This window comes from Butyricimonas faecihominis (assembly GCF_033096445.1).
Classification (GTDB): domain Bacteria; phylum Bacteroidota; class Bacteroidia; order Bacteroidales; family Marinifilaceae; genus Butyricimonas; species Butyricimonas faecihominis.
Genome location: NZ_AP028155.1, coordinates 425,515 through 483,185, shown reverse-complemented (window position 1 = coordinate 483,185; position 57,671 = coordinate 425,515). Strand labels below are relative to the sequence as shown.

The following is a 57,671-nucleotide window of genomic DNA, read 5'->3' as shown; positions in this document are numbered from 1 at the left end:
CCCGACTTGTCGTGTCCATGTAATAATAAAATACATATTTCAACTTCATTTCCGGCTTAAAACGAACAAATCGTTCGTAACGGGCCATATCCCTCGTAATCCGTTTATGATTGATACTATAATTCATATCCATCAGATTAACATACGTCGTGATGGTCAACCCGCCATCCAACTTGGAAACAATATCCTGACTTGCTTGAGTCAGCGTGTTTATCTTGTTAAACGTGGAATCATGATAAAACTTTAACACCGGGCGAGAAGTGAAATAGCCCAACAACATAGCAATCATAAAAACACCCAAATAACGCACTGTCTTATTGAGAAATGAACAACGTTCCCTCTTCAACTGCATCTTCAAAATGGCAAATTCAAGGAACATACAACTCAATATGACAAAATAAAGTACATCCTCGCTACCAATCAACCCCTTGATAAAATTATTCGTCCGGTTTCCAATGGCCAACCAATAAGTAACTTCCCGCACGAAAGCATACTCCTGTCCCACCTCAGATATAACTCCCAAAAATGCAAGCATCACCAACATACCAAGTGCCGCCACGATTTGATAAGTTGTCAAGGTCGACATAAAAAGTCCGAGAGCCGCGTAAAATCCCAACAACAAAAACAATCCCAGTAACCCGGTCAAAACAGCCTGCCATTCAAAAGAATCCACCAACCCCCACGCAATCAACACGTAAAACATCAAAACGCCCATTATAGTCAAGCCGTAAAGCATCATTCCGAGATATTTACCGAGAATGATCTGTCGACTCGAAATAGGAGAAGAAAAAAGTAACTTGATAGATCCCCTGTTAAACTCCTGACTAATCATTCCCATCGTCAACAAAGGCATGATAAAAAATAACATTAATTTCACCGTTTTCCAAATACCTTCATCTCCATAAAAGATCTGTTCCGACATGGCATAAAACATGGCATCCCCGTCAAGTTCCTTGTATTGGGCAACCCCTTCGAAAAACTTCGTGAACATAGACCCCATCATAAATACCAAAATAACAATTAACAACCACGCCACGGGTGAATAAAAAAGATTGGACAACTCTAACCGGGCTATTTTATATATTGCTCTCATGATTATTCTGATTTAATTATTTACTCTTACCTGATAACTTGGCGAAAACCTCCTCCATGGAACTCTTTTCTGAACGAATTTCCGTTAATTCCCATCCGTGTGCCACGCTCTCCCGAACTACCGTTTTCACGACATCCCGATCACCATTATACCACATTCGTAACCCGTGTGCCCCCACGACCTCCACGTTTCGAATTCCCTCAATCCTCGTCACCTCTTCCGGTAATGGCGGAAAATCAAACGTGGCAAATAAAGAGGATGGCTCGATGCAACTATCAAACTCTTCCACGCTCCCGGAAAAAACAATACGCCCATGTTCGATCATAATAATTGAATTACAGGTTGCCTGTATCTCGGAAAGGATATGAGTAGACAACATCACGGTACGTTCCTCCGCAATACCGCGAATCAAATGACGCACCTCCAAAATCTGGTTAGGATCCAATCCATTCGTCGGTTCATCAAGAACCACGAACTTCGGATCATGAATAATTGCTTGAGCAATACTTACCCGTTGTTGGTATCCCCCAGACAAATTTCGTAACAAACGCCCCTTAAAATGCGAAATACCACAACGTTCCTCGGTTTCCTCCACTGCCCGATTAATTTTTTTCGGATCCACCAAACGCATTTCCGCACAAAAACGCAAATACTCATCCACCGTCAGATCCGGATAAAGAGGAGGTTTCTGTGGTAAAAAACCGATATTCTTCCGAGCTGCAATCGGATCCTTTAACGAATTGACTCCGTTTATATACACTTCCCCACTTGTCTGCTTTAACACCCCGCAAATAATATTCATCGTGGTTGACTTCCCGGCCCCGTTCGATCCCAGCAACCCGACAACCCCGACGTGATCAATCTCGAAACTAATATCCTCGATTGCCCATTGTGTCGCATAACGATGGTACAAATGTTCTACCTTAACAATTGGATTTTCCATACAATAATATTACATTTATAATAGCAATCACTTATCTCCCCGGCTCCCACACCGGGATTATTCACACACAATAATTCTAAAGAGAAGACTGACTAGACTCACGCACAGCTTTCGTCAGCCTTCCCTTTTATAGCCTAAAACAAAGTCTCGGCTTATAAAGTAAAAGTTACATCAATGATAAAGATTCCCTATCTTTTGGAGATCAATACCCATCTTTTTTAACTCCTTCAATAAGATCTCATACTTCTTTTTGACCAATCCATTCACATCTTTCAGCGGGTCAAGAACACCCGTACAATCATACCTATTATATCTTCCATCATTCGGAACAGCATTCAATTCATCTGAAGAATAATCGATCACCATAGCGATATAGCCTTTCAGATCATTATTCTTTGCTGTCTCTACAGGGAAATTCCAACCGATATTATACTTATCATACCCAACTACACCCAGACTATAAAATTTATTACTGGCTCCCCATGCCACGGCTTCCTCATAATCCGTCACATGAAAAAACTCACTGCTTTTCACGACTGCAACAATTTTATCGTATAACTTTTCAATTAAAAACCATTTGTGTAAATCTTCCTTACCCACTCTTTTCTCCTCCATAGTCATATTGTCAATAGAAGAATCACCATGACTTAGTGCAAAAATATTAGAAACACTATAAAAGGAAAGCTTCTCAGAAGCTCCTCTACTATACTTATAAAGACTTTTGCCCAACATCAATTTCAACGGCAAATTAGCTCGTAAAACAGAATCTTGATACAAATTCAAAAACATTTCCTCAAGCCAAGCCACCTGTTTCCCCACGTAAGCCTCGTCAGGCATATCCATTTTAAAAGATGACTCTCTGCCTTTATTTTCCTCGTACTCTTCATCGATCACCACGTAATCTCCTTCAATTTTCGCCATGTAACGGAATCCGGCATCCGTCTCATGTTCTCCTAATAAGTAATTTCCAGAAACAGTTTCCGTGTAAATGAAAACATTGTCTCCATCTACAAAAGCCTCTTCGTCAATCTTGTACTTCTCCGTTCGGGAAAGCGTATCCGTTGTCATTTCCATCCATGACTGTCCCATGTTAAAATAAAGCTCCCGGGGAGTATATTTATAAAGAATATAAAAACCACATCGAGTATACCAATCTCCGATTCTTGCATCATAATCATGATCTCCTTGAGGAAATTGTATCACGGGTTCCGACTCTAAAGTCGGCGTGAGGGCATCCTCATCGTTGCATCCTACCCATGCTAATGCGATCAGCAATATATAAAACAATTTATATTTCATAACCTTACTTTTTTCAATTATTTACTAACCTTCCTTTTATTTTGTTCCAAGTCCGTGTTTAAACGAATCGCCTCCTCCGGGATGGGCAACAGATACCCTTCCTTCTCAAGTTTATATTCCGACTTCGTTTCCGTTGGATCACCGAAGAAAGAATGTGTCAACTCTGTCATCCCGAAACGTTTCAGATCAAACCAACGATGATTGGTCTCTCCGCTCAACTCCTTACGACGTTCCAACAGACAAAAATCAAGTAACAATTGCGCATCCGTGATCTCCACCGTTTCATATTCGAAAGCATTATTCATCCTGTGACGCCTCAGCTCGTTCAAATCTGTCAACGCCTGTACACGATAGCTATCTATTCCTTCCTTCTGAAACTTTCTGGCACAAGCCTCTGCACGATTCAGATACAACTCTGCCGTGCGAATTCCCTGATACATCCCGAAATCCCGATCCTTCACGGCTGCATGAGGATAACAAGGGGTCTCGTAATTCTTGGAATCATACCCCCATGAGACAAACAGTACTCCTCTCAAATCCTTTAATGTTTCATCCAGACAGGCATCATAAGAGGCACCCAGTACTTCTATAAATTCTTGCGATAAAGCAAAAGGATATTTATATTGTGATCCTAAAATACTACCGACACTCGTACCACTATACATTCGAGCCCAAATGATCTCATCGGAACTCACGGGGCTATATACGCTCTCGAAAACATTATCATAAGGATCGCGTATACCAAATTGATTTAAATCCAGTAAAGCCGATTTCACTTGTAACACCGAGTCCGCGTAAGCCAACGCCTTATCCCAATTCTCCATATAAAGATAAACCCGTGATAATATTGCTTGTGTTGCTATATACCCGATCCGAAAATATTCCTTTTCAACTTCATGATCTTTTAGCAATTTACATCCTTTCAAAAGATCCTTTTCGATTTGTTCATAAACCTCCGCAACTGTATTACGAGTAAATTTTTCATCTTTAACACTAGAATTCAATTTTAAAGGTACTCCAAGATTCTGTTTTGGATCACCATAATTGTAAGGGAACCCGTAAAGGTTCACCAACTGGAAATAATACCATGCTCGCAACACGAGAGCCTCCCCCCGGAGATTCTCCCGCAAATCAGTCTTTCCATACATTTTATCCAAATGATCCAGCACCACGTTACATCCCCCGATCCCCTTGTAAGGAACTTCCCAAAAAATAGGTAAATTACCGCCACCGGCTTTCGCAAACATATCATCATCCCAAGTATAACGCCATTTTAATCCATCAAAAATCCCTTGCATTTTTTCATTTTGTACCCCGTAACATTCCATGTTGTCGGTAAAAATATCCGTTATATTATAAATATTATAATCACTCAGATAAGCCTCTCCCACCAGAATCTGTTCCAGATCGCTCACCGTGGAAGGACGGACCTCATCTTGACTAGTTTCTTTCAGGAAATCATTACATCCTGTCAGTAACAGAGCAAACATCATTATATATACTCCTGTTTTCATCGTGTCTTCATTTATGATTAAAAACTCACGTTAATTCCGAAAGAGAAATTCTGGGGTCTAGGCTGTTTTCCCAAGGCCACCTCCGGATCTCTTCCCTTGAAATCCTTACTCTTGATTTGCAACGGGTTTGTTGCTGAGAAAGAGATAATCACACTTTGTGCAAAACTCGAAATCCATCTTTCCGGCAAATCATAACTAAAAGAGAAATTATTAAAACGAATGAACCAAGTATTTACAACCCGAATATCCGAGAGTTCCCACATTTTATAAGGAGCTATCCCGTTATCATTACCAAACGGATACACATCCTCGCAATTCTCCCGTACCGGAATCGACGGTATTTTTGTATGCTTCTCATCTCCGGGTTGTCGCCAGCGCTTCAGCAATTCCGTGGAAGCATTGTTAAACTCGCTCGGCATTTCATAAGACTTCGTGTAAGGAGTTGTCAGGAATGTCTTATTTCCCCGGCTAAGGTATATGGTAAGAGGTAACGAGAAACGTTTCCACCGGAACATCATGTTCAATCCCAGCGTAGTACGAGGTTCAATCGTTCCCATGTAAACCATGTATTCCGTCACATCATCCTTTGCGGCATTCGTGTTCGCATTCGAAAGATCAAACATCGGTCCGCCATTCTCCGGATTCAGTCCTGTAAAATGGAAAGCCCAGAAACTACCCACCGGATAACCCTCTTTTTGATATGTACCCGCAGTTGCCTCTTCCCACGATTGCGTTGTCTCCAATTGCGACTTAATTTTATTGTTATTATGCGAGAAACTGGTTCCGATACTCCACATAAAATTCTTCGTCCGCACGGGAACCACGCTCAAACTTAATTCCCATCCTTTATTTGTTAAATCCCCGCTATTAATATACATACTTCTAACTCCATTTTCTAACGGTACTTCCCTTTGGGTAATCAAATCCGTCGTTTTCTTGTAGTAATAATTAAAAACTCCATTGATTCTGTTTTTAAAGAAACTAAGATCAACTCCTATATTAGAAGACAACGTTTTTTCCCATTTTAGATCGGGTGTCGGACGTTTCACGATTTTCATCTGGTACTCTCCCGTTGTTTTCTGGATCGGCTCCATGCGGGCAATCAAATCCGGACTAACCCCTTCCGCCACGTTCCCCTGATAACCCAAAGAAGCCGTAATAGCGAGATTACTCAATATATCCTGCCCTTGTAACCAATGCTCATCCGTGACATTCCAACGTAATCCAAGAGACCACACCGGTTGAAAACGATGTTTCGTATCTTGTCCGAAACGGTTAGACATATCCCCCCGCATCGAGAGATTAATGGAGTAACGATTATCATACATATATCCCCCCGAAACAAAATAAGAGAAATAATTAGACAACTCATTCGTGATTGCCGGTTTTGTTCGGGCATACGCATCATTGATAATCCCGCTCGGTGTTTCTATTGGCACGTCAACAACACTCATTCCTCGATCGGGCTGATAGCCCCAATTTGTTTGGGAAGAACCGTCATATTGATTACTCCTGACCTCCACCCCGGCCATCACATTAAAGGTATGGGCCCCGGATAATTTTACATACTCCACTTGTCCCCGCATCGTGTAATTAAAATTCCGGTTGTTTACCTCAACGAGCTTTCCTCCGAAAGGCAATTTTGAATCTTGGAATGGCTTATCCAGCACACTATACTCTCCGAATTCATAACCCCGAAGTCCGGCGATGTATCTTGAGCGTTCCGTGAACCACATCCGCGCACTGGATGTACTGGTCGCACCTCCCAATAACAACGATAACGTCAAATTCTCTGTTATTATCCAACGAGCATTTACGTCAATATTCAAATTACTCGTGGTATTCTCGTTTCCAGAATTCGCCAATTCATTTAGTATATTGTAATTATATCCGCCGTCCTTGTAATAAAACAACTCTTCTCCATCATAACAAGGAATCACACGACTGGTCCTAAAAGCATATCCAAATGGATCAACTCCTTCCGCAAACGCTGTTGTTTCCGTATAGCCTCCCGATAAAGACGTAGAAATAGTCAATTGTTTCCAAAAGGTCGAAGTCACGTTCAAGTTCGCAGAATAAGAAGTTTGTCCATTCCCTCTGGCCGTGTTTTGCTGGTCGGAGAATCCGAATGAAGCCCTGTAAGTAGAATTCTCATTTCCTCCGGAAAAACTAATATTATGATTTTGACTAAAAGGAGTACGATAAAGGATATCAAACCAATCTGTATTCATTGTCTCCAACTTCTTCGCTGCCGAGTTAAATTGTTCCCCGTTAATCTCCCCTCGTTCGTAAGCTAACACCAATCCCCCGTAACCCACGGTCTCGGTTGGAATCCTAGCTCCACGCAGATACGCTTCCCGGGATAAATCCACTCGCTGTTTCGAATTCATCAATTCCAACTTTTTATAATTCATTCTCACGCTCGTCGAAAAATTACCGGAATAATTCAAGGTCAACCGTCCAGACTCCCCTTTTTTCGTCGTGATCACGATCACCCCGTTCGCCGCTTTTACCCCGTAAATAGCCGTGGCTGAAGCATCCTTCAAAACAGTTATATCCTCTATATCGTTCGGGTTCAACCACGAAATTGCACCTCCGATAAAATCCTTCATCATATCTAGGTTCTCTTGATCAATGGTCGTAAATTGATTCATCTCGAAAGGAACGTTATCCTCCTGAATAATTCCATCCACTACCCACACAGGATCGGCATTTCCCATAATCGTGGAAGTACCTCTCACCCGCACTTTCTGACGCATCCCCGTCAACCCGCTCTGGTTCATCACCATCACCCCGGGTAACATTCCTTGCAATAGCTGTTCCAACGTCTCCGTTCCCGTAAAATTCAAATCCTCCCCTTTTATCTTGGAATAAGCACCAGCCATTCCTTTCTCTCTCAACACCTGATAACCGGTTACGACAACTTCATCTACCACCTCCGTCGATTCCTTCAACACCACGTTTACCACCTCTTTCCCCTTATAAACAATCTCTTTTGTTTCCATGCCCACAAAAGAAAAAACAATCGTAAACTGTTTCATTTCCTCGGGTAGCCCGACACGATAGGTTCCATCCACGCTTGTCGTCCCCCCGATCTTTAATTCCTTTATCATAACAGTCACACCCGGTAGCGGGGTGTTATTCTCGTCAACCACTTTCCCCGTGATCCATCTCCACCGGGGTGAAACATCATCCTTTTTACGTATCAACACGTATTCCCCCGAAACCTTATACGCCAACGGGATGTCCTGTAACACGACATCCAGAATCTCCGGAATACTTTTTTCCTTCACCTCCGCGGTAACCTTGTACAACTTGACATCATCATAATTAAACACGAACTTATACACCCCGACTTTTTCCAGCGTATTCAGCACATCCGATAAAGATTTCTCCTCCCATTTGTAACTCAATTTTTTCTCTTGGGCAAATACCAAGGAGGTCATGCAGATTAAACACAAAGCGAAAGCATAACGAAAGCACGTGCAACTCTTCACCTTCTCTCGTAATTTCCATCCTCTAAAAAGAGGAAAAATCGATTCTTTTTTCATAACTTTGTAATTAAAGATTTTATTCGTTCATATTCATGAACAATAGTGACTCGAAAGGGGATAGCTGGAGACTACCCCTTTTTTTATATCAAAACACTTAACATTCTCTATTACAACGAGACGACGACACTTTCCCCGTTAAACCGGACGTGTAATTTACCCGTTTCATTCAGACGTTCCATAATCTCCTCGGGAGTATCTTTACGATTTGCCCAGAACTTGAAGCGATAACTTTTCACTTCCGGATTCTGGTAAAACACCGTAAAATCAAACCAACGCCCCAACTCGTTCAAGATATTTTCCAAAGGCTCATTGTCGTAATAAAAGAAACCATCCTTCCAAGCAACGTACTTCAAGGCATCAACTGTTTCTACCCGGAACCGTCCTCCCTCCCATGAGGCATTTTCTCCCGGGTTCAACACAACTTCCGAAGTATTCGCCTGATCATTATTACCTCTTACTGCCACGCTCCCTTTCACCAGCGTCACGTTCACCGCCTTACCCGTGTAAGATTGTACGTTAAATTCCGTCCCCAGTACGCGGGTACTTACCTTTTCGGTCCTCACGATAAAAGGACGTTCTTTATCATGAACTACTTCAAAATACCCTTCTCCCTTCAGATAAACCTCTCGCTTACCCTGATCAAATACTGAGGGGTAACGAAATTCAGACTCGGAATTCAACCATACCCGGCTTCCGTCTTCAAGAACCACCAAATACTCCGCTCCCCGGGGAATCTGTAACGTGTATTGTTCCGCAACCCGGTCAGTAACCCGTAAAACTTTCAGGTATTGCCTCCCTTTCAAGGAATCTACAACTAGCCCCTCCCCTTTTAATAAGGTATCTATATGCCCGGTTCCCAACAAAAACTCATTCCCAGTCCCGGTAATCAACTTCACATCCGACCGTACTTGTCGTGCAACCGGGACAGTGTTTTCCAATGACAAATCCACGAAATACCATTCATTCAGTAAAATATCCGTTACAACTAACGCCAAAACAACTGCGGCAGCACTTAACCACCATTTCAAATACATTCTCCACACACGAGGTTTCGTCTTTCCCCGGAAATATTGCCATTGTTTCTCCACGTCCGGAGACCTCATAGCCGCCTCCAGCTCTCCGGCTTCCCGGAAACGCCTCAACTCTTCCAACAAATCCCGGTGTTTCCCCGATTCCAACCACTCCCGTACCTCCATCTTCCCCCGGATCTCAGGATGCTGCAGTACGTAAAGTGCAAATTCTATTTTCTCCAGATCATTTTCCGTTACCATACTTTTTACCCATTTACATCTAATACACGCTCACATACTCTAAACGGGTGATGCCAAAAACGAACTTTTTTTATTTTTTTATCTAAAAAGAATAAATAACAAAATATAATCTTCAGTAAATTCCTCCCGCAGAATCCTCAACGCTTTATTGACATGTGTTTTTACCGTATTTATCGAGATACCTAAATCATCTGCCGCCTCTTGATACTTTTTCCCTTCTAGAAAACATTTCTTAAACACGTTCTTCGTTTGAGCCGGCAACAATTCGATCAAATGACGCAATTTTTCGATCTGCATCTCGTACTCCACGGACTCTTCCTCATGATCTTCCAGCTCCACTTCAATCTCCCGGGAAAAACGCTCCTTCACCTTTTTATGGCGAATCAAACTCACGCAACGATTACGAACTAAAGTGTACAGCAACGGAACAAGGGAAGAAGAAAACTCCAATTTCTCAAAATTCATCCATACTCGCTCGAACACGTCGTTCACCACGTCCTTCGCCTCCTCCTCATCATTCAAAAAACTGAAAGCATGATAAAACAACCGGGTATAATTTTCCCGAAACAAACATTCAAAAGCATCCCGATGTTCCACCAATTCTATCATATTCCGATCACATATTCGAGACAAATATAGCAAAGTAAAAATGAAACAACAACATTAAAAAATCTTTTTCCCGCACACTGTCAATCCGACATCCGAAACCGCCAACTCGTCTCTTCGTGTCACTGACAGGCCGTTTGGCACACCCTTTGTTAATCCAGTCCGTGAATAGGACCAGCTATTTTTTAATAACCGATCTCTACTCATTTAATCACTTAAACATTTAACACTTAAATTATAGGAGATTTTATCATGGGTGCAGCCGGAAACAAAAAACCGAAGAAAAGCAAGAACAAAAAAGATGTTCCGTCTTATTTAGTCGAAGAAACGACACACGAAACACCTCTAAAAAACAAAAAGCACAAATAAAATATGCTTACGGGAAAACAGAAGAGGGGATCTTGGGATTTCCCCTCTTCTTTGCTATAATTACGTCCCAAATTTTGCGATAGCTCTATCAAAAAAATTATCACTCGCCCGTGACCTTTCGTGTCACAATTATGCGTATATTTGTCATATATTCAAATAAAATACTTATCTGCCATGGCACGAGAAAATTATGTACGATTCGACTGGGCAACCAAACGATTGTTAAGACAAAAATCAAACTTCGTGATTCTCGAGGGATTCCTCTCCACGTTACTGGGAGAACGTATCAAAATTGATCGTATGCTGGAAAGCGAGGGCAACCAGCAACATGCTGAAGATAAATTCAACAGGGTCGACATGCTGGCTGAAAACAGTAAAGGTGAACTCGTTATTATCGAAGTACAGAACAACCGGGAGCTGGACTATTTTCATCGTATGTTGTATGGAGTATCAAAGGCTATTACCGAATACATCACAAAAGGAGAACCCTACTCGCAAGTAAAAAAAGTATACTCCATAAACACCGTGTACTTTGACCTAGGACAAGGGGAAGACTACGTATATCACGGGAACACTTCTTTCGAAGGAATTCATAAACATGATACCCTCAAACTATCTTTACGACAACGAGAACAATTCATCCGTGAGAATGCCGGAGATCTTTTTCCTGAATACTACGTGCTACGTGTCAACGAGTTTGATAAACTGGCTAAAACTCCCCTTGACGAATGGATAGCTTTCTTGAAAACAGGTGAAATTGCCGACAACACAAAGACTAGCGGATTATCCGAAGCCCGAGAATTACTACGTCTTGACAATCTTAGTCCCAAAGAACGTGCCAGCTATGAAGCACATTTGAGCGCCCTACAATATCAACGCAGCGTGATCCAATCCGGCTGGATTGAAGGGAAGGCTGAAGGATTAGCTGAAGGATTAGCTGAAGGGAAGGTTGAGGGGAAAGCCGAAGGATTGATTGAAGGGAAGGCAGAGGGATTAGCTGAAGGAGAAAAAAAGAAGGCTTTGACGATAGCGAAACAAGCAAAAGAAATGGGTATGTCCATCGAAAATATTCTTTTACTAACAGGATTAAAAAAAGAAGAACTCCCATTTTAAACCAGAAATTTCACTCTCATTTCAAAGAACAACAACCAAAAAACACGAATAACCAGCATATTAAAAGGGGCTGTCCCAAAAGTCATTTTATCCTCAAAAACACCTCCGTCACTTCGTGCCACCTCCTCTATAAACAGAGGAGAAACTGGTGATTTTTGCCGAAGACAGGGAGTATTTCAGCTCTCCCTCTGTTTATAGAGGGAGTACCCCGAAGGGGGGAAGGAGTTTGAAAAATGACTTTTGGGACAGCCCTATAAAATCAACCCGCAAGATATGGTTCGTCTCGTCCGGATTACTATTCCCCCGGATGAATGTTTCGTGTAAACAAACCGATCCGGTTTCCCTCGGTATCTAAAAAGTAAGCAAAATAATCTTTTGATCCCTCACAAGTTTCACAAGGTTCCGTGGCAATCTTTCCCCCGGCCTTCCTCACCAAGACTAAAGATTCATCCATATTTTCCGTGTAAAATGAAATCGTAATACTGTTAGAGGTTGGCTGGTATCCTTTTAAATTAAAAATACAGCCGATCGGTTGCTGATTACCGGAAGAAATAAAAGCCATCTTCTCTTCCCCGTATTCGACAACCTCCAGTTTTTCTCCGAAAACCGTCCCGTAAAACTGAACTGCCCTCTCCATGTTGACAGCAGGAATCTCAAAAAAAGCTACGAATGTTTTCATGTTGTATTTATTTTATTGATTAACACAACAAAAGTACCCCCTCATCACCCCTCAATTATTGGAAAAAAGAGACATTCTCAGTTCCGATAAAACTTTTATTTCCTTCTATGCACCTAGAAACCATTCAATACTCTCTGCATCCTCGGAAAAACACATCAATTGAAAAAGAGTTGACGAAGTATGACCGGTTAAAGCCTTAATTTCATTCGCCAGATGAGCCGCATCGTAATATCCGGTATGGAATGCCAATGTTGCCAAATCAACCTCCGGCATTCGATTTCGAAATTCCACGGCATACAAAAAACGAATCACCCGTAAGTATTGTTTCGGCATTAATCCCACGTAAGCCGCAAACACACGCTCAAATTGCTTTCTACTCAAACAAGCATAACTGGCCAGTTGCTCCACATTGAACATTCCCCGACACTGTAATAAACGAGTCATGACCATCCGCATCCGGTTATTCTCAAATTCATTTCTTCGCTGCAAGCGACCTAACAAAAATGACTCCAAACCCTCCACCCGTTCGTCAAAACCGGAAAGATTCATCATTTGCTCTTCCATATCTTTCCCTTCTCTTCCCAACACCTCTTCCAGAGAGACGTATCGGTTTGTCAGCTCATTCAGAGGCAAATGCAAAATGTCCCGTACCCCCACAGGGGTAAACACAACCGACATCAGCCCCACCCTACCCGTGGGTAAAACATCTATAAATTCGGTTCGCTGCCCGTAAAGTGTCGCCCGGGGATGAGTTTCTTCTCCATCGGACAGAATAAGCTTGTACGAATCCCGATAATAAAAAACAATTTCCATGAATCCCTGCGGTGTAAGACGATGCGGCTCACACGATGGACATACATCCTCAAGATCTAGCATCCAGTAATACTGGACATACCCGGATAATTCCCGGCAAGGCGGTCTGTATTGGTATTTACTCATTCGAAGAGGAATAACACATGAACCAGCGCGTCACTTTCTCACTGTAAGTCTTTGAAATCGGAATATCGGGAACTTTCTCAACCCCGAATTCCAAATAGACTCCATCTTTCTCCCGACGAATCACTTTAACATGCTCGAAATTCACCATATAGGAACGATGGCACCTCAATACATTCGTCCCTTCAAATGTCTCTTCCATCGCCTTCAAAGTATTACGCAACATGAATTTTGTCACCACGCCTTTATTCAAATACCAAATCTGCACGTAATTATCCGCGGACTCGATATAAAGCAAGTTCGAATGTTTGATTGACAAACGCAATTCACCTTTCTCATCCCGAAAAGAAATAACACTCGTCCCCCCGGTATCTCCCTTCATCTCTTCAAGCATCTGCAATTTCTGTTCCTTATCCCGCCAAGAAAAATAAAGCATCAAGATCGCATAAGGCAATAAAAGAATTAATGACGTGTTTTCTGAGGCCTCCCAAAAAGTTTCTATCACGTCCCTCTCCGGCCGTAAAAAACAAGAATAAACCGTGTAGAACGTCGATAGAAAGAAAATTTCCAACACGATCCAGATGCCATACTCGATATAATTAAGGGTATGCTTCTTCGTGTAAAAATACATGATCACACGACTGATCGCCACGGCAAGTACTCCGGTAAGAATGACCAGACTCGAAAAAATGAAAAACTTAAATTCCGATACCGGATACCACGTCAGAGAACTGAAAGGTTTGTAGATATTGATAAAAATCAGATCAAAAAAAGCAGTGAATAATACCAAGCGTATTAAATTTGATTTATCGTAATAGTAAGCTGGTATTTTTCGGGTCAACACGTTCATCTCTCTCTAATTTTTATAAATTTCAAACAAAGATACATTTTTCCCGTAAAAAATTTCACCCCTAAAGAGCAAATTTCATCCCTAAATATGAGATTTTGTCCCTTTAAGTCTAGGTACACACCATTAATTTTGAAAACAAAGAATTGTGGCGTTTGTTTGTATTAAAATTAATCGCAAGAGCTATGGAAATCTCAACTAGAACAAAACAATTAAAGGCTATTTTTTCTTATGACAAGAAAGTTATCCTAGAAGATCAACCACTGGAAATTCGTCCTTATCATTTTATCCAGAACATGGGAGTAAATGAAATAGAGCAATTTCAGCAATTGATCCCGACAAGTGAATTTTGTTCTATCCCGGACAATAATATTCAGGAGAACAAGAGTTTTTCGTATACCATATTCACGCCTAAAGGATCACGAAAAACGGACCAGGCAATCCTGTTATTACACGGGCTGAACGAACGTAACTGGGACAAATACCTCACTTGGGCAGAATATTTATCCTTAGCCACGGGTAAAGCGGTTATTTTGTTTCCGATAGCTTTCCACATGAACCGTACTCCCGGTAACTGGTATAATCCGAGAGCCCTTATGCCTTGGGTGGCTCGTCGTAAGCAAGAAGTGGAACATCTGGATAATTCCACGTTTGTCAACGTGGCATTAAGTTATCGCCTCTCGGACACCCCTTTGCGTTTTTACATATCCGGAAAAGAGTCCATGTTCAATTTATGGCAGTTATTCCGGGAAATAAAAACCGGACAACACCCCCTATTTGAAAAAGATTCATCCATAAACATTTTCGCCTATTCCATCGGAGCGTTCCTGTCACAGATTCTGATGCTTGCCAACCCGGATCATCTATTGGATGACAGTAAACTATTCCTCTTCTGTGGAGGCTCCATATTCAGCCAAATGGACGGAAGTGCCCGGGATATTATGGACCGAGAGGCGTATCGAAGAGTTAAGAATTATTTTCTGAATGATTTTCTGACAAAAAATGATGAACAGCGAATGCTCCCCGTTTTGTATGAAGAGGATTTCATGGAAAAAGCATTTAAAGCGATGATACGTCCCGAGGTAATGAAGAATTACCGGGAATCATTTTTCGAGCGAATTCAAGACCGTCTACGGATTGTCACGCTCAAAAAAGATACGGTAATGCCAACACAAGGAGTTATTGAGGCACTCGGTCCCAAATGTGTTGATACTATATTGGAAGAATTAGATTTTCCGTACGAGTATTCCCATCAAAATCCATTTCCCACTAACACGGGAGCCACACCTGAAATGCTTTATCAATCTTTTACCGGGATATTTAATAGAGTGGCCAATTTCCTATGATAGTACCATCATAGGAAATTCCATAACATCATGCCAAATTCTAAAACAAATAAATCATTCAATTGACCCACCCACAATATCCATCAACTCGGCCGTAATATTCTGTTGTCTCAACTTATTGTATTCCAACTGCAAGTTTTTCAACAACTTAATAGCATTATCATTTGCCATTTGCATAGACAAGATGCGAGAGGCCTGTTCAGAAGTCTGATTTTCCAGTAGGTACCGATACATTGTGGAATGGATAACCAACGGATAAATCGTCTCCAATATCTCTTCGCAATCCGGCTCGTAAATATATACTTTATTTCGTTCTTTATCTGAAAGAGCTTTCGTTTCCTGAGGTACCCACGGAAGTAACTGCTCCCGACTAATGATCTGTGTTCCCATACTCTTATAATGAGCATAAATAACTTCGACCCGATCCACATCCTTCTCCAAAAAACGACGAATTAATTCATCTGCCAATGCCGTTGCTCCTTCTGCATATTGTTTTTTTTCGAAAAGATCGGGGATCGGCATAACCTCCACCCCCCTCGTCCGTTTTATATCGTTCACGAGCTTTCTCCCCACGGGATAAACGAAAACAGGCGATTTAACCTTACCATCATACTCTTGTAATGTCTCCAATAATTTCTTGTATAATAGCAGGTTAAAAGCGCCACATAAACCTTCATTGGCAGCAAAAATAACAATTGCGACCCGTTGAACCTGACGATCCTGACTCAACGGAGACTGATAATCATTAATTTCACTTGCAATATGATCCAGTATATTTTGCAACTGTTCCATGTAAGGACGGGCATGATTCAATGCATTCTCAGACTTCCTCAACCGGGCAGAAGAGATCATCTTCATGGCTCCGGTTATCTTTTGAGAAGAATGTACCGAATTTATCCTTCCTTTCAATTCACGTGTTGATGCCATAATTTTTACTTTATGAACTAATTAAAAGTCTGCCCCACTTCCGTGGCCACTTCTTCTAATAATTTAGATACATTTTCATCCAGAACCCCCTCCCGCAATGGCTCCAAAATCTCTTTTTGGTATTTGGATCGCAATATTTCCAAGAACATCTTCTCAAACTCGGCTACATGCTTCAACTCCACGTTACGCAACAACCCTTGTGTACCGCAATAAATCACGGCAATCTCTTCCTCCACGGGCATCGGTGCATGCTGGGGCTGAATCAATAACTGAGCATTCTTACGCCCTTTATCGATCACCATCTCCGTCACAGAATCCATGTCTCCTCCAAACTTAGAGAAGGCCTCCAATTCCCGGTACTGGGCCTGATCGATCTTCAATGTTCCGGCAATCTTCTTCATAGCTTTCACTTGGGCATTACCACCGACACGGGATACCGAGATTCCCACGTTAATTGCGGGACGTACCCCTTCGTTGAACAATCCGGCCTCAAGGAAAATCTGCCCGTCCGTGATAGAAATAACGTTTGTCGGAATATACGCCGACACGTCTCCTGCCTGAGTCTCGATAATCGGCAATGCGGTTAATGAACCACCTCCTTTGGCAGTGGGTTTCAACACATCCGGCAAATCATTCATTGTCTGTGCCATCTCATCACTGGATATAATTCGCGCTGCCCGTTCCAACAAACGAGAATGTAAATAGAATATATCTCCCGGATAAGCCTCACGCCCGGAAGGACGACGCAAAATCAAAGAAATCTCACGATAAGCGACAGCCTGTTTGGAAAGGTCATCATACACGACTAATGCGTGACGACCACTGTCTCGAAAATACTCTCCGATCGTCGCTCCCGCAAAAGGCGCATAGTAACGCATAGCTGCCGAATCGGATGCGTTTGCCGCAACAACAACAGTGTACTGCATCGCACCTCTCTCCTGCAACGTGTTCACCAACATGGCTACAGATGATGCTTTCTGACCGATAGCCACGTAAATACAATAAATCGGATCACCGTTATCGAAATTTCTTTTCTGGTTCAAGATCGTATCCACGGCAATAGATGTCTTTCCGGTCTGACGGTCTCCGATGATCAGCTCCCGCTGTCCCCGTCCGATCGGCACCATGGAATCAATCGCCTTGATCCCTGTCTGTAACGGTTCTTTCACCGGCTGACGATAGATTACCCCCGGAGCCTTACGTTCCAACGGTAACTGTATCAATTCCCCTTCTATAGGTCCGGCTCCGTCGATAGGTTCACCCAGCGTGTTGACAACCCGTCCGAGCAATCCCTCTCCCACCTTCACGGAGGCAATACTTCCCGTACGTTTCACCGTGTAATTTTCCTTCACCCGATCACCGGCATTCATCAGAATCACTCCCACATTATCTTCCTCCAAGTTCATGGCAACCCCACGAACCCCGTTCTCAAATTCCAGCAACTCGTTAGCCTGCACATTATCCAGCCCGAACACGTGGGCCACCCCGTCACCAACCTCCATCACGGTTCCCACCTCTTCGAAAGCCATCTTCGTATCGACCTCCTTGAGTTGCATTTCTAAAATATCTGATATTTCATTCGCTTTCAACATAACCCTAAATAATTTTAGATTTAATGATTTTAGATTTTAAATTCCGACCTCACAAGGCTAACACCTTCTTCTTGTCATCCTCCCGAAGGATTCATTTATAATCTAAAAATCCAAACTGGAGACTCATCTCCTTCAGCTCTTTCATCAGCGAGGCATCTAGTTGTCGGGACCCGATCTGTAATATAAAACCTCCGATAATCGAGGGATCAACCTTATGGACAAACTCTATTGTCTTATCAGTATGACGCCGCACGAACTCTTTGATCTTATCCATCGTCTCGTCCGACAACTCCATCGCCGTGATGATCTTCACCCGGATAATCCCGTTTGCAGCCCGGTAAATCTTCTGAAACATCAGGCAAATTGACCTGACATACATTTCCCGGTGGTTTCTTATCAACAAACGAATACCCTTGATGTACGCCTCTCCCGGTTCGATTCCGATAGCCGTGGAGAGCAGCATTTCCTTATCCTCGGGTGATAACAACGGATTTAACAAAGCTTTCTGCAAGTCGGGATGAGCGATATAATTTTTCTCGAATAATTTCATCTTCTCATACACTGCATCAGCAGCATTTAACTCCTGCGCGTATCGAAACACGGCCTTTGCATACCTTCGAGCAATCAATCCTTCGTCCATACTCTCCTCCTTTACTCTTTATTTTCAAGCTCGTTCAACAACTTACCGATCAGTTCCATTTGGTTCTTATCGGTAGCCAAGTCTTTACGCATCACTTTCTCTGCAACCTGCAAAGACAAGGATGCCACTTGTTTACGCAATTGTAATTCTGCTTCCCGTTTTGCCTGCTCTATCGACAAATTGGCAGCCTCCCTCACTTGTTTTGCCTCATTTTCTGCCGCTTTTCGGGCTTCCGCTATCATCTCCCGTTTCAGCCGTTCTGTCTGCTGCAATACCTCTAATTGTTGCTTACGGGCTTCCGTCAGCAAATCTTTGGCATCCTCTTGTGCCTTTTCTCGATCTCTTTTAGCCTCCCGGGCATACTCTACGCCTTTATCAATAAAATCAGCCCGCTCGTCCATCATCCGGACAATAGCCGGCCAGGCGTATTTTGCCAGAATGCCGAAAAGAATCAAAAAGACAACCAGCATCCAAAACACTAATCCGAATTCCGGTGTAAATAATGACATAGCTTCTTTTTATACAAACAATGCTAATAAACAAACGATAATTGCGAAAAGAGCAACACCCTCGATCAAAGCCGCAATCACGATCATATTGGTTCTGATATTGTTAGTCTCTTCCGGCTGACGGGCAATAGCATCCATCGCCGAAGAACCGATCTTACCGATACCAATACCTGCAGCAATAGCTGCCAAACCAGCTCCAACACATGCACCTATCTTAGCCAGACTTAACCCGGCTGCTGCTACTTCCAATAAAATCAAACTTTCCATAACCTTATTTATTAATTTTAGATTTAATGATTTTAGATTTTAAATTCAAACTTTTAGATTTAAGTTTTTAGCTTTTAACTCTCCTCACTCTCGCCAACCCGATAAAGATTGTTGAAAGCAACATAAACACGTATGCTTGAATAAACCCGATCAACACGTGAATCAAGTTCATAAACACGGCAAACAATACTGAAAATACCGTTGTAACGCCCAATACCACCTGTCCCATCACGCTAAACAGAAAGATCAACGAAATCAACACCAACACAATCAAGTGTCCTCCCAACATGTTAGCGAAAAGACGAATCATCAAAGCCACCGGTTTCGTGAACACTCCGAATATCTCGATAACAGGCAATAAGGGTACCGGACATTTCAATCCCATAGGCACATCCGGCCAAAATATCTCTTTCCAGTACTCTTTCGTCCCTGAAACATTAATCACCACGAAAGTACATAATGCCAAGACCAGCGTGATTGACATATTTCCCATCACGTTCGCCCCTCCCGGGAATACAGCTATCAACCCCATCATATTGGATACGAATATAAAAAAGAACAATGTCAACAGATAGGGTGCATATCGCTTGGATTCCTTTCCCAGCACACTGACAATAACCTCTTTATATAACATTTCGACGATCATTTCCAAACCACCCATTCCCTTACGCGGGGCCTTAAACTTTTTCCTTTTATAAAATCGAACTAACGAGAACACGATCAACATCGTGATCAGCCCGCTAATCATCACGGAAAAAGCGTTTTTGGTGATAGAAAAATCATAAGGACGATATTCGTTTCCGGTAGCATCTACCCCCACGATCTTCCCTTCATAAGCTCCTTCCCCGGCAATATGAAATCCTTTATATGTTTTCCCGTCTGCTAAACGTGAAGAACTGAAAAAATACCATTCCCCTCCATTATCCCGAACAATCACGGGCAGAGGTATGGTTACCTTTCCGATAATCGTCCATCCATACTCGTCCCCCAAATGCTCGAAAATAGTCTTTTTAGGGTCAAAAGCCTTATCCTCCCGTTCCTCCTGCTGCATCACGGAATCCACCCGTACGGCAAGCTCGTCCTCGACCTGTTGCGATTCTTCCCCGCTAACACCTGTTGCGGCCACTCTAACCGCACCTGCAGTTAGCGTTCCGACCAACAGAACAAGTGTCAACAATATATATTTTAAATCATTCTTCATAGGTGTATCAATTTATACAAACCACCACATTATTGTCCCGAACTTCCACAACTCCCCCGCGAATCTGTACACTCTTTTCCTCTTCTGACCCTTTATAGACAATTTCTCCCGGAGTCAATGTCGATACTAACGGTGCATGATTTTCCAACACGGTAAACTGACCCACCGTACCAGGCAATTTCACCATTTGCACCTCACCTTTATAAATCACTTTTTCCGGAGATACTATTCTTAAAATCATGACCTTAGTTATTTTAGATTTTAAACTTTAGATTTTAGATCCTATCGATTAAGTGATTTAATGATTTTCGATTAAGTGATTTTAATCATCCAATCATAGAATCGGCAATCTCGGAATCTTTTTCATTCTAAACTCTAAATTTTACATTCTCTAATTTCTTTTCTTCGCTTGTTCAATCATCTCTTTCCCTTTCTTGATCACATCATCAATGGTTCCGGTATTCATAAATGCCTGCTCCGGATATTCATCCATATCCCCATCGAGAATCATCTTGAAACCTCGAATCGTTTCTTCCAACGGAACCATAACCCCGGGAATTCCGGTGAATTGTTCAGCCACGTGGAAAGGTTGCGATAAGAAACGTTGCGCCCGACGAGCCCGTGCTACCACGATTTTATCCGAATCAGATAATTCATCAACCCCCAAAATTGCAATAATATCCTGCAACTCGTTGTAATGCTGCAATAATTCGACCACTCTTTGTGCGGTTTGATAATGTTCTTCTCCAACAATTGCCGGATCAAGAATACGCGAAGAAGATTCCAATGGATCTACCGCCGGATAAATACCCAATTCGGTGATCTTACGACTCAACACCGTCGTGGCGTCCAAGAAACTGAACGTCGTGGCCGGTGCCGGGTCTGTCAAGTCGTCAGCCGGAACATAAATGGCCTGGATAGAAGTAATTGAGCCATTCTTCGTGGAAGTGATACGTTCTTGTAACTTACCCATCTCCGATGCCAATGTCGGTTGATAACCTACTGCTGACGGCATACGTCCCAACAGGGCCGATACCTCCGACCCGGCTTGCGTGAAACGGAAAATATTATCAATAAAGAACAAAATTTCTTTTCCTCCAGCATTCGAATCCCTAAACATTTCCGCAACCGTCAACCCGGACAAAGCCACTCGTAAACGAGCCCCGGGAGGTTCATTCATCTGTCCGAAAACCAATGTTGCCTGCGACTGGTTCACCTTCTCCATGTCCACGCTCTCCAAATCCCACTTCCCCTTTGCCATCTCCTCCTTAAACTTGTCACCATAGTTGATAACCCCCGATTCTATCATCTCCCGCAACAAATCGTTCCCTTCCCGGGTACGTTCTCCGACTCCGGCAAACACGGAATATCCATTATGTCCTTTGGCAATATTATTAATCATTTCCATGATTAACACTGTTTTACCAACTCCGGCACCCCCGAACAGACCGATCTTTCCACCTTTAGAATAAGGTTCCAACAGATCGATCACCTTTATTCCCGTAAGCAGCAATTCCTCCTTGATAGACAAATCTTCAAATTTCGGTGCCTCTCGATGTATAGAACTCGTTTCTTTGTAATCCAATGGGGCCAGATAGTCAATAGCATCACCTGTCACGTTCAACAAACGTCCCTTAATCTGGTCCCCCATAGGCATCGTCAAGGTCCGTCCTAAATCCAAAACCTTCATACCGCGATATAAACCGTCGGTGGTATCCATTGCTACACAACGCACGGTATCTTCTCCCACGTGTTGTTCCACCTCGACAATCAACTTCGAGCCATTCTCCCTCTCAATCTCCAGAGCCTCGTAAATAGGAGGTAAGTCAACCCCTCCACCTTCAAAAATGACGTCCACAACAGGACCAATCACTTGTGTCACGTATCCGACTTTCTGTGTCATAATATATGATTTAAACGTTCTTTAAATACCAACTTATAACTTTAACGTATATTCACTCAGAATAGTTTCTTCCCAGCCTTATTATATTCAAGCTATGTACTAGATTCCCAGTATACGTTTATATGATTATTACAAATTAAATAATCATCTTGTTCATCCAGTAAATATAAAATCCCTGGATATGTTTCATAGACAAGTAATCAAAGATTTCATCACGCCACGCGTCATGACTATTCTTTCCCTCGATACCTTGTTTGAGAATCTCTTTCGCAGAACTCACTCGTTTGTCTTTTTGAATTTCTACATCCTCGGGTAAATCCACAATATCCGTCAACATAAATGACTTCTCCAGAAAATCATACACGTCCGTCAGATCAATTGCCGAAAAAGTAGCTGTAATCTCTGAACTATTCATCGATTCCCCGGTGATCTCCATTCTTCTTTCTCTTGGCATGTCCTCCGGCATAGCTTGCCCTCCAAAACAAACCATCAAAAGTAAAATTGGTATCGCCCGCAAAATCCACTTCATAATTCAATCTATTTAAATATTCAATAAACAACTCTCCCCTTGTAAAGCAATTTCCGTACCAAAACTTAATCTTTTACGAATACTAAATTTTCATTTTATTAAAATTGGGGATATCCTAATACAAGAACATCCCCACAATCGACACGCTTTTACCGATTCACAGCTTAATACTCTCAAGAGCTTTCAAGGCCACCTCATCCTTGGCATCCAACGTTAATACTTTAGAGAAAAATGACTTTGCTTCCCCGTATTCTTCTTTTGCCGGATCAGGATTCCCATTATTTTTTGTGGTAATAGCATCAGCAATCACGTAATGATAATACCCCAAGTATTTATAACTTTCTATCAGTTCCCGTTTATAACGTTCCGGTTGTACTGATCCTATTTCTATTACTTTCTCGTAATATGGTTTTGCCAACCCCTTCGTTGTTTCCGGATCAAGCATGGAATTTACCCGAGCCCGCCAAAAATAACTCACGTAACTATTAGGAACTTGAATACTTAACTCTTTGAATAAAGTATCTGCTTTTATCAGCTCTTCCTTTTGCAATTCTGGAACTGAATCCTGACAAGCCAGATTATAGTAACATTTCCCCAGTTTCAACAAATCTTCCGCGGCCGGTTCCTCCACGAAATCAAAATATTGCTGATAATAAACCACGGCCGAATCCAATTCTCTATTTTTCACGAAAAGATCCGCAATATCTTTCAATAACTCCTGACGTTTACCATCCGCATTCAACGCCTTTTTATAATAAGTAATTGCCTCGTTATACTCTTTTTTCACGGTCAACTGTTCCGCGTAACAAAGATAATCCTGACAAATCTGACTCTCTTCGGGAGTAGATTCTATAAAATGCTTTATAGCCTCCAGACATTTTTCCCCATTCTCCCGTTTAGAAAGACAATAAGCATATAAACGTTTAGCCACCAAATCTTCCGGCTTTTCTCTCAACACGGACTGAAGTATAGGTAACATCTTATCATACTGTTTATCGAAATACAGTATGCCGGCATATCTCAACAAATTATTCTGGTCATAGTATCCCGACTGAATAAATTTAGAATAATTATCAGCTGCAGCCTTACTATCTCCGGTCATTTCATACAGTTCCCCTAATATACAATAAATACCACAAAATTCCGGGGATTTTTCCCGGGCCTTATCCAACTTTTCCAATGATAAGGAACGATTGGCCGACATGTACAAGCGAGCCTGTTTTAAATATGCTCCCACACAATCCGGACTAAAATAAGCGGCCGTTTCGTATTTGGCACAAGCCTCCCCGACTTTCCCTTGTGCTGCCAGAATATCTCCTTCCACCAAGTACGGCAGCCCACTTTTAGCATCCAACTCTCTCGCCTGATTCACGTGTTCCATTGCTTTTGTCATATTACCTGCATACAAATATGCTCTGGCTATTGCCAACTGCACGCCGGCATCTTTCTTGTCTTTTTTACTTGTAAGCACCTCTTTGAACAACTCTTCAGCGTCTACATCTTTCCCCAATTTCAACCCAACTAACCCGATCCGGTTGTAAGAATAGTCAGGCATAAACTCTATTCCTTTCTGGTAGTATACCCCGGCAGAATCACGAAGCCCCGACACCAGATAACATTCCCCCAGATAGTAACAGGTTTCTGCTTGCAAAACTCCCTCTCGTTGTTGCTTCAAATTATCGAGGAAAAAAGCCTTGGCAGCCCCGATCATTCCCGATTCATAAAGATCTATTCCGACCTTATTGTCTGCTGCCTTCACGCTCCTCGCTGCAAGCAAGCAAAATAATCCGCATATAATTAATTTCGTTTTCATGATCTTAAAATTATTCGTTAAAGTTGGTCCCTCACGTTCACGATATTCACAGGCATCGTGGCAGGTAACAATCCGGCTTTCAAAATGATTCGCTGTCCTCTTGCTCCTGCAAAAAAGGAGGTTAACCCGGTTGGGAGTGCGCTCCGGGGATCATTCAGTAAAATATATATATCACGAGACAATGGATATTGCCCCGTGTAGAGGTAATACTGGTAAGGCTGGTAACTATTCCCGTAAGTAGGTAACTCCGCACGACTGATCCGTGCCACCTGTATCTCTTTTCGAAAATCCCGGCATAAAGAATCCTGTTCGTCACTAATCCAATTGACCCCGATTACCCCCATAGCACCGGGAGTTCGAGTAACATACTCGATGACATCCCGATTCGTTCCGGCGGCATGACATCGATCAGACAAGTTACCCCACCCGCATATTGAATCCAGCACGTAACGTACTGTGCTGGAATTCCGGTGGTCAAACACAACTTGTATTTCACCCAATTTCGAATCCGCCGACAATTGGTTCCAACGTGTTATCTCTCCGGAAAATATTTTCTTTAAAGTACTCACATTAAATATCGAATCGGCATTTTGCCTGTTTACAATCAAAGCAACACCATCAGTAGCTATCTTGATGGACTCCGGAAAAAACTTATTGCTGTGGAATGACTCTAATTCGTCCCCCGATAAAGGGCGTGTGGCCAACACCCAGCGCACGCTGTCGCGTAACAACAGGGTTATTGCATCCACTTCACTCGTATATATCGGGACGATACCTGTCTGATTATATTGCGCTTCAAAAACTGCAATCTCATCCTCGGCCAAGGGAGACAGCGTTTCGTCGACTGCAACTCGAATTACCCCGCTAAACAAGGTATCTTGTACTCCTGAAGTTTTCCCTTTACAAGCCACAAGGGAGATCAGGCATAACAGCCAAAAGCCGATTCGAATATTCATAACCTTTCTAATTTTTGATTTACGATTTTAGATTTAGTAATTTTCACTCGCTGTCCAACGCTTTCTTTTAATCACCTAATCGGCAATCACTAAATCACAGAATCATTTCTTTTATTGTTGTAATTTAAACGTGATCGGTAAAGTGAACCGCACGGAAACCGGTTCACCCCGCTGTCTTCCGGGAATCCATTTACGCATGGCCTTTACCACGCGAACGGCTTCTTTATCCAGCGTCGGGTCGACCGTACGCAACACTTGTACATCACGTACCGACCCGTCCCGTCCGATCACGAATTGTACGATTACTCTTCCCTCTATATTCATTTCTTGGGCAATAGAAGGATACTTGATCTCTTTACCGATCCATTTCATCAAGGCAGCCATACCCCCCGGATATTCGGGAGCTTGTTCCACCACTTGAAAGACCTCATCTTCACTTGCCACGATCAATTTATGGTCTTCCAGATCAGCAATATCCTTACCGTTTTCCTCGTCATTACCCTTCACATCCGCCACGGAAATCGCCGCTTTTGCCTGATTCACCTCATCCTGTGTTTTAATCTCGTCTTCCTCACGAACCTCTTCATCTTTCTTAATCACGGGAGCCGTGAACTTAATCGTTGTCTTCAACGTCGGTGGCGGCGGAACATTCACCGCCACGATCTTGTTCTCTTCCTTCACCTCCGGCAAATCCATCTTCAAATCAGACAATTCCGTCACCGTAACCATCTTTTCCTGCGCCTTAACGGGTGTCAGAAAACGAACAAAAGCCGGAAGAACCATTGCCAGAACCACACAACCTATAATCACGACATAGGCCGTCAAGTGACGCCGGGGTGAGTGTTTACGCAACTCGTAAGCCCCATAATCCTTATTCTTTCCTTCGAATATCAGATCACACCACTCTACCGAATTTACATTTATATCCTTTGCCATGGTCTTATTGTTTTAACTCCCGGTACTCGATGACTTCTTTCAAATCATCGGCATACCCGTCGTGTGTCTTATCCTGTAACAATCGCAAATCCCCCGGAGTTATATCCATGATCGCGTACCGTCCGATATTACATATCTGCATCTCATCAAGAACATCAATCAAATTTTTGTAATTCGCAAAATCGGTAGCCTTGATCAATATAACGGGAGAATCCTTATCTTTTCTGATCTCGGCAGCCTCTTTCAGATATTCCTCGTTCGAGATCTCCAAGTTTGCTTTCTTTTGTTTCAATTCCCGGATCTTCTGCATCACCACCTGATTACGTCCTAACAGGATTGCACGCAAACCGTTCGGGGAAAAATCAGTTTCTTGCACCATATCGGGATTCTCGTAGTCCGGCTCTCCCATATAATAGTACACTCTCCCCTCCTTACCCAATAAAATAGTCATTGCCTTGGAAGCCTTCACCTTGTTTTGCTCCTGCTCATTCAACAAATCTTTCCTCGGCATACTGATTTCCATTGTCTGGGGTTTACTCATGGACGTGCAGAGCATGAAGAAAGTAATCAACAACATATTCATATCCACCATAGGCGTAAAATCCACCCGGATACTGAATTTCTTCTGTTTCCCTTTCTTGCGTTCCCCGCTATCCTTTTGTTGTATTTCTGCCATAATAAATAAATTACAAGTTATAAAGTCCCATCATACCTCCGGCATATTACGCAACGAGGTAATCAAGTTATAACGATTCTCTCGCAGATTCTGCAACGTTGCCATAATATCCTTAATCAACGGGTAAGGAGTTTTCTGATCCGCCTTGATAGCGATCACCAAGTCCTTGTTCACCTCCCGGGCAAATTGCATCCACGATTTAAACTGGTTATTCGTGCTATCACAAGGGATTCCATAATTCATGATCACTTTATCCTGTTCTTCCGACGATAATGCCAAGAATTGTTTCATCCCCTGAATAGGCACCCCGAATGAATTACACAGACTGAATTTTTTCAATTCCTGATCCGAAAATTCAATCTGATAACTCTCCCCCATCTTTTTCAACACCTCGATACGATCCTGTGGTTTATCCAGTCCCATGAACACCTTTCCCGTTGGCTCGACTAAAATAGAGACGATATTTGATTCGGGAATCTTGATCTCGGAAACCGACTGCGGCGGGTTCACCTGCACCGGTTCTTTCTGGATAAACGTGGAAGTCAGCATGAAAAACGTCAACAACAGTACCGTCACGTCGCTCATGGCCGTCATGTCGATAAACGTTGATTTCTTTTTAATTTTCTGACTCATAACGTATATATTAACAAGTGTATACTAGCGTTGTTTAATCGTGAAACTCTGTACCAAGTAAGCCCCGATCTCGTCAATACTATGCGTGATCCCGTCTATCTTACTGGTGAAAAAATTGTAAGCAATCACAGCACACGCCCCGGTTGCAATACCGAAAGCCGTGTTCACAAGCGCCTCCGAAATACCGGTAGAAAGGGCAATAGAATCCGTTCCCCCGGCAGAAGATAATGCAGCGAAAGACTTGATCATCCCGATTACAGTTCCGAGCAATCCCATCAAAGTCCCTAAAGTAGTGATCGTGGCTATTACCCCCAGATTCTGTTCCATCGTCGGCAACTCAAGCATGGTAGCCTCTTCCAGATCTTTCCGTACTGCCAACTGTTTCTCTTCTTTCGACAACGTGTCACAAGCTGACACCTGTGAATAAGTAGAAAGCGATGATTTAATCACGTTTGCCACGGTTCCTTTCTGTTCGTCACAAGCTTGGCGAACAGCCTCAATATTCCCCTCCTCAAGATCACTCTTCACCTTCGTCACGAATTGTTGCAAATTCTTCTTCCCTTTTGCTCTTTTTAAGGCAATCAACCGCTCCACGCTTAAAGTCAATACCGTAAATAACAAAGTCTGGATAACCGGAACGATGATCCCTCCTTTATAAATCGTACCTAGTAAATTTCCCTGAATAGGATGATTATTCGGGTCATTATTAATAAAATTAGCCGGATTACCATACACGAAATGATAAATAACCATTGCCAGTATAAAACACAGAATGATTATCGGAAATGCAGAAATACCTAAACTTCTTCTTGTTCCTTGTTTTGTTGCAGTCTTTTTCATAGGAGTATTTTTTATATTTTAAACGCTTTAATATTATAATGCCACGTATAATGCCAAGAAAACCAAACCAAATATGACTAACATGATCACGATCGGGTACAATGTTTGAAATAATGCCGAGTTGGTAAAACCCTTGGCATCTTCTTTACTATTCTCCATAGGTCTACTATTATTATTCGTTTATGAATAAATTCAATTTTATAATACACTGAAAAATAAGGATATAATTCGTCCGTCCGTATCCGAAGAAAGATACCATAATTACATTAGTCACCTCTATACCAGCATGTCATATCAAAACACGCTTTCAATGAGCGAGTACAACTCACCGGTATCACCATTCGTGACACTGGACAAAACGGACCTAGGAATAACTAAATAATGATTTTACACAAATCGAACACGTAGAAACCTTGAAAATGTCGAAGTCCCAACAAATCGGAAAAATACCCGTAAGTCTTTTCTGCCATCATCCGGAATTCACTTCTACGTGACGCAAGTTCTGTTTTTCGATAGAACGAGAGGGAGAATTGTTCCCGACTTCCATTATTAACAATCTGCCGGCTTGAAAACTCTAAAGTTCGTTCAAAAACTCCATGCTGATCAAACGGGGTAGTGGAAACTTGGAATTCTTCCGACGCTTTTTCTATGTTCTCCTTATCAGAAATAGGAATATTCCCCTTGGAATTTTCACTTCCAAAGAGATTTACCCCGATGATCAAAAAGAGGAGTAACAACGAAAAATATCGAAATATCAATCCTTTCATTTCTCTCTATTTACAATACCAAAAATACACATATTTTCCAATTCTCGCAATTTTTTGACTTAATATATAGTTAAATTTCTCAAATTTTTGCGTTTCATTTATTCATTATACGGAAACGATGATTAACTTAGTTTCATTCCCGCAAAAAGATTTCAACATTTTTATTTGTGACAATAAATGTACATCTTTGTCCCCGTTTTTAAAATTCAAGTCATGAGAATTAACTCACTGTATTACAAACAGAACATCAACATCGCCTTCCCGATCATGCTATCATTAGCCGGTCAGGCGATCGTACAAATGGCAGATAACATCATGGTAGGACAACTTGGTGCCCCAGAATTGGCAGCCGTGTCATTAGCGGGAGCAATTATCATGAACACGATGGTTGTCGGCATGGGGATTGCCACCGGCCTAACCCCACTTGTGGGCCAAGCTCATGCGCTTGATGATAAAGAACGTATAGCCGGATTTTTCCAAAATTCACTTCTACTGAACACAACCGTGTCACTCGTACTCACCCTTTTCTTGTTCATGCTCATGCCCTACCTTTCCATGATGGGACAACCCGTGGAAGTTGTAGAATTATGCAAAGGATATTATATCCTGACCTCATTCTCGGTCATCCCGTTCATTCTGTTCATGACATTCAAACAATACATGGAAGGAATTGGAAACACGAAGGTAGCCATGGTGATCACGATTTCATGCAATTTGATGAATATTTTCCTGAACTACATATTTATATATGGTAAATTCGGTGCGCCATTCCTTGGGGTAGCGGGTGCGGGACTAGCGACATTAATCTCCCGCCTGATGATGCCTGTTGCTTTTTTTCTCTACATCCATCGTTCCCAAATATATAGCCCCGTATTTCGTTTTTTTCAATTTAGCAACACGAGCCGTCGAAAAATCAAACAACTATTACAAGTTGGCTACCCCATAGCCGGACAAATGGTCGTGGAATTTCTATCCCTCAGCCTCATCACAGTCATGATGGGATGGTTAGGCACCATTGCCCTCGCGGCAAATCAAATTGTCATGTCCATGATTTCCCTTACATTCATGATCTCCAGCGGAATCGCCGGAGCCTCAACCATACTTGTCAGTCATGAATTCGGGCGAGGAAATATCGGGAAAATGCGTCGTTACGCCCATGCTTCTCTCCGCCTTGCCGTTATTTTCATGGCCGGAGCAGCCGTGATCTACGCCTTTTTCGGGACCCCCATCGCGTCCATTTTCACCCCTGATCCCGAGGTGATAAAAGTAGCTCGCAACCTATTCTTCGTGGTCGCCGTGTTTGAAATCTTCGACGGATTACAGGTAACTGCACTCGGAGCCTTGCGAGGTATCACCGATGTGCAGCGTCCCATGATCTATGCCCTCGTATCCTATCTATTTGTCGCCGTACCGCTAGCATATATTGCCGGCATCTTGCTCGACTTCGGGGCTCCCGGCCTACTCTCCGGATTCTGTGGCGGCCTCATGTTTGCTGCCACCCTCTTCATTCGTAGATTCAATAAATCAGTGAGAAACATTCGCCAGCAGCGAGTTACAAACTTATAGATTTTAGATTAAAAGATTACGTGATTGCCGATTGAATGATTCTATAACCACCTAATCGGCAATCACGAAATCACAGAATAAGCGCTTGTCTCGTGCGGTTGAACTCTAAAATCATGAATCTAAAATTAGTAAGGGTTTTTAACTTTTTTTCTTGTTTATATCATGAATAAACCGTAACTTGCATCGTATAAACAGGTACGAATTAGATCCATACAATCATGAAAATAGAAGTATATAAAACTACCGAAGAAACGCTACGCTCAATGACTGAGACTTTGATAGCGGTGATCAAAAAAAGCAAATCGAAACCTTTTCATATCGCCCTGTCCGGAGGTTCTACGGCGCAACAACTCTTCAAACTATGGGTAAAAGAATACCGGAATGACATTCCTTGGGATATTCTCCGCTTTTACTGGGTAGATGAACGATGCGTGTCACCGGAAGATGACGAGAGCAATTTCAAGCATTGCAGAACGCCTCCTTTTCATGCCCATGGATATTCCTCAAAATCATATCCATCGCATTTGGGGAGAACAAGAACCCAAAATCGAAGCTGAACGATATTCGGAAATGGTGAAATGGGAACTTCCCGGCTACTCGAATATGCCCCGTTTCGACTGTACTATACTAGGTATCGGGACTGACGGACACGTGGCCTCTATTTTCAACGATTCAATGAATCTACTAACCGACCAGCGAATTTACGCGGTTTCACACCACCCGAAAACGGGACAACAACGCATCACAATGACAGGAACCGTGATTTTAAAAAGTTCTACGATATTAATTCCCGTTGTAGGAGCTGACAAACAGGAGATCATGGAACACCTCGTTCATAAACAGGGAGTATACCCGGCGTCCTACATCTTCTCTCATGCATCAACAGCAACCCTCTTTACAGATCGGGTTACAGAATAAAAAAAGGTGGTTTTTCAACCACCTTTTCTCTATATCTAGGATACCTTAGAATCTTTTCTCGAAACTACGACCACCACCGTTACTGCGACGATCACGACCGCCACCGTTACGGTTAAAACCACCGCGACCACCAGCCGGACGATCGGTTCTCGGTTTGGCAACGTTCACGTTGATAACTTTACCGTCATATTCAGCTTGATTCAATTCATCAATAGCTTTTTGTCCTTGGGTGTCATCAGACATTTCCACGAATCCGAAACCTCTTGATCTTCCGGTTTCTCTATCCATGATAACTTTTGCTGAAGAAACTTCACCGTACTCTTCGAATAACTCTCTTAAGTCACTATCATTCACGTCGTAACTTAAATTTGAAATGTAAATGTTCATTAATACAAACTTTAAAATTAATAATTTAAATACTTGAGGTCGGATATTGTCTAGAAAAGTCTGCTTAACGATACATTTTAATACGATGAAGGCAAACGCTCTGTAGCGATCAAATCAAAACTCAAAATCACGACAAATCTACGATAATATTTTTAATAAACAAATAATCCTACACGTAAAAATAACACGAGGGTAATAAAAATATATTACCCTCGAAAATAAGCACTAAATCAGTGACATATCCTTCTTCCGGGATGCTTTTTAGCCTCCCTTTTTTTAAATTCGGTCTTGTCAAATTGTTCTTGTTGCATCTGATGTTCGCCAACCCAACTTTTATCCTGTTTTGAAGGAATGTTCCGGGCATACCGGTCCCCACTCGTCGCTCTCGTCTTCTTTTCTTCACGTTCTTTCATAACTTTCTAATTTATTACTTCATATATCTATCCTATATTACATTATACGTCACTGCAAATAGAGTGTTACACGTACCCTCTCCCCCTTAATTCTTTATACAAAAGTTTTGCAAAAAAGAAGAATCTCACATCTTTTTTGTATGTTTGCAGCATTAACCTTATTATTCAACATGAAAGCACAACTCTGCATATAGCTACGCTCCTTGTATAGCATTCCGATCGCAGGCCCCGCCTGTCGGAAACAGAACACGTTTCCGGGAACAGAGTTTATTATACCCTTTTATTTACCGGGCATAACAAGTAATTCCACTCACGTGGAACAATCTTGATATGTGCTATTCAAGTTGAATCATGAATTTTACAAGCAAACAAATCTGGCTCATCAACTATCCCGTGATGATGAGCGTGTTAGTCGAACAATTAATAAATATCACGGATGCCATATTCCTCGGGCATATCGGGGAAACAGAACTGGGAGCCTCCGCCATCGCGGGAATGTACTATCTCTCCCTCTACATATTGGGTTTCGGGTTCAGCCTCGGCCTACAAGTGATGATTGCTCGTCGGAATGGAGAACGGCGTCCCGCGGAAACAGGAAAAGTATTCTTTCAAGGACTATTTTTCCTGACCACACTCGCCATCTCGCTCGTTACTCTTTCCAAAGTTTTCACACCCTTCATCCTGCAACATCTGTTGACTTCGACAGAGATATACGAGGCTGTCATACAATATCTGGACTGGCGGACCTTCGGTCTGTTTTTCGCTTTCCCGATGTTGGCTTTCCGGGCATTCTTCGTGGGTATCACCAAAACCCGTGTACTTACCGCTTCTGCCATCACCCTAGCGAGCATGAACGTGTTGCTAAACTACCTGTTGATTTTCGGTGCCGGAAAAATTCCGGCTTTAGGAATATCGGGTGCAGCCATGGCATCCACGATCTCCGAACTCGGAGGGCTATTCGTGCTGGTGATCTACACCCGCTTCAAAATAGACAAACGGCATTACGGCCTTTTCCCCGTTTTCAACCAACGACTCATGGGACAACTATTCCGCCTGTCTGTCTGGAGCATGATGCACTCTTTTATCAGCGTGACCCCTTGGTTCCTTTTCTTTATCCTCATCGAACATCTCGGTATCACGCAACTGGCGATCGCCAATATCATTCGGAGCATCTCCACGATCTTTTTCGTCATCGTAAGTTCCTTCTCCACCACCACAGGATCACTCGTCAGTAATCTGGCGGGAGCCGGGGAAAGGAACCAGATCATGCCCTTGTGCCGAAAAATCATCCGCCTCGGTTACTTGCTTGGAATCCCGTTAATCGTGATTGCCCTGTTATTTCCCCACGTGGTCATGGGTATTTACACCCCCGACAGGCAACTCGTTCAACTAGCCTTTTGGCCCTTTGTCGTCATGTTGTCAAACTACATACTCTCCCTTCCCGCACACGTGTTCTGTAATGCAGTGTCAGGCACGGGAGCCACCCGTGCGGCATTTATCTACCAATGTATCACGATCGCCATATACCTTATTTACCTCTCCTGCATCAACCGAATCGGAGAGATCCCTTTAGCGGTGTACTGGACATCGGAGCATCTTTACGTACTCCTTCTTTTCCTTTTTTCATGGTTTCACCTAAAAAGAACAAACGAAAAAATCATAAAATTGTAATAAAGGACGAACACGGTCACGAAAAACTTTTTCAGACCGTGTTCGTCATGTCCGACACCAACTGGCGCTGGTCATTAAAGAAACGAACCCGTTCCTTCTCCCCGCTCACCGTGATCAGCGTGGACGAACGTTTCAACGAGTTCATCCAGCTTTTCAACCGGTTGAATGTCTCCAAGTCAAAAGATGATATTACATTCAGCGTGAACGCCTTCAACATACTTAAATGACAATTCTGACTACTCACATAACAATAACTCGTGTCAAGATTAATATTAGAAAGATAGATATACATCTCGTTCCCCGTGTCCTCGTGCCGTCCTTTCGCCGTAAAACGCTCCAGTTTCTCCAACAGTAACATCAACTCCTCCTGCAACTCCTTCAACTCCCCGGGCGTGATCAGGTTTATACTGGCAAAAAACAACATATCCGTCACCAAATAGTGAAACACCAAATGATCGAGAATATAAAAAGAGGATCTAACACACCGCATCCCATGTAAAAAATCCTGTTGAATCTTGGCCAACCGGTCACTAATTACCATCTCCCGAAAAGGCTTCACCGAATCCACGTTACTATATTGATACAACCACTTGAACAAATAAAAACGCGTGATCCCGGGATAATAATAACAAAAAGATTTGGGAAGGGTATTCGTCGAGAAACCGGCCTCCCAGTCCGGTTCATTCTCCGCGCAAGCGAATATCTCGACGAAATCCTGCATCATCCGGAAATCCGCGTCAAGCGGGTTCGCGTACTCCACCAATTTCAATTGGAACGGACGGCTCTTGCACGTGTCCGTCTCCGTCAGATTATCCAGAGAAATTCCCAATTCCTTGGCGACAGTCATAACCTCCACAAACGTGAAGGGGACTTCTCCGCGCAATCGGCGATAAACCGCCTCCCGCTCGATATACAACATATCGACCAAGGTATTTGTCAACTTAGCTCCTTGCGGGATTTTCTTTCGCAATTCCGTCAGGAAACTTTCATACAGTGAAACATCTTTCATACTTATACACTATTTTCATAAAGAACTCAAGTCAAAAGTATGGAAAATACCACCAGATCTCCGAAACACGAGAAACATAATACGACTATTTTTGACACGGGTCACCCCGTTTTTCTCCCTATTCAAACATCCAACATTAGCACTCCGTTCCTTCTTTTAAAAATAGTCATTTTTTCTCTTTCCTCTATTCTTCCCTGCAAACAACACGAACAAAAATAGAAACAATCTATTATTAACGTAAACCGACCAACATTTACCTACAAATATAGGTTACTTGGATGAATAAAAATCCCGTACCTTTACATCAGTTTAATAAAACAGTAATAACAAATGAAATAACAGACATCGAGTAAAATCAGGTTCATTAAAACCATTTCTTTTTTTTCATAATTCGTTAACTGGGGGAACATCCCTTGTTTAACTAAGAAACAAAAGCTCGCAAACAGCTGACCGTGAGGGTCCCTAGAGCTACCGGGTCCGCGAAATCTTCAAAACAATAACCCAAATACACACACTATCAGGTCGCGGACCCACTCTTTTTTTAATCACACCATAAAACTTACCACGTGCTTTAACCTAAACAATTACGATCATTCGTCCCATTCTGACGCTCCAGCCAGTCAAACATGATCTGGTAGACCTTTCCCCGGACCTCCTTGCAGGATAGAACCAAATCGTGCAGACCACCCAAGACCGACACGATCTCCACCTGTCCCCGGATATTCCGTGCTACCTGCTGAATGTCTCTCACGTTCAATATAGCATCGCGGGACTGCACTTGTTCCTCATTCGAGAAATTCGAGACAGACCTCTCCGAATGTAAAACCAGCACGGGTTTTCGTACTTCAAAAGGTTGCCTCAACTCCCGTTGTGCTTTATGAATAGCCCGAACCCATCCCAAATTAATCCGGGGTGCAACATGCGGTTTCCAAGCCAAGTTATACTCCCACTCTCCCCGACTCTCCCGGTGCAGGAATTTACCATATTGTTCCGTGAATCCTCCGGCAATCTTTATCCCCGGTAAAAAACCACCCACCAATGCGACAAACGGGATACACTTCTTCACAAACCAACTTTTATTAAAATCAAAGAAAGGACTGTTCAACATGATGCCGTCAAAAAGAGAACTATCCCCGTTTTCTTTAGCGTAAAGCGTGGCAATCAACCCGCCCGTGGAATGTCCTAACAAAACGGTTGTCCGGCTTCCCTCCTCCCGAATCATTTGCAAAGCGAATGTAATCTCCTCGAAATAAGCCCGAAGATCCCGGATGTCATTAAATTTCTGATGAGGCAACCACGAACGCCCGTATTTTCGTAAATCCAGCGCGTAAAAATGAAATCCCTGCTCGTTAAAACGGCAAGCCATTTCCCGTTGGAAGAAATAGTCATTAAAACCGTGAATATAAAGCACCGACCGACCGTTTCCCTTATCCGACAAACGGCGAACAAGCGTGGCTATCGCCCGTCCCTCGTAATCATCGCGCAAAGAGATTGTCGCTCGTTGAAATCCCTCTCCCAATATATCTTCCTCGTAAAAAGTGTCCATACTCTTGCCTCTTTTTTGTTCTTCCGACCGGACCATATACCCCATGCTCCCAGTCTCTTCGCCATCGAAATTAAGTATAAATTTTCATACTTCTATACATTCGCCTATATTTTCAAAATATCCCGCCACCCGGTAATCTCGAACTTGACGCACGAAGGCTGCAACTGGTCTCCCGATTCCCTACCCTACCTCTATGCCCTACTATCATCCGACTAAAATTATCCGTATAACAAATATACTTCATAAGGGCATGAAGATTCAAACAAAAACGATTAAAAAATCAATTTAATCGAAGGTGAATGCAAGATGAATGCAGGATGAATGCTCCTTCGTCTAAATGAACTATAAGATAACACCCTATGGAGAATACAGGAAAGGTTAAGGAGCCTACAAGCAAACTTAGTTCAGAGAACAACTATCTTATAATAAAAAACAAGGGAAATCCCACGGAAATCCTAGGGAAATAATCCCCCTTATTCGAAGATCATTCGAAGCTTCCTCGTGGCTCAAACATTACGGAATGACTAGGCTCCGGGTAAGCATCGAATAATCTCTGAGGGAGCGAGATTATTTGGGTTAAATTACTTCTTTATCCGGGTTGGATTAGAGTAATATCATGGAAGTGAATTTATATGGCTTTACCATTAGATAATCCCTTGTATCAGTCTCTTGAACAACTGACACCCAATATTTTTATCGTATCAACACGAAATTTAAACAGTTTTTTAATATTATAGAAATTTATTTAATTCTTCTACTAGCAAAGTAGCCGTCATAGCTTAATTTTCTTGGGTATTAAACAAACGGGTTAAATCTCCAACAATTGGAATTGCACCATACTTTCCGGATAAGTAATCTTTTTCAAACGAAGCATCGTTGCGCACTTTATACTCTGCTAATGAATAAAGTTCAGTTACCCCATAACGGTCTTTTTGTGTAAACCAAATCTGATCTCGTCGGAATTGTACTTTCCTGAAATAGGTTTACTGGTTTTGAGTAAACTTTTTTCAGGACAATACAGTCCGCATGAAAATATTGTGAGTTTACTCTAATCTTCAATAGAAAATCGCCAAATTTAAATAGCAGGATTAGACATGAAATTCACGCTTGGCAAGCGTGGATTGCTGTCTGTTTGCAACAAGGCGATGCCTCTGTTTAGATAGAATTTGCAATCCTCGCTTTTTTATTGTATAATTTTTGCTTGGGGGATTGGGCAGAATTAACAGGCGAAATCATCAAGCAATGAACATGGACAACCTTCAGTTAATACAAAGCAAGATACACGAGATCCGGGGCAAAGGGTGATGCTAGATCTCGATTTGGCAGAAATGTACGGGACGGAAACAAAACGTCTCAAGGAAGCCGTTAGGCGTAATACGAAAAGATTCCCTCACGATTTCATGTTTGAACTCACGAGAGAAGAATACAATTCTTTGAGGTCGCAATTTGCGTCCTCAAACACGAGGGGTGGTACTCGTTATATGCCTTTTGCTTTCACCGAGCAAGGCGTGGCAATGCTATCTTCGATGTTAAATAGTGATGTTGCGATTGAAATTAATATCAATATCATGCGTGCTTTTAATGCCATGTACTCGCCCGATTCGCTTGTCGTGAAAGCAAAATTGGACGAGGAAGAGGACGCGTATCAAATCGAACACAAGATACCGTGGCAATCCAACGAGATGGACGGCGTGGAAGGGACATTACCTATTTACTTTCAGATACGGGGTATTAACGGGGGACAACCGGAAATCATGAATCAATTTTCAATAAAACCGACAGGAGTGATCGAACTCCCGTATAATCATACTGTTCCAAGTGGTCGGTATATTATAGACGTGAAAGTCGGAAACAGAGATCACGGTTACACGATTGATTCAGCTTTCACGGTGATTATAAAGTAATGAACAAGGATCACGCTATTTTGCCAAGACTTGAAAAATAATTTAGTGTTTTTTTTGTTTATGAGATAATTATTTATCATCTTTGCAATAACAGAACGCAAGACGTTCAGTTTTTATTGATAGCGTGCAATTATGCACTGTGAGTGGAAGCTAGCAACTTTTTATAGGATCACGGTGATTGCAACGCTTCGAACCTGATTACGTATAGTAATATACATAGTCGGGTCGAGGCTTGCTTTTCGTATCCTAAGGTTTGCTAGACCTCCACTACGAAGAGCAGCCCGGTCCGATTTTATAAATCTCCCGGATTGCTAAAATATAGCACCGGGATTTTTTATTCCGGTGCAAACTTGAAAGCAGCCGGAAACGCACAGGGGAGCCACGTTCATCTTCTCACATTAGTAGTTTGAATCCCACCCGGCTGTTTTCTTTAAAAATAGGATTGATCGGTTAAATACTTGAGCGCGGGGTATTTGAACTTAGGACAACTTGATCTGATGAATGAAATTGATAGTTTACAAAAGTTAGATCAAAAACAGAGGGGGAACCCGCGCCCCCTCTTTTAAGATACTTAACGGCGAGAGAATCTGTTAACTCCTTCTCGCTTTAAGTCCGGAAACCGCCTCTTCTCCTAGAGGCGGTTTCATTTGTCATGGGATAAAGGTTATATTTTCCTAAATATTTCTTGCCATCTTCTTCTTGAATAAATCCAATGGGATGTCTTTCTGTTTCATGCTCATTTTTACTGAACATTGTAACAATCCCTATCAACACAAAAAGCGACTACTTTTGTAATCGCTTCTGGTGATCCGCCTGGGTCTTGAACCATGCGGCTCACAAGTCTTAAAATCAATATCTTATCGCACCTCAATCTTTTAAGGGGTACGAATTAGGCACTTTTTTCAAAGAGCATTTGGCTTCCCTTTTCGGGATTGTGTCTGCCTTTATCTTCGGTTCAAAGATACCACTTTATTTTCAAACACGCAAATCATTGAAAATAAATCTTATGCGATTAGTGCAAGGTGCAAGCTATATATAGATATATACTTGCACCTTGCACTAAAACCTAAGTTTCTTTTGAGAGATACATTTTTGATATAATAATTTGTGTATTTCGTATTAACTTCATAATTTTGCATACCATACTATATGGTATGCAAAAGATATTAACATGAAGAAAGTAGAAAAAAAACAATGGTTCATTATTGGACTCCAAATTATAGAGAATGAGGGTATTTCAAAAATTACAATAGACAACTTATGTGCGTTGTTGAAAATCACAAAAGGAGCGTTCTATCATCATTTCAAAAATATAGATGGATATATAGATGCGCTTATGACTTTTTGGGTTAAAGAAAATACACTTACATTCATTGAGAATGCAGAAAAACTGGTCAGTGCAACAGAAAAGCTGTATTCTTTAGCTCAAATGTCTGCCTCTTCCGAATATAAATGTGAGGGGCGTATTAGGGCGTGGAGCTACACTAATAACATAGTACAGGGATATGTAGCACAAGTAGATAAATTGAGATTGGATTATTTAATTAAATTAGGTCAAGATTGCGGTTATACATTAGAATATGCACGTAAAGTAGCAACTATTCAATATGCCCTACTTATTGGACTTCAACATATTTGTTCTGAAATTCCCACTTACGATTTTAAAGAACTTCAAAGTATGCTCTTAGAGAAATTTGAAGTAAAACAATAGGAGTAAATCATTATGCTAAGAAGTAGGTTAATCAAAAAATATTTTCCAGCAAACTATAAGGATTGCTTTAGAGATAAAATATACAGAAAACCATATATGTCTGTAAATGAATTGTTCAATTTAATGTTTTCTCAATATCCAAAATGGATTATGAGGATGTATTATATACGCAACTTAATCGTAAAACCGTTTGGCGTAAAAATCAATAAATCATTTGCAAATATGGTTATAGAACAGAATGAAAATGAAATTATTATAGGAGCCAAAGATAAACATCTGACATTCCATGTATCTCTATTCTGCTCGGATGTTAAAGATAAAACACAGGAAGTCAGTATAACTACTATTGTGAAATACGAGAATATCTTAGGCAGGATATATTTTGCCGCAATATGGTTATTCCATAGAATTATAGTTTCTTATCTATTCAAACGGGCTATTAAAATACACAACACATAGGTCTGTTATGAAAGATGAAGTAGATAAGATGTTAGCGCAAATAGAAGTTGATATTTCAGAAATCGACCTCTACGGCTATGATATTATCGAAACTTCTCTTTCAATGGTACATAAACTGCAAACAGTTCTTGATGATTTGAGAACAAAAATACAAACCTATATATTTCCAACCAAAGAGGACGAAATTTTATTTTTCAAGACACAGAAACCGGAAATACTAGGTCGGTTACTATTCTTCTATAAGATATACAAGATTGAAACACAATTCCCTAACGGTAGCGATGAAGTCATTAGAAATTATATCAATCGGGAACTGGATAATCTGACCTATTTCTTCAATCGCAATTTGGACTTTTACCAATATTATCGTTCACGTTCAACAGTGTACGATGAATATTATTTTGTTCGGGGCAAAGCGGATTTGCGTTTATGCACCGATAGCGCACAATTCGATAAAGACCCTAATTTCTCAACCGGATATGACTATAAAGTGGCAAAGATTATCGCCAATGAAATGCTGCGCATTTATCTGAATAAGCGATTGGTGAAATTGGTAACGAATAATCAGATAGAAGATAATCTACAAAGATGCTTCAAATACCCGTTCCGCTTCACAGGCAAAAAGTCATATCTTATCGAACTGGGATATTCTCTTGTATCTTCGGGCGACATAAACAATGGCAACGTGGAGATAAAAGAAATGATGAATTTCCTTAGCACGATATTTCACATTGATTTAGGGGATTATTACGCTTCATACATAGCCATGAAAGAGAGAAAAGACCGGACGGCATATCTTCATCATCTGATAGATAATCTTGTTAAGCGGATGAATGAGGATGATATGAGGTATTAGAATTAGTCAGTGAAAATAAAAAAGCAGTTGTGCTATAAACATGATAGGATTAAAACTTTTACCTTTGTAAAATGATTCAAGAGGAATTCAAATTTTACAAGCCATGTAAGTTGCTGCAACCTTATATAAGATATTATTGGGTATTCAAGAGCAATCGACCGCTGGATGCCTTTACTTATCCTATCGGTTGCTCTCAAATTATTTTCCATAAACAAGCACCGTTATATATCCCTGAACTGAACGTTACACAAGACAAATTGACTGTGAGCGGACAAGTTAATTTCTCGTCACACCTATATGCAGACGGAAATACAGAAATGATAGTGGTTGTATTCCACCCTCACGCTATGAGTATGTTTCTGAACATGCCGACATCGCTCTTTTACAATCAGGAAGTTTCCGGTTACAGCCTTGAAAACAAAAGTTTGAATGAACTGGCTACACGAATATTCGACTGTGAGAATAATTCTATTTGCATAAGCTATATAGAAAAATGGCTGGTGTCACAAATTGCCGATAATTTGGCGGATACCACATACAGAATTAAAAGAATAGATGCCGCCATACAGCGAATGTATATCACTCCGCAAATCTCTGTAAACGAATTATCTTCCATTGCCTGCCTGAGCAAAAAGCAGTTCGAGCGGTTGTTTCATTCATTTGTCGGAATCAATCCCAAGGAATATACCCGTATTGTCCGCTTCCAAAAGGCTTTGGCGCAGATGCAGCATCAAGCGGGTAAAGAATTCAACCAGGCACAAATAGCATACGCCAGCGGTTATGCCGACCAGTCACACTTTATCCGGGAGTTCAAGAAATTCTGCGGATATACGCCCGTGTCTTTGCTGAAAGTATCAAATCCATATTCCGATTTGTTCACCAATCCCGTGTAAATGTCCCGTTTGTTCTATCCGGGGTCAAACGCTTCTCCTACTTTTGCCGCCTGATTCATTGAATGAAAATAGCATTAAGTATGAAAGAAGTAAATCCCCAAGAAACCGGCCGGGCATACGCCTTTGAAATGTGGATGAACGCACCTATGCCGATGGTGACGTTCTTTAAGACACTCGACGTGTCACGCCTTGCGAAAATCAGCCGGAAATCGGGCATGAAGTTTAATATGTTGATGTGCTGGTGCATCGGCAAAGCCGCAAGGAGCGTGAAAGAATTTTATATGCTGCCCGTTGGCGGTAAACTGATGCAGTACGACACCATTGCAGTAAACACCATTGTCGCCAACCGGAAGGGCGAGGTAAGTTCGTGTGATATTCCTTTTTGCGATGATTTATCTGTGTTTAATCAACACTATCTGCGACTTACCAAACAAGTGGCTGAAAGTTGCGTCAATCACGACTTGACGGAAAGCATGGTTATCGGAACTTCCGCATTGGCACAATATGAAATAGACGGTGCTGTCGGGATGTATAGCGGCATTTTTAATAATCCGTTTCTTATTTGGGGCAAATACAAGCGCCGCCTGCTGAAAACGACACTTACCGTTTCTTTCCAGTTCCACCACACGCAAATGGACGGGGCGCACGCTTCCCGCTTTTTAGACAGGGTTCAGAAAGAAATTAATAAATTGAGAATATAAGTTCAGGGAAAAACGCTATCTTTGCAGAACTAACAGAAAAAGAAATAGTTGTTCAACAATATGAAATGGCAGTTGTGCATATAGCTACGCTCAACGAATAGCACTTCCAATTATTGCTATTCAGCAATAGACAGGCTTATGTTTTAAGTTTGCCTGTCATTGTTTTGTCATTATCCCTTATTATAAATCTATAAGATTGTCGTGCTGCTTAAAGCGGTAGGATATATTGTATCATATTGGTTTGAACAAATGAATTATACCTATAAGAAAATCTGGCTCATCGCTTTTCCTGTAATGATGAGCATCCTTATCGAACAACTGATAAATATTACTGATGCTTTGTTTTTAGGGCATGTGGGTGATGTGGAACTGGGCGCATCTGCCCTTGCCGGAATATGGTTCTTGGCAATTTATATGCTCGGCTTCGGGTTCAGTTTGGGGTTGCAAGTGGTAATTGCCCGCCGTAACGGAGAACAGCGGTATGCAGAAACGGGAAAAACGTTCTTTCAGGGATTGTTTTTCTTGCAAATACTGGCGGTACTCCTCTGTCTGCTATCCAAGATATTTTCTCCCGTTCTGTTGAAACATTTGATAACTTCGGATGATGTCTATAATGCGGTTATCCGCTATTTGGATTGGCGTATTTGGGGATTGTTGTTCTCTTTCCCGTTCCTTGCCTTACGCTCGTTTTTGGTAGGCATTACACAGACAAAAGCTCTGAACATGGCAGCTTTCACTGCCGTACTGGTGAACATTCCGCTGAACTGGCTCCTGATATTCGGCTTCGACATGGGTATATCGGGGGCGGCTATCGCATCTTCATTTGCCGAAATGTGTTCGCTGGCTGTATTGGCTGCATATATGTTTCGGCACATTGATAAAAAAGCGTATGGCTTATACTGGCGTATTGATATAACGGTATTGAAAGAGGTATTTTCTATCTCGGTATGGAGTATGCTCCAGTTTTTTACAAGTGTAGCCATTTGGTTTCTGTTCTTCGTGGCGATCGAACGTTTGGGAGAAACGGAATTGGCTGTATCGAACATTGTAAGAAGTGTTTCCGCCCTGTTTTCCGTTATCGTCAATGCGTTGGCTGGTGTCACCGGTTCTTTGGTGAGTAACCTGATTGGAGCAGGTGAAAAGAAACAAGTTTTTCCGCTTTGCCATAAGATTATCCGTTTAGGATATGCGACAAGCATTCCACTGATTGCTTTTGTGTTGTTCTTTCACCAGCACATTATAGGGGCTTATACGGAAAATCCCGCTATCATACAGCTTGCATGGCCGCCTTTTATTGTCATGCTATTGAATTACTTCTTTGCATTACCCGGTTACGTCTATCTGAATGCTGCAACAGGAACGGGAGCAACACGGACGGTATTCATTTTTCAGGTGACAACTACTATTGCTTATCTGTTCTGCTTATGGGGATTAGATTTTTGTGATGTCCCGTTAGCGGCATATTGGGCAGTGGAATACTTATATGTGATACTGCTTGGTACACAATCCGTCATTTATCTTAAATATAAACAATACTAAGAACTGAAAGTTATGATGAACAAGATATATCCCCGTAAAGGTGACACGCAAACCGTTTATTTGAATGCTGTCGTAAAAGACCCGTCTATCGAAATAGGCGACTATACCATTTACAATGATTTTGTTTCAGACCCGTGTCTGTTTGAGCAAAACAACGTATTGTATCATTATCCCATTAACCATGAACGGCTGATAATTGGAAAGTTCTGTTCTATTGCTTGCGGTGCAAAATTTCTGTTCAACTGCGCCAATCATACCCTGAAATCACTATCGACTTACACGTTCCCACTGTTTTATGAAGATTGGGAATTGGATAAGGCAAATGTGGCTTCCGCTTGGGACAACAAAGGCGACATCGTAATAGGCAATGACGTATGGATAGGCTATGAAGCCGTTATTATGGCTGGTGTCCATATCGGTGACGGTGCTATTGTTGGTACAAGGGCGGTTGTGACGAAAGATGTTCCGCCCTATACCATTGTAGGTGGTATCCCTAGCAAAGAGATACGAAAGCGATTCAGTCTTGATATAATAGAACAGATGCAGACTTTGAAATGGTGGGACTGGTCGGTAGATAAGATACAGGAGTTTTTGCCTTATCTGATGAATGGCGATTTAGAAAAAATAGTGGCTATGAAAAATAGGTAGCTATGAGAACAATAGCGGAAGAAATGTTGTCCCGGATAAATGCTGAAATAAAATTGCTCAATTATGACAATGATATTACAGCAGATGATGCTTTGCACATGGTAAAGTTCATTACTCCGCTATACAGCCAATTAAGAAAGCTTGTATCAGACTATGTATTTCCAACAAATGAAGACGAAATTCTATTTTTCAAGGAAATCAAGCCTAATATCCTCGACAAATATCTGTATTTCAGTAAGGTTTACAGTATCGAAATGAAATGTCCCATTGGTAACAATGAGATTTTCAAAGAATATTTGAACCAAGAATTAGAGGAATTAACCCGTTTCTTCCGTGACAATTTGGATTTTTACCAATACTATCGGTCAAAATCCACTTATATGGATAGTTTGTATTTCGTTCGCAAGAAAACGGATATTCAGTTATTGCTTGACAGTTTCCAATATGACCGTGACCCGTTGTTTTCAACGGAATACGATTATAAGATAGCGAAGATATTATGTAACGAAATGTTGCGTATATACTTAAATCAACGGTTGTTAAAACTTGGAAATACTAATCAGTTAGAACACAAGCTGCAACAACTGGATAAGTATATTTTCCGTTTCACAGGCAAAAAGTCATATCTTATCGAACTGGGATATTCTCTTGTATCTTCGGGCGACATAAACAATGGCAACGTGGAAATAAAAGAAATGATGAATTTCCTTAGCACGATATTCCACATTGATTTAGGGGATTATTACGCTTCATACATAGCCATGAAAGAGAGAAAAGACCGGACGGCGTATCTTCATCATCTGATAGATAATCTTGTTAAGCGGATGAACAAAGATGACATAAAATAACACTTTGTATTTCAGTATGTAAAAGTACCATGTTCACCCCAACATGGTACTTTCTTTTTATGGTGAAATATACTTTGAAAAATAACATTTTGGGGAGCTTTTACGCCGATATTTCCCTAAAATAGCCTGAAAAAAGTAATACCATGATAGATATAACCATGACTTTTAGGTTATTTCTTCTCCCGAACTTTGCGGTAAATCAATAAGTTAGCAATATGGAGATAATAACATTTGAGTCAAAAGCCTATAAGGAACTTGACAACAAGATTACCACCATAGCAAACTTTATCTTTAACCGTTTGGACGAAAACAAAACGAATGAAGATGAAATTTGGGTGGATAGTTACGAGGTCTGCACATTTCTTCAAATCAGTGACCGTACATTACAACGCTTACGGGCAAATGGCACTATTGCCTATTCCAACATTGGGGGACGTTGTTACTATAAAATAGGCGAATTAAAACGCCTGTTGGAAGAACGGCTGATAAAAAGTAATGATGAATGTATGCGTAATTTGGTTGCAAATCATGAGGCTTATGCTAAAGAAAGACGAAATTCTAAGCAGGACAAATAACGGATTGTCTGTTTTCAAACACTATCTGCCCGGCAACTGGCGCATTGGTCGGAACTTCCTTAACCCATTGTACGAGGACAGCAAGGCTTCCTGTAATATCTACTTCGACCGCCATAGCGGTATGTACAAGATGAAAGACTTCGGTAACGACAATTATAGCGGTGATTGTTTCTTCTTCGTGGGGCAGTTAAAGGGGCTGGACTGCAATAGGGCGGCTGACTTCGTGGAGATACTGGAAATCATCGACCGGGATTTGGGCTTGGGGCTGGCTTCCGGCACTCCGGTTTCCATTCCCCCGGCAACCGTCTGCCGGGCAGTGCCGGACAAACCCGAAGAAACACCCGAAAAGCCCGTCAAGCCCTACCAGTTCCGGGAACAGAAGTTCACCCCCTCCGAGTTGGAATACTGGCAGCAATATGGCATCATGTCCGAACTGCTGGAACGTTACAAGGTATGTTCGCTCCGGGAATACAGCAGCGAAACGGCAGAGGGCAAACCATACACCTACACTTCATCGGTGGCAGAACCCATGTATGGCTACAAGGGCAAACAGCACATCAAGCTGTACCGCCCGTTCTCCACGCCCCGCTTCCTCTACGGCGGCAGCTTCGGCGAAAACTACTGTTTCGGACTGGAGCAACTGCCCGCCAAAGGCGATACGCTCTTTATCACGGGCGGCGAAAAAGACGTGCTTTCGCTGGCGGCACACGGTTTTCACGCTATCTGCTTCAACAGCGAAACGGTGACTATCCCGCCCACGCTGGTTTATCGGCTGACGTTCCGATTCAAACACATCATCCTGCTTTTCGATATGGATAAAACTGGCAAGGAAAGTTCACGCAAGCAGGAAAAGCTATTGGAAGAATTTGGCGTGAAACGTCTGTTGCTACCACTTCCGGGAACGAAAGAGGAAAAGGACATATCCGACTACTTCAAAGCCGGGAACACCCGTGAAGATTTTCTGAAATTGTTTATCGAATTTTTAGACAACCTGTATAGCGACACATTGATTATGCTAAAATCGTGCGAAATAGATTTCAACAATCCGCCCGCCAAAGCGCAAGAGATTATTTCGGCGGGTGACGTTCCGTTAGGGACACAAGGCAACCTGTTCGGCATCACCGGGGGCGAGGGAACGGGAAAGAGCAATTATGTAGCCGCAATCGTGGCAGGCTGCATCTGTCCGGTTGGTGCGGAAGTAGATACACTGGGCATACAGATAACCGCCAACAGCAGGCACAAGGCGGTATTGCTTTATGATACCGAACAGTCGGAAGTGCAACTGTTCAAGAATGTAAGTAACCTGCTGGCACGTGCCAAACAGCCGGACAAACCCGATGAACTGAAAGCATTTTGTCTTACAGGTATGTCACGCAAGGAACGCTTGAACGCCATTGTGCAGAGCATGGATAAGTTCTATTACCAGTACGGCGGCATCCAGTTGGTAGTCATTGACGGCATCGCAGACCTTGTAAAGAGTGCCAACGATGAAGCGGAAAGCGTGGCGGTGATAGATGAACTTTACCGGTTGGCGGGCATCTACAACACCTGTATTCTTTGTGTGCTGCACTTCGTACCGAACGGTTTAAAGTTGCGGGGACATTTGGGTAGTGAGCTACAGCGCAAGGCGGCTACTATTCTTTCGATAGAGAAAGACGAAGAACCTACCCAATCGGTCGTAAAAGCACTGAAAGTGCGTGACGGTAGCCCGCTGGACGTTCCACTGATGCTCTTTGCATGGGACAAAAAAGCCGGGATGCACGTTTACAAGGGTGAGAAGCCACGAGAGGAAAAGGAGAAGCGCAAGGAAAGGGAACTGGTAGGTGTTGCCCGTGATATTTTCGGACGACAGGCACATATCACTTATATAGACCTTTGCGAACAGTTACAGCAGGTCTTGGATGTCAAGGAACGCACCGCAAAGAGTTATATTCGCTTTATGCGTGAACGGGAGATAATCATTAAAGACCCGGTGAACCAAAGCTATTTTATGATAGGTCTTATTTAATCCGGTAGCCTTATGTATATAGATAAAGAAAATTTTGTGGCTTGGATGGAGCGTATCATGGATAGGCTCGATATGCAGGACAAAAAGATAGACCGTCTGTTAAGCGGTCACAATTACCTGAACGGTGAAAAACTCCTTGACAATCAGGATTTGTGCTTTATGCTGAAAGTGAGTACCAAAACCTTGCAACGTTACCGGAAGAAAGGAATACTGCCTTACTTGACGTTAGACGGAAAATATTTCTACCGTGCAAGTGACATACACAAGTTAATCCGTGAACGCATGGATTGAGTGATAATCAATATCATATATTTTCTTCTTTAAAATCCTGTCTTGTTATGATAATAAGGCAGGATTTCTATTATTTGCAAGGTTATTTCGGTGATTTTCGCTACTTTTGCAAAAGTAACATAAGAGAATAACGGCGATTGAACAGTTTCGGCTGCAATATCGTCATTATATATAACATATTCGTTCGCCGAATATCTCACTACGAAAACTGGCACTTTTCAAAAGAAACGGGATTTTCAGCGCAATGTCTATGCTATGCTTTGTCATAGCGTGGACTTGCCTGTTTCGTTTCTTTGGGTATGCCAGTACCTCGTAGTGGAGCAGTGTAAGTTCACGCTTCTTTTTTGAGGTATCAACGAATAGGTTGAAAAAGATTATCAACTGTTTAATACCTGATAGGATGAAACAAATTAAAGCGCATATCGCCGTATCTCTTGACGGACATACAGCCACCTTAGATAAGGAACTGGATTGGTTACCCGATGAAGTAAAAACTATCGTTGGCAAATACTATTTGGATGCAGATTGCCTGCTTATGGGGGCGAACACCTACAACTACATCTTTGAACACTGGGGCGGGTGGCCGCACAAAAGCAAACGGTCTTTTGTGGTGTCACACTACGACACTAACGTAACGCCGGACTGCGGCGTGGAGTTCCTGACCGAAGAACCGCTGCAAAGGGTCTATGAACTGAAACAGAAAACCGACATACTGGTGGTGGGCGGCGGCAAGCTGCTTACTTCATTGATTAAAGCCGGACTGCTGGACAGCCTGACAATATACACCGTCCCGGTCATGGCGGGCAAAGGCATCGGCTTTATCGGGGAAACATTCGGCTCACATTGGAAACTCTCGGAAAGCAGGGTGCTGGATAACGGGGTGGTCTGTTCGACCTACCTGTTTGGCGGAAGCGTATAAAAAATGCGCCCGGTTCCCGCCGGGCGCAACCACTAAAATTTCAATTATTATAAGTTGCAAAACCTATCACAATGAAATTTCAGCGGCAAAGATAGGCTATTTCTTCGGTTTCGCTTTCTTTTCGGGGAATGAAAAACCGACATTGAACTGTTCGTCCAGTACCAGCGAAGCATCGAAAGCCTTGCCGTTCTTGCCCTTGAAGCCCTTGATTAGCCCGGTCTTGCGTTTCGTCACCAGTTCGACAATCTGCTTGTCGGTCAGTTGCTTGTCGCACTTGTTGCGGAATATGGTAAGCGTGCAGTCCACGTTGGAACACTTCGCCACTTTCGGGTAGAACAGGATGCGCCCGTTATTGCATTTGGGGCAGGGACAGGTTTCACCAGTAGCGACAGATAGCTGCACCGATAGCAGTTCTGCGGTGATTTGCGTTGCGTACACCTCGATGCCCTTTCGGAACGTGTCGGCATCCATGCTGCCCGCTTCTATCTTGGAAAGGGCGGTTTCCCACATACCCGTCATTTCGACATCAGCAATCTTCTTGTCCTTGACAATCCCATAAACGGCAAGCCCCTTGTCGGTAGGTACAAGGTTCTTCTTCTCACGCACGATGTACTGGCGGGCGAACAGCGTTTCGATAATCGCCGCACGGGTGGCGGGCGTGCCTATCCCGGCATCTTTCAGGCTGGCTTTCAGTTCGGCATCTTCCAGTTCCTTTCCGGCGTTCTCCATTGCGGCAAGCAGGCTGCTTTCCGTGTGCAGCGGTTTCGGCTTGGTCTGCTTCTCCAACAGTTCCACGTTGGAAATCGGCAGGCTTTCGCCCTCTTGAAGCGGCGGCAGGCTGGCGGCTTCTTCGTCCCCGCCCGTTTCCTGCTCGCCGAACACGGCACGCCACCCGGCTTCTTTCATCACAGACTCTTTCACCGTGAAGTCGGTATCTCCAGCCGACAATATGGCGGTGGTAACGTCTTTCACGCACTTGCCCGAAAAGGCTTCCAGCATACGCCCGGCTACCAGCTCGTAAACCGCCCACTCGTCTTTGGTGAGTTCGCCGGGCAGGTTCTCGGTAACGATTAAGGCGTGATGGTCGGTCACTTTGCCGTCATTCACGCTACGGCGGTTCAGGGGTGTGCCGTCCAGCCCAGCGGCATACCCGGCAAAGCGAGAGTATTGCCCCAGCAGGGCGACACGCTCCGGCATTTCATCGAAAACGTCCTCCGATATATAGCGGCTTCCGGTTCTCGGGTAGGACATCACTTTCTTTTCATACAGGCTTTGCGCTACGGAAAGCGTCTTGTCAGCCGAGAAATTCAGCTTTGTATTGGCTTCCTTTTGCAGCGTGGTAAGGTCGTACAAAAGCGGCGGTTCTTGGCTGGCTTCTTTCCTCTCAACGGATTTAACAAAGAGTTGTCCGGCATCCTTTACCCGTTGCAGGGCGGCTATGGCTTCGGGCTGCTGCTCCCACTTGGCGGTCGATTGGGCGGTGAAACTTATTCCCCCGCTGGCGGTATGGGCTTTGAGTTGCCAAAACTTGGCGGGTACGAAATTCCTGTTCTCCAAATAGCGGCTGCATATCATCACGAGCGTGGGTGTCTGCACCCTCCCCAGCGAGAACACCCCCTGTCCGGCGGCTACGCTCAACGCTTGGGTGGCGTTTATCCCTATCAGCCAGTCCGCTTCGCTGCGGGACTTGGCAGAGAGGTAGAGGTTATCGTAACATTCGCCCGGCTGCAAGTTATCCAGCCCCTCACGGATTGCCTTGTCGGTAAGGCTGCTTATCCACAGGCGCACGAAAGGCTTACGGCAGTTCAGGTAATGGAAGATATAGCGGAAGATTAGCTCACCCTCACGCCCGGCATCGGTGGCGACAATAATCCGGTCGCACTGGTCGAACACTTCCTTTATCACTTTCAACTGTTTCAGCACGCCGGGGTCTGCCTTATAACCTTTCTCCGCTTTCACCTGACGGGGGATTAGCTGGAAATCGGGCGGCAGTATGGGCAGGCTCTCCCTGCGGAAGTTCGCCACGCCATAGGCTTCCGGCATGGCAAGCTGGATTAAGTGGCCGAACGCCCATGTCACCATATACCCGTTGCCGGAAAGATAACCGTCATTACGCTGGGTCGCACCGATGATGCGGGCGATGTCTTTTGCCACGCTGGGCTTCTCTGCTATCAATGCAATCATAATTCTTTACTTTTTAATGGTGGATATTACATTTTCATTCCTCTGGACTTCTTGGGCTTGTCCGCTTTCAGGCTCTTGTCCTGCGCTTTCTCATGCTTCTCTTTCTGCTTGGCGGTGGGCTTGTCCTGACCCTGTTTCAGCGGCTCTTTGCCCCGTTTGGTGGCTTCGTTGGTCTTGCCCTCCGAATTGACCGCTACCTGTATCCGGCTCTCGGCGGCGGGGGTAACGTCTTTCGGCTTCACCTTGTCGGGGGATTTGCCCTGTGTGCCGGGCTGCACATGACCGTTGAACTCAACGCCCTTGCCGTCCTTTATCCCGGCTACCTGCTGCTCTGTGGGCTGTTGTCCCTGCTGCAAGAATTGGACGGCAGACCTCGGCAGGAACTCCAAGCCACGCTCCACCGCACTGACCTGCAAATAGGCACTGCGCTTCGTGCCGTCCCTAAATTGCAGGTTTTCCATTTTCACCGCTTGCCCGGCTTCAAAGGCGGCTTTCTGTTCTGGGCTGACTTTCACGCCGCAAATGGTGTCGGGGCATTTCCACTTGTCAGCCCGCATATACTCCAGTTCGTGCGTGTACCTGTCCCGGCTGACGAACACGGGGATTTGCCCGCCGCTTTTCGGGTCTTTGATTTCAGCGATGCCGCCCAAGTTGCCAGTGCCTTGCAAGTTGCCCTGTTCCTGCTTGGTGAACCTGTGTTCATGGAACGGGCGTTGCAACAGTTTCTCGTCCTGCTGCACGCCGTGCAGCTTGGGTACTACCGTGCCGTCCTTTGCCTGATAGAAAGAGAGCTTGACATCGGTAGGTTTGAGGTAGAAGCCGCCCACCGTCCCCGAAACGGTGTAGGTGTTGCGGGACTTGTATCCACGCATCACCCGGTCGAAGTCCTTCGTGTTTTTCAGTGTGTCGGCGGTGATGCCGACTTTTTTCAGGTTCTCCCAGTCGATTTTTGCCGGGTCGAAGCGGTAGCCCTGCTTGAACTCGTGGAAGTCGGGCTTCGGAACTCGAAGCATTTCAGCCCGCTTGTCGCCCTCCGTCGTGGGGTTGCGGTGGTTGTCCTCGATTGCCTTTGCGTCCTGCTCCACTTCGGAAGCCTTGACACTGAAAAGTTCCAGCCCGGAAGTATCCTGAAACTTGCGGAAGAAATTGGAAATGAAGTTGCTGAACACATCGCTGTTCTTGTCCACCTGCATGAACTCGCCGCCCCGTGTCGGCGGTACGGTCTGCAAATTGCCCTCCTTGTCGATACCCTTAACGGCACTCACCTTGCCCTGCTGTTTATCCAAGACCAGCAGCACGTCTTTTTCCTGCCCCTCTGCGGGCGGGGTCATTCTGTTTGCCATAAATAATTGAAATTTTAGCGGTTACGGGAATAGTCCCGCCCAAAGGTAGCGACTAAATATGCTATATTTGGACGGGCGGAAACGGCTGTCCGAATTTGTCCTGCGCTGTCCCGATTTGTCCGGGTCAGATGAAAATATCCAACCAACAGTTGGAGAAATGAAAACATCTTCGGCAAAATATTTGTTATGTTTTTGCAGGTGATTACATAATATACTATCTTTGCAGATAGAAACAAAGTACATAAATATGGCTTCATTCAGGAAAGAGATACTTGGGCAGATTGAACGGATAGATACCGGGCGTATATTCACGTTCCGGGATTTGTCGTTTGAAACGGAAAAGACCGCCAATGTTGCGGTGCTACTCTCCGAACAGAGTCGCAAAGGGATACTGGTTCGGGTTGAAAAGGGGGCGTACTATCGTCCTAAGAAATCAGTGCTGGGACTGGGAAAGCTGCCTGTCTATCAGGATGAACAGTTCCGCTACCTGACTGAAAAACTGAACGGCTATATCACGGGTGCTTACGTCTATAACAAAATGGGGCTTACCGAACAGGTCGCCACAACCATAACGATAGCCACTCCAAACCCGGTACGCCGTTTCCGTTTCAAGAACTTGGATATAGAGTGTGTGAAAGCATACAGCATGGACTACCCGGATGAAAGCCTTGTCCCGTACTTGCGGCTGCTCGATGCGATAAAGGACATGAAGCGCATACCCGGAACCACCGGGCAGGACATCTACAACCGGGTCAAAAGCCAATATTTCAACGGGTATAGCCTTCCGGAACTGGAAAAAATCGTATCTTTGGCGAAAAGTTACCCGCCACGTGTCAGAAAGGTGGTGGCGGATATACTGGGCGACATCAGACAAACCGTATTGCAAACAGAAATGGCAAAGACCATTCTTCCCACGACACGGTTCAACTTGGATTACAAAACAGCATAGGACAGAAATATGAATTTACATTCGGACAAAGAAGCGTTCAAGGAAATCATCGCACTGGCGGCTGAACATTTCGGCTACGAGCAGTCGCACGTGGAAAAGGATTACTGGGTATCGAAGATACTGCGGGATATTTCCATGTCCGAATATGCGGATAAGACCTACTTCAAAGGCGGAACTTCACTTTCCAAAGCCTACGGGCTGATAGAACGTTTCTCGGAAGATTTGGACTTGTTCGTGTTTACGGGTGACAAAGGTGCGTCCAAGCAGGCGGAAAAGACATTGAACAAGAAACTTTCCAAATACATAGCCGAACTCAACAGTGACATATACAAGGAAGATTTGTCGGAAACGGGCGGTAATTACCGCAAACTGTATTTCTCGTATGACAATGTATTTCAAGGCGTGGGACTTAAAGAGCATTTGGAATTAGAGATAAAATCTTGTGACCTGCCGGACAAAAAACTGATGTTCTACCCGGCAGACAAGCGGGTTATCAAACCGATTGTGACCGCCTTTCTTGAAAGCATCGGGCAAGAGGAACTGATAAGCACCTACGGGCTGGGAAGTTTTGAAACGCAGTGTATCAATCCCCGAAAGACTATCTGCGACAAGATTTCAAGGCTGGTAAAGCTGTCTTACAATGAGGATGCAGCCGCACTGTTGGCAAAGCATATCCGTGACGTTTACGACTTGTCGGCACTCTACCACAATCAGGAATATAACGATTACCTACATTCGGAAGATTTCTTGGATGCCATGTACCGGGTGACGATAGAGGACGGGCTAAACAAAAACTCCCGTTCGCACTTGTCGCTGGCTGATGCACCGATATTCAAGGATGCCGAAGCGGTCATGGCGTTACCCGAAGTGGCTACGGCGTACATTACCGATTTGAAGAAACTGACCTTTGACAAAAGCAATATGCCGCCGATAGGCAAGGCTGTGGAAGCATTGAAGAACCTGCACGAAATACTGGTTAAATTTGAAAAATATAGAACTATACAAATATGAGAAGTAAAGTAACACTACGCAATAAGAGTATTGACAATGCAGGAATACCGTCTGATTATAAGTTAGCTATTGCTGAATATATTTGGAATAGTTTTGATGCAAAGGCTACAAATGTGAATATTCAATTTGAAGCTAATGAAATTGGTTATATATCTCATTTTATTGTTTCTGATAATGGAGAAGGGATAAACTTATCAACCATTGCTTCTACATTTGGCGCTTTTCTTGATTCACAAAAGCAACAAACATTTCAACGGACATCAGAGGTCAGAGGGAAAATGGGGAAAGGTAGATTCTCATTTATAAACTTCTGTTCGAAAGCGGTTTGGAGAACACGATATGAAAAAGAAGATGGGGCAATATTGCAATATGATATAACAATTAATGAGGGAGATAAAGACCATTACGAAACAGACAACAATCAGATAATAAAAAGTGGTAATACGGGAACAGATGTGTTCTTTTACAATTTAAAGAAATTATCATCATGGCATTTTATACAACCCTCTTTTAGCGAATTTCTTGCCCAAGAATTTGGCTGGTTTTTGCATTTAAATAAAGAAAAAGGGTACTCAATAACTATTAATGGGACAGCTATTGACTATGAATATTTGATAACTGAAGACGAAACTGTAACGGAGGTTATTTCAGGCTTTGAATTTGAAATTTCATATATCCGTTGGAGTAAAAAAATTGGTGATAAATTCTATTACTATTACTTGAATAGTAACAATTATGAACTTGGCAAGGAACTGACATCGTTTAATAATAATGCAATAAATTTCTTTCATAGTATTTATATTGTTTCTCCTTATTTTGATAACTTTTCCTTTGATGAAAAGCCACACCCAAGAATAGATGGAGTTAAGAATCAATCGGATAGTGTTTATAAAAATCTAAAAAAGAAACTTCTTTCCTTTTTGAAAGAAAAGGAAAAGAAATATGTAAAAGAAAGTGCGGCGAATAAATTAATCGCTGATTATGAAAGAAATGGCGTGCTTCCAGCATTTCGAGATAATAAGTACGACCAAGAAAGGAAGCTCGATTTATTAAATGTAATCAAAGAAATATACTGCATACAACCCAAAATATTTAAAGGCTTAAAGAAAGAACAACAACAAACTTGTGTTGGATTCTTAAATCTTTTATTGGATACAGACGAAAGAGAAAATATACTCTCTATTCTTAGCGGAATCGTTACTTTATCAACAGAAGAACGAGTTCAACTATCTCAAACTTTAAGAACAACATCGTTAAGCCGAATATTACGAACTATAAAAATGATACGAAATAGATTTGAAGTTGTTGAACAACTAAAAAATCTTGTTTTCGACCTAAAAAAGTTTTCTACGGAAAGAGAACATATTCAAATTGCGATAGAAGAAAATTATTGGTTATTTGGAGAACAATTTCATTTGGTATCAGCCGATGATACCTTTGAAAAGGCGTTGTCTAATTACTTATACATATTAGATGGTAATGAAGATAGCCAACAGATAGATTCAGCGGAACGGAATAGACGACCTGATATTTTTATGTGTAGAAAACATAAAGTTGCTGACA

Annotated in this window: 52 protein-coding genes and 3 pseudogenes (2 of these 55 only partly in view); 21 read left to right on the top strand and 34 right to left on the bottom strand. The window is 42.7% G+C overall.

Annotated elements, in window-relative coordinates; all coding sequences use genetic code 11:
* The 7 genes from R8806_RS02005 to R8806_RS01975 form a co-directional block, all read right to left on the bottom strand.
* Positions 1 to 1,093, bottom strand: partial view of a Gldg family protein gene (locus R8806_RS02005; protein WP_124316329.1) — the start only. The gene continues 1,217 nt to the left of window position 1, outside the view; only the first 1,093 of its 2,310 coding nucleotides appear in the window; the start codon lies at positions 1,091 to 1,093; its stop codon lies off the left edge, out of view.
* A gap of 16 nt (positions 1,094 to 1,109) precedes the next feature.
* Positions 1,110 to 2,036: an ABC transporter ATP-binding protein gene (locus tag R8806_RS02000; protein WP_124316330.1), complete on the bottom strand. Its 927-nt coding sequence runs from the start codon at positions 2,034 to 2,036 to the stop codon at positions 1,110 to 1,112.
* A gap of 171 nt (positions 2,037 to 2,207) precedes the next feature.
* Entirely contained in the window at positions 2,208 to 3,335 is a 1,128-nt protein-coding gene (locus R8806_RS01995) for a hypothetical protein (RefSeq protein WP_124316331.1), read from the bottom strand.
* Positions 3,336 to 3,352: 17 nt separating this feature from the next.
* Positions 3,353 to 4,849: a RagB/SusD family nutrient uptake outer membrane protein gene (locus R8806_RS01990; RefSeq protein ID WP_124316332.1), complete on the bottom strand. Its 1,497-nt coding sequence runs from the start codon at positions 4,847 to 4,849 to the stop codon at positions 3,353 to 3,355.
* A gap of 17 nt (positions 4,850 to 4,866) precedes the next feature.
* Positions 4,867 to 8,400, bottom strand: coding sequence for a SusC/RagA family TonB-linked outer membrane protein (locus tag R8806_RS01985; RefSeq protein ID WP_124316333.1), 3,534 nt, complete (start codon positions 8,398 to 8,400; stop codon positions 4,867 to 4,869).
* Positions 8,401 to 8,510: 110 nt separating this feature from the next.
* Positions 8,511 to 9,674: a FecR family protein gene (locus tag R8806_RS01980; RefSeq protein ID WP_124318349.1), complete on the bottom strand. Its 1,164-nt coding sequence runs from the start codon at positions 9,672 to 9,674 to the stop codon at positions 8,511 to 8,513.
* Between the two features lie 78 nt (positions 9,675 to 9,752).
* A complete protein-coding gene (locus R8806_RS01975) occupies positions 9,753 to 10,283 on the bottom strand; it encodes an RNA polymerase sigma-70 factor (RefSeq protein WP_124318350.1) in 531 nt (176 codons plus the stop codon).
* A gap of 540 nt (positions 10,284 to 10,823) precedes the next feature.
* Between R8806_RS01975 and R8806_RS01970 the strand changes: the two genes are divergently transcribed.
* The gene (locus tag R8806_RS01970) at positions 10,824 to 11,762 is read left to right on the top strand and encodes an Rpn family recombination-promoting nuclease/putative transposase (protein WP_124318166.1); all 939 of its coding nucleotides are present in this window, start codon (positions 10,824 to 10,826) and stop codon (positions 11,760 to 11,762) included.
* 295 nt (positions 11,763 to 12,057) lie between these two features.
* On the opposite strand, the gene R8806_RS01965 is transcribed toward R8806_RS01970, so the two are convergent.
* From R8806_RS01965 to R8806_RS01955, 3 genes are all read right to left on the bottom strand, one after another.
* Positions 12,058 to 12,441: a VOC family protein gene (locus R8806_RS01965; protein ID WP_124318165.1), complete on the bottom strand. Its 384-nt coding sequence runs from the start codon at positions 12,439 to 12,441 to the stop codon at positions 12,058 to 12,060.
* Positions 12,442 to 12,546: 105 nt separating this feature from the next.
* The gene (locus R8806_RS01960; protein WP_124318164.1) at positions 12,547 to 13,380 is read right to left on the bottom strand and encodes a helix-turn-helix domain-containing protein; all 834 of its coding nucleotides are present in this window, start codon (positions 13,378 to 13,380) and stop codon (positions 12,547 to 12,549) included.
* Entirely contained in the window at positions 13,373 to 14,227 is an 855-nt protein-coding gene (locus R8806_RS01955; protein WP_183312856.1) for a LytR/AlgR family response regulator transcription factor, read from the bottom strand. The genes R8806_RS01960 and R8806_RS01955 overlap by 8 nt, the downstream gene beginning before the upstream one ends.
* Positions 14,228 to 14,409: 182 nt before the next feature.
* Between R8806_RS01955 and R8806_RS01950 the strand changes: the two genes are divergently transcribed.
* On the top strand, positions 14,410 to 15,570 hold the full coding sequence (locus R8806_RS01950; protein ID WP_124317933.1) for a DUF6051 family protein: 1,161 nt from the start codon (positions 14,410 to 14,412) through the stop codon (positions 15,568 to 15,570).
* Positions 15,571 to 15,624: 54 nt separating this feature from the next.
* On the opposite strand, the gene atpG is transcribed toward R8806_RS01950, so the two are convergent.
* The 17 genes from atpG to R8806_RS01865 form a co-directional block, all read right to left on the bottom strand.
* Positions 15,625 to 16,497 (bottom strand): ATP synthase F1 subunit gamma, encoded by an 873-nt coding sequence (gene atpG / locus R8806_RS01945; RefSeq protein ID WP_124317934.1) that lies wholly within the window; start codon positions 16,495 to 16,497, stop codon positions 15,625 to 15,627.
* Positions 16,498 to 16,514: 17 nt separating this feature from the next.
* The gene (gene atpA / locus R8806_RS01940) at positions 16,515 to 18,089 is read right to left on the bottom strand and encodes a F0F1 ATP synthase subunit alpha (protein ID WP_124317935.1); all 1,575 of its coding nucleotides are present in this window, start codon (positions 18,087 to 18,089) and stop codon (positions 16,515 to 16,517) included.
* 91 nt (positions 18,090 to 18,180) lie between these two features.
* A complete protein-coding gene (locus tag R8806_RS01935; protein ID WP_027202957.1) occupies positions 18,181 to 18,729 on the bottom strand; it encodes a F0F1 ATP synthase subunit delta in 549 nt (182 codons plus the stop codon).
* An 11-nt stretch (positions 18,730 to 18,740) separates the two neighbouring features.
* Positions 18,741 to 19,238 carry a F0F1 ATP synthase subunit B gene (gene atpF / locus R8806_RS01930; protein WP_027202958.1) on the bottom strand — a complete coding sequence of 166 codons (498 nt, stop codon included), beginning with the start codon at positions 19,236 to 19,238 and terminating at the stop codon, positions 18,741 to 18,743.
* A 9-nt stretch (positions 19,239 to 19,247) separates the two neighbouring features.
* A complete protein-coding gene (atpE, locus tag R8806_RS01925) occupies positions 19,248 to 19,505 on the bottom strand; it encodes an ATP synthase F0 subunit C (protein ID WP_027202959.1) in 258 nt (85 codons plus the stop codon).
* Positions 19,506 to 19,572: 67 nt separating this feature from the next.
* A complete protein-coding gene (gene atpB / locus R8806_RS01920; RefSeq protein ID WP_151411437.1) occupies positions 19,573 to 20,706 on the bottom strand; it encodes a F0F1 ATP synthase subunit A in 1,134 nt (377 codons plus the stop codon).
* A 7-nt stretch (positions 20,707 to 20,713) separates the two neighbouring features.
* On the bottom strand, positions 20,714 to 20,947 hold the full coding sequence (gene atpC / locus R8806_RS01915; protein WP_087419820.1) for an ATP synthase F1 subunit epsilon: 234 nt from the start codon (positions 20,945 to 20,947) through the stop codon (positions 20,714 to 20,716).
* A gap of 150 nt (positions 20,948 to 21,097) precedes the next feature.
* Positions 21,098 to 22,609, bottom strand: a complete 1,512-nt coding sequence (atpD, locus tag R8806_RS01910; RefSeq protein ID WP_124317458.1) for a F0F1 ATP synthase subunit beta — start codon at positions 22,607 to 22,609, stop codon at positions 21,098 to 21,100.
* Between the two features lie 136 nt (positions 22,610 to 22,745).
* Positions 22,746 to 23,138, bottom strand: a complete 393-nt coding sequence (locus R8806_RS01905; RefSeq protein ID WP_124317457.1) for a hypothetical protein — start codon at positions 23,136 to 23,138, stop codon at positions 22,746 to 22,748.
* A 157-nt stretch (positions 23,139 to 23,295) separates the two neighbouring features.
* The gene (locus R8806_RS01900) at positions 23,296 to 24,951 is read right to left on the bottom strand and encodes a tetratricopeptide repeat protein (RefSeq protein ID WP_124317456.1); all 1,656 of its coding nucleotides are present in this window, start codon (positions 24,949 to 24,951) and stop codon (positions 23,296 to 23,298) included.
* Positions 24,952 to 24,968: 17 nt separating this feature from the next.
* Entirely contained in the window at positions 24,969 to 25,907 is a 939-nt protein-coding gene (locus R8806_RS01895) for a PstS family phosphate ABC transporter substrate-binding protein (RefSeq protein ID WP_164719734.1), read from the bottom strand.
* Positions 25,908 to 26,018: 111 nt separating this feature from the next.
* Positions 26,019 to 26,843 carry an energy transducer TonB gene (locus tag R8806_RS01890; protein WP_087419816.1) on the bottom strand — a complete coding sequence of 275 codons (825 nt, stop codon included), beginning with the start codon at positions 26,841 to 26,843 and terminating at the stop codon, positions 26,019 to 26,021.
* Between the two features lie 4 nt (positions 26,844 to 26,847).
* Complete coding sequence (locus tag R8806_RS01885; RefSeq protein WP_027202967.1) at positions 26,848 to 27,519, bottom strand: ExbD/TolR family protein; 672 nt, start codon at positions 27,517 to 27,519, stop codon at positions 26,848 to 26,850.
* A gap of 30 nt (positions 27,520 to 27,549) precedes the next feature.
* Entirely contained in the window at positions 27,550 to 28,152 is a 603-nt protein-coding gene (locus R8806_RS01880; RefSeq protein ID WP_124317455.1) for an ExbD/TolR family protein, read from the bottom strand.
* Positions 28,153 to 28,176: 24 nt separating this feature from the next.
* Positions 28,177 to 28,992, bottom strand: coding sequence for a MotA/TolQ/ExbB proton channel family protein (locus R8806_RS01875; RefSeq protein WP_124317454.1), 816 nt, complete (start codon positions 28,990 to 28,992; stop codon positions 28,177 to 28,179).
* A gap of 33 nt (positions 28,993 to 29,025) precedes the next feature.
* A complete protein-coding gene (locus R8806_RS01870) occupies positions 29,026 to 29,151 on the bottom strand; it encodes a hypothetical protein (protein ID WP_262707606.1) in 126 nt (41 codons plus the stop codon).
* Positions 29,152 to 29,366: 215 nt separating this feature from the next.
* A complete protein-coding gene (locus R8806_RS01865) occupies positions 29,367 to 29,759 on the bottom strand; it encodes a hypothetical protein (RefSeq protein ID WP_124317453.1) in 393 nt (130 codons plus the stop codon).
* 213 nt (positions 29,760 to 29,972) lie between these two features.
* Between R8806_RS01865 and R8806_RS01860 the strand changes: the two genes are divergently transcribed.
* Both R8806_RS01860 and pgl read left to right on the top strand, forming a co-directional pair.
* Positions 29,973 to 31,325 carry an MATE family efflux transporter gene (locus R8806_RS01860; RefSeq protein WP_164720055.1) on the top strand — a complete coding sequence of 451 codons (1,353 nt, stop codon included), beginning with the start codon at positions 29,973 to 29,975 and terminating at the stop codon, positions 31,323 to 31,325.
* A 218-nt stretch (positions 31,326 to 31,543) separates the two neighbouring features.
* Positions 31,544 to 32,243 (top strand): annotated as a pseudogene (pgl, locus tag R8806_RS01855) (6-phosphogluconolactonase).
* Positions 32,244 to 32,288: 45 nt separating this feature from the next.
* Here the strand turns inward: pgl and R8806_RS01850 are convergent.
* Both R8806_RS01850 and R8806_RS01845 read right to left on the bottom strand, forming a co-directional pair.
* Entirely contained in the window at positions 32,289 to 32,630 is a 342-nt protein-coding gene (locus R8806_RS01850; protein ID WP_027202973.1) for an RNA recognition motif domain-containing protein, read from the bottom strand.
* A 230-nt stretch (positions 32,631 to 32,860) separates the two neighbouring features.
* Positions 32,861 to 33,043 carry a hypothetical protein gene (locus tag R8806_RS01845; RefSeq protein ID WP_124318515.1) on the bottom strand — a complete coding sequence of 61 codons (183 nt, stop codon included), beginning with the start codon at positions 33,041 to 33,043 and terminating at the stop codon, positions 32,861 to 32,863.
* A 351-nt stretch (positions 33,044 to 33,394) separates the two neighbouring features.
* Here R8806_RS01845 and R8806_RS01840 point away from each other — a divergent pair, with 351 nt between their 5' ends.
* Positions 33,395 to 34,714, top strand: a complete 1,320-nt coding sequence (locus tag R8806_RS01840) for an MATE family efflux transporter (protein ID WP_124318287.1) — start codon at positions 33,395 to 33,397, stop codon at positions 34,712 to 34,714.
* A gap of 31 nt (positions 34,715 to 34,745) precedes the next feature.
* Here R8806_RS01840 and R8806_RS01835 read toward each other — a convergent pair whose 3' ends face one another.
* The 3 genes and pseudogenes from R8806_RS01835 to R8806_RS01825 form a co-directional block, all read right to left on the bottom strand.
* Positions 34,746 to 35,723 carry a helix-turn-helix domain-containing protein gene (locus R8806_RS01835; RefSeq protein ID WP_124318286.1) on the bottom strand — a complete coding sequence of 326 codons (978 nt, stop codon included), beginning with the start codon at positions 35,721 to 35,723 and terminating at the stop codon, positions 34,746 to 34,748.
* 571 nt (positions 35,724 to 36,294) lie between these two features.
* The gene (locus tag R8806_RS01830) at positions 36,295 to 37,269 is read right to left on the bottom strand and encodes an alpha/beta hydrolase (RefSeq protein ID WP_229782880.1); all 975 of its coding nucleotides are present in this window, start codon (positions 37,267 to 37,269) and stop codon (positions 36,295 to 36,297) included.
* Between the two features lie 779 nt (positions 37,270 to 38,048).
* Positions 38,049 to 38,231: pseudogene (locus R8806_RS01825) on the bottom strand (AAA family ATPase); the annotation flags it as partial.
* 286 nt (positions 38,232 to 38,517) lie between these two features.
* On the opposite strand from R8806_RS01825, the pseudogene R8806_RS01820 reads away from it, so the two are divergent.
* From R8806_RS01820 to R8806_RS01760, 13 genes and pseudogenes are all read left to right on the top strand, one after another.
* A pseudogene (locus tag R8806_RS01820) lies at positions 38,518 to 38,849 on the top strand (ORF6N domain-containing protein); the annotation flags it as partial.
* A gap of 1,495 nt (positions 38,850 to 40,344) precedes the next feature.
* Positions 40,345 to 40,884 (top strand): TetR/AcrR family transcriptional regulator, encoded by a 540-nt coding sequence (locus R8806_RS01815; protein ID WP_124316171.1) that lies wholly within the window; start codon positions 40,345 to 40,347, stop codon positions 40,882 to 40,884.
* A 12-nt stretch (positions 40,885 to 40,896) separates the two neighbouring features.
* Positions 40,897 to 41,343, top strand: coding sequence for a DUF2867 domain-containing protein (locus R8806_RS01810; protein WP_221230291.1), 447 nt, complete (start codon positions 40,897 to 40,899; stop codon positions 41,341 to 41,343).
* Between the two features lie 7 nt (positions 41,344 to 41,350).
* Entirely contained in the window at positions 41,351 to 42,199 is an 849-nt protein-coding gene (locus tag R8806_RS01805) for an RteC domain-containing protein (RefSeq protein ID WP_124316172.1), read from the top strand.
* Positions 42,200 to 42,270: 71 nt separating this feature from the next.
* On the top strand, positions 42,271 to 43,092 hold the full coding sequence (locus tag R8806_RS01800; RefSeq protein ID WP_124316173.1) for a helix-turn-helix transcriptional regulator: 822 nt from the start codon (positions 42,271 to 42,273) through the stop codon (positions 43,090 to 43,092).
* Between the two features lie 80 nt (positions 43,093 to 43,172).
* Entirely contained in the window at positions 43,173 to 43,793 is a 621-nt protein-coding gene (locus tag R8806_RS01795; protein WP_124316174.1) for a CatA-like O-acetyltransferase, family 2, read from the top strand.
* Between the two features lie 249 nt (positions 43,794 to 44,042).
* Positions 44,043 to 45,332 (top strand): MATE family efflux transporter, encoded by a 1,290-nt coding sequence (locus tag R8806_RS01790; protein ID WP_221230292.1) that lies wholly within the window; start codon positions 44,043 to 44,045, stop codon positions 45,330 to 45,332.
* Between the two features lie 12 nt (positions 45,333 to 45,344).
* On the top strand, positions 45,345 to 45,980 hold the full coding sequence (locus R8806_RS01785) for a CatB-related O-acetyltransferase (protein ID WP_124316176.1): 636 nt from the start codon (positions 45,345 to 45,347) through the stop codon (positions 45,978 to 45,980).
* Positions 45,981 to 45,982: 2 nt separating this feature from the next.
* Positions 45,983 to 46,828, top strand: a complete 846-nt coding sequence (locus R8806_RS01780; RefSeq protein WP_124316177.1) for an RteC domain-containing protein — start codon at positions 45,983 to 45,985, stop codon at positions 46,826 to 46,828.
* A 215-nt stretch (positions 46,829 to 47,043) separates the two neighbouring features.
* Positions 47,044 to 47,403, top strand: coding sequence for a helix-turn-helix domain-containing protein (locus R8806_RS01775; RefSeq protein WP_124316178.1), 360 nt, complete (start codon positions 47,044 to 47,046; stop codon positions 47,401 to 47,403).
* Positions 47,366 to 49,411, top strand: coding sequence for an AAA family ATPase (locus R8806_RS01770; protein ID WP_124316187.1), 2,046 nt, complete (start codon positions 47,366 to 47,368; stop codon positions 49,409 to 49,411). Before R8806_RS01775 ends, R8806_RS01770 begins: the two co-directional genes overlap by 38 nt.
* A gap of 12 nt (positions 49,412 to 49,423) precedes the next feature.
* Positions 49,424 to 49,702 carry a helix-turn-helix domain-containing protein gene (locus R8806_RS01765; protein ID WP_016276694.1) on the top strand — a complete coding sequence of 93 codons (279 nt, stop codon included), beginning with the start codon at positions 49,424 to 49,426 and terminating at the stop codon, positions 49,700 to 49,702.
* Between the two features lie 400 nt (positions 49,703 to 50,102).
* Positions 50,103 to 50,621 carry a dihydrofolate reductase family protein gene (locus tag R8806_RS01760; protein ID WP_124316180.1) on the top strand — a complete coding sequence of 173 codons (519 nt, stop codon included), beginning with the start codon at positions 50,103 to 50,105 and terminating at the stop codon, positions 50,619 to 50,621.
* Positions 50,622 to 50,717: 96 nt separating this feature from the next.
* Here the strand turns inward: R8806_RS01760 and R8806_RS01755 are convergent, their stop codons facing one another.
* Positions 50,718 to 52,805, bottom strand: a complete 2,088-nt coding sequence (locus tag R8806_RS01755; RefSeq protein ID WP_124316181.1) for a type IA DNA topoisomerase — start codon at positions 52,803 to 52,805, stop codon at positions 50,718 to 50,720.
* A 26-nt stretch (positions 52,806 to 52,831) separates the two neighbouring features.
* Positions 52,832 to 54,148 (bottom strand): DUF3945 domain-containing protein, encoded by a 1,317-nt coding sequence (locus R8806_RS01750; RefSeq protein ID WP_124316182.1) that lies wholly within the window; start codon positions 54,146 to 54,148, stop codon positions 52,832 to 52,834.
* Positions 54,149 to 54,395: 247 nt separating this feature from the next.
* On the opposite strand from R8806_RS01750, the gene R8806_RS01745 reads away from it, so the two are divergent.
* The 3 genes in view from R8806_RS01745 to R8806_RS01735 are tightly spaced (at most 9 nt apart) and all read left to right on the top strand, a layout consistent with a single transcriptional unit that may run on beyond the window.
* Positions 54,396 to 55,097, top strand: a complete 702-nt coding sequence (locus R8806_RS01745) for a DUF6088 family protein (RefSeq protein ID WP_124316184.1) — start codon at positions 54,396 to 54,398, stop codon at positions 55,095 to 55,097.
* Positions 55,098 to 55,106: 9 nt separating this feature from the next.
* On the top strand, positions 55,107 to 56,108 hold the full coding sequence (locus R8806_RS01740; protein ID WP_124316185.1) for a nucleotidyl transferase AbiEii/AbiGii toxin family protein: 1,002 nt from the start codon (positions 55,107 to 55,109) through the stop codon (positions 56,106 to 56,108).
* Positions 56,105 to 57,671, top strand: the 5' portion of a protein-coding gene (locus R8806_RS01735) for an ATP-binding protein (RefSeq protein WP_151411436.1). The gene runs 437 nt beyond the window's last position; 1,567 of the gene's 2,004 nt are visible here — the first part of the coding sequence; its start codon is at positions 56,105 to 56,107; its stop codon lies off the right edge, out of view. The genes R8806_RS01740 and R8806_RS01735 overlap by 4 nt, the downstream gene beginning before the upstream one ends.

Coding starts and splice junctions, on each gene's coding strand:
- atpD (WP_124317458.1), bottom strand. CDS start 22,609: ATGACACAGAAAGTCGGATACGTGACACAAGTGATTGGTCCTGTTGTG.
- atpG (WP_124317934.1), bottom strand. CDS start 16,497: ATGGCATCAACACGTGAATTGAAAGGAAGGATAAATTCGGTACATTCT.
- R8806_RS01970 (WP_124318166.1), top strand. CDS start 10,824: ATGGCACGAGAAAATTATGTACGATTCGACTGGGCAACCAAACGATTG.
- atpB (WP_151411437.1), bottom strand. CDS start 20,706: ATGAAGAATGATTTAAAATATATATTGTTGACACTTGTTCTGTTGGTC.
- R8806_RS01765 (WP_016276694.1), top strand. CDS start 49,424: ATGTATATAGATAAAGAAAATTTTGTGGCTTGGATGGAGCGTATCATG.
- R8806_RS01935 (WP_027202957.1), bottom strand. CDS start 18,729: ATGGACGAAGGATTGATTGCTCGAAGGTATGCAAAGGCCGTGTTTCGA.
- atpE (WP_027202959.1), bottom strand. CDS start 19,505: ATGGAAAGTTTGATTTTATTGGAAGTAGCAGCAGCCGGGTTAAGTCTG.
- R8806_RS01850 (WP_027202973.1), bottom strand. CDS start 32,630: ATGAACATTTACATTTCAAATTTAAGTTACGACGTGAATGATAGTGAC.
- R8806_RS01975 (WP_124318350.1), bottom strand. CDS start 10,283: ATGATAGAATTGGTGGAACATCGGGATGCTTTTGAATGTTTGTTTCGG.
- R8806_RS01950 (WP_124317933.1), top strand. CDS start 14,410: ATGGAAATCTCAACTAGAACAAAACAATTAAAGGCTATTTTTTCTTAT.
- R8806_RS01810 (WP_221230291.1), top strand. CDS start 40,897: ATGCTAAGAAGTAGGTTAATCAAAAAATATTTTCCAGCAAACTATAAG.
- R8806_RS01750 (WP_124316182.1), bottom strand. CDS start 54,148: ATGGCAAACAGAATGACCCCGCCCGCAGAGGGGCAGGAAAAAGACGTG.
- atpF (WP_027202958.1), bottom strand. CDS start 19,238: ATGTCATTATTTACACCGGAATTCGGATTAGTGTTTTGGATGCTGGTT.
- R8806_RS01880 (WP_124317455.1), bottom strand. CDS start 28,152: ATGAGTCAGAAAATTAAAAAGAAATCAACGTTTATCGACATGACGGCC.
- R8806_RS02000 (WP_124316330.1), bottom strand. CDS start 2,036: ATGGAAAATCCAATTGTTAAGGTAGAACATTTGTACCATCGTTATGCG.
- R8806_RS01865 (WP_124317453.1), bottom strand. CDS start 29,759: ATGAAAGGATTGATATTTCGATATTTTTCGTTGTTACTCCTCTTTTTG.
- R8806_RS01840 (WP_124318287.1), top strand. CDS start 33,395: ATGAATTTTACAAGCAAACAAATCTGGCTCATCAACTATCCCGTGATG.
- R8806_RS01955 (WP_183312856.1), bottom strand. CDS start 14,227: ATGAACGTGTTGACCCGAAAAATACCAGCTTACTATTACGATAAATCA.
- R8806_RS01990 (WP_124316332.1), bottom strand. CDS start 4,849: ATGAAAACAGGAGTATATATAATGATGTTTGCTCTGTTACTGACAGGA.
- R8806_RS01815 (WP_124316171.1), top strand. CDS start 40,345: ATGAAGAAAGTAGAAAAAAAACAATGGTTCATTATTGGACTCCAAATT.
- R8806_RS01900 (WP_124317456.1), bottom strand. CDS start 24,951: ATGAAAACGAAATTAATTATATGCGGATTATTTTGCTTGCTTGCAGCG.
- R8806_RS01890 (WP_087419816.1), bottom strand. CDS start 26,843: ATGGCAAAGGATATAAATGTAAATTCGGTAGAGTGGTGTGATCTGATA.
- atpA (WP_124317935.1), bottom strand. CDS start 18,089: ATGTTGAAAGCGAATGAAATATCAGATATTTTAGAAATGCAACTCAAG.
- R8806_RS01965 (WP_124318165.1), bottom strand. CDS start 12,441: ATGAAAACATTCGTAGCTTTTTTTGAGATTCCTGCTGTCAACATGGAG.
- R8806_RS01905 (WP_124317457.1), bottom strand. CDS start 23,138: ATGAAGTGGATTTTGCGGGCGATACCAATTTTACTTTTGATGGTTTGT.
- R8806_RS01835 (WP_124318286.1), bottom strand. CDS start 35,723: ATGAAAGATGTTTCACTGTATGAAAGTTTCCTGACGGAATTGCGAAAG.
- R8806_RS01870 (WP_262707606.1), bottom strand. CDS start 29,151: ATGGAGAATAGTAAAGAAGATGCCAAGGGTTTTACCAACTCGGCATTA.
- R8806_RS01800 (WP_124316173.1), top strand. CDS start 42,271: ATGATTCAAGAGGAATTCAAATTTTACAAGCCATGTAAGTTGCTGCAA.
- R8806_RS01895 (WP_164719734.1), bottom strand. CDS start 25,907: ATGAATATTCGAATCGGCTTTTGGCTGTTATGCCTGATCTCCCTTGTG.
- R8806_RS01790 (WP_221230292.1), top strand. CDS start 44,043: ATGAATTATACCTATAAGAAAATCTGGCTCATCGCTTTTCCTGTAATG.
- R8806_RS01885 (WP_027202967.1), bottom strand. CDS start 27,519: ATGGCAGAAATACAACAAAAGGATAGCGGGGAACGCAAGAAAGGGAAA.
- R8806_RS01845 (WP_124318515.1), bottom strand. CDS start 33,043: ATGAAAGAACGTGAAGAAAAGAAGACGAGAGCGACGAGTGGGGACCGG.
- R8806_RS01795 (WP_124316174.1), top strand. CDS start 43,173: ATGAAAGAAGTAAATCCCCAAGAAACCGGCCGGGCATACGCCTTTGAA.
- R8806_RS01860 (WP_164720055.1), top strand. CDS start 29,973: ATGAGAATTAACTCACTGTATTACAAACAGAACATCAACATCGCCTTC.
- R8806_RS01755 (WP_124316181.1), bottom strand. CDS start 52,805: ATGATTGCATTGATAGCAGAGAAGCCCAGCGTGGCAAAAGACATCGCC.
- R8806_RS01960 (WP_124318164.1), bottom strand. CDS start 13,380: ATGAGTAAATACCAATACAGACCGCCTTGCCGGGAATTATCCGGGTAT.
- R8806_RS01830 (WP_229782880.1), bottom strand. CDS start 37,269: ATGGACACTTTTTACGAGGAAGATATATTGGGAGAGGGATTTCAACGA.
- R8806_RS01980 (WP_124318349.1), bottom strand. CDS start 9,674: ATGGTAACGGAAAATGATCTGGAGAAAATAGAATTTGCACTTTACGTA.
- R8806_RS01745 (WP_124316184.1), top strand. CDS start 54,396: ATGGCTTCATTCAGGAAAGAGATACTTGGGCAGATTGAACGGATAGAT.
- atpC (WP_087419820.1), bottom strand. CDS start 20,947: ATGATTTTAAGAATAGTATCTCCGGAAAAAGTGATTTATAAAGGTGAG.
- R8806_RS01785 (WP_124316176.1), top strand. CDS start 45,345: ATGATGAACAAGATATATCCCCGTAAAGGTGACACGCAAACCGTTTAT.
- R8806_RS01770 (WP_124316187.1), top strand. CDS start 47,366: ATGCTAAAGAAAGACGAAATTCTAAGCAGGACAAATAACGGATTGTCT.
- R8806_RS01805 (WP_124316172.1), top strand. CDS start 41,351: ATGAAAGATGAAGTAGATAAGATGTTAGCGCAAATAGAAGTTGATATT.
- R8806_RS01875 (WP_124317454.1), bottom strand. CDS start 28,992: ATGAAAAAGACTGCAACAAAACAAGGAACAAGAAGAAGTTTAGGTATT.
- R8806_RS01740 (WP_124316185.1), top strand. CDS start 55,107: ATGAATTTACATTCGGACAAAGAAGCGTTCAAGGAAATCATCGCACTG.
- R8806_RS01775 (WP_124316178.1), top strand. CDS start 47,044: ATGGAGATAATAACATTTGAGTCAAAAGCCTATAAGGAACTTGACAAC.
- R8806_RS01780 (WP_124316177.1), top strand. CDS start 45,983: ATGAGAACAATAGCGGAAGAAATGTTGTCCCGGATAAATGCTGAAATA.
- R8806_RS01995 (WP_124316331.1), bottom strand. CDS start 3,335: ATGAAATATAAATTGTTTTATATATTGCTGATCGCATTAGCATGGGTA.
- R8806_RS01760 (WP_124316180.1), top strand. CDS start 50,103: ATGAAACAAATTAAAGCGCATATCGCCGTATCTCTTGACGGACATACA.
- R8806_RS01985 (WP_124316333.1), bottom strand. CDS start 8,400: ATGAAAAAAGAATCGATTTTTCCTCTTTTTAGAGGATGGAAATTACGA.